The sequence below is a fragment of the Thermoplasmata archaeon genome, assembly GCA_015063285.1.
In the GTDB taxonomy this organism is placed as follows: Archaea; Thermoplasmatota; Thermoplasmata; order Methanomassiliicoccales; family Methanomethylophilaceae; genus Methanoprimaticola.
On sequence record SUST01000004.1, the window covers coordinates 1 to 56,339 of the forward strand.

The window sequence follows — 56,339 nt, forward strand, 5'->3', positions numbered from 1 at the left end:
AGGAAGAAGGAATCGGGCTCGGCAAAGGGTCCGCTGACCGTGATATCCTTATCGTTCCTAGCGAACTGGAGCGTTGAGATTGCGAATGGTATCATTTCCGCGAAATCGGACGGGGTTATGTCGTTCTCGCGCATGAAGTCCTTGTATCTGAGGTACAGATTGCGGATTAGAGCATACTGATGTGACAGGACCAGGATCCTGTTGTCCTGGATGTACCTTACGTAATTACCTATGCTGTCATGGATGCCGTCGAAGACCCTGAGTATCTCTCCGCATTCCGGACAGCACCTTATCTTGTGCTGCCTATCAATGTCCAGAGTCCTGATCTTGTTCCTGGATACGCCGCCCCAGTAGACAATCCTGACCTCCTTCTTGAGACGGGACATGGTCCAATCCTCCCAATCGAAATCGGAGAGGTCCCCCGCCATGCGTCCCTTATCGTTGAGGAGATGCTCGTAATCCTCATCCTCATAATCGGCACCTTCGGATTTGAGGCCCGGTATCATGTAATTGAGGAAGTCAAGATCCCAATCAACATCGTCCGGATCCACTTCCGAATAAGCGAGGCCCTGGTGCGTGTAGAGATAGGCGGCGTTATGCCTTATGGACCTGATCTTCTCGTCAGGATGGACCTTCTTGATGATCCATCCCGGATTCATCCTGAGGAACCTGTCGGTATCGATGTATCCGTAGCAGAGATTGTGGAAATGCGGTGAGTGGAGCCACCTTTCATTCTGCTCCCTCCAAGGATGGAAGACAGTGATGCCTGCGGTCGCGCCGCACATCTGGAGGCATCCGTAGACCCAACCCAGGACCTGCATGTATTCGTCACGCGTTTGCATCAGAGATTTCATCACCTCCTGCGGAGGCGATACGACCCAATGGCCGATATCCCCTACGTATTCGCCTTCGCCCTCATGGAGCTCCTTGTAAGCCAGCAGCATCTCCTCCGCTTTGACGCCCTGCTTGAGGGCCTTGTCGTTGAAGCACTGAGGGCATCTGGGGGACCAACAATGCAGACGCTTCGCCTGGCAGAAATGCTCCGGGTGGTCGGGACAGCTGGTGTAGACGAGACCGCCGGACCTGGAATGGATCATCCCGCATCCTTTCCTGAGAGGCCTGTCGGTATCATGACCGGGCATCGTCCAATGCAAATACTCGTGATACACCGGACGGTAGAAGCAATGGTTGCCTTCGGTGTCGATGAAGCATGTCTTTCCTGCTTGAACATCGCTATAGATGTCCAAAACGGACCTTCCTGTCTGTTGTGCAAGTATAAGGTACTCTATGGCAGGATACTCTGTACTCTCTATTGGTTCGTTGAGGATATGGGAAACGACCGGATGGGCACGGAGTGCCGCCTGCTCGGCAAGACCCTGCTTCTCAGCGAGTGCGAGATCCCTGTTGAGGGCACGGAGCCTCACCTCCTCCAATCTGAAGTCGTAATCCTCTATAGACATGGTATATCGATGGGAGATCGGGTGAGAAGGCTCTCCCGGGCCTTCATGTGATTGAATGTGAATGCCCTCTGCGGGGCGGTAAGCGGCCACTGTGTGGCCGATTGGAAGGCGGCCGGCGGACGCTCGGGGGCTGTCGCCCTGACCGGCGTCCGCACGGCCTGTTTGTCGCCCGCACACTCGCTTCGCTAAGGCTTGCTCGTGTGCGCGCCGTCCGCTCACGCGTCCGTCGGGCGACATTATGGGGATGGTGGCGGGGTTCCCTGGTGGGATACGTCGGCGTTGCCGCCGTGGGGGAACCATCCCCTGCGGGGCTTATCGGCCCGCCCCCTGCCGTCATCCTTCACGGGATGGGTCAGGTCTTCGATCGCTACGGTCCCGTTCCCCAGCCAGGCGCCGTAGTGCGCCACCCTGTCGAGATGCTGCGATCTTGCCAGGGCGTTGGACATCATGGTGTTCACGAGACGATTCTTCAGAAGCATCGCCACCGGATGGGATCCGAGACCGTAGGCCTCGTAGAATGTCGACATCCCGAAGTATTCCGCCGACAACGACGGATCCGCCAGGGAGATCTCCGGCGGGAGAGGTATCTGGGAGGAGACCCTCAGGGATAGCAGCCTGTCCGTCTCCGCATCGGATGTTACACGTACGGTCATAGCACCACGTCCCTGAGCATGTGGCTGTTCCTGTACGTCCACCATTCCACTTTCGGAATGGCGATGCACTCGTTGAACCTGGGGAAGAAGCACCAGGCCCTCGGATCGACATCGGGATGTTCGGAAACAGAGATGTCGATCCAGCGGTTGGCCATAGCCTGCCCTAACCTGAACTCGGGCCTCTCGAACTGGAGGTCCTCCTGATGCATCCTCTTGTTCAGGATGATACTGTCCTGACTCCTCACGAACGCGATATCGGTATCGGCCATGTTCTGCGTCGTGATGCACACGACGTTGGATTTGTGGGAGATAACGGACAGCCACCCCTGGATGCCTGTGTTCTTGGCGGATCCCCTGGATTGGAAGATCCTGTTGACATCCTCGATCACGGTGACCGCACCAACAGGGATATCCTTGGTCCGGGAGACCTTGCGGTATCCCGGGAACATGCTGATGTCGTAATCCAACGGGTCCAGCAAGTAGACTGGACGGTCCGGCCAGCAATAGGCTATCAGCGAATGCACGCTGCATGATTTCCCCTGCTTACCCGAACCGACGGCTATGATCAGGCCGTGCTCCATGTCCCTGATGTAATCGATGGCCCTGCTCATCCGATCCCTCCCCCGGTTCCGGATATGTGACCGAATCGTCATGCGCGAAGTCCCTTCCGTTGAGCCCCAGGGTCCCTGCTATCAGATCCAGCTGATCCTTCAGGCACTTCCTCGCGTAACCGAGACCGATCACATGGGGATGGTCCATGAGCTCGAGGTTCTCCCTCAGGACCTCCTCTAGCGTGGACCTCCAGTTGTTGTACGTCTGCTCCCTGGTCATGACCTCTATGGAACCCAGTTCATGGATCCAGCTGTATTCGATGATGCCGGATTCGGTATCGATGTTCTCCGCGAGATACACAGGCATCCCGAGGATACTGTGATACAGCACGTTGTTCCCTGATTGATCGAAGTATCTGAACATCGCATCAGGGATGAACACCGCACGGAACATGTGCGATTCCGTATCCACCGATACCACGATCTTCCCGGATGGATGATAGAGCGACCTCACAGTCCAGGAACCCAGCAGCCATCCTGCGAAGGGGGCCATCAGGACAGGCCAGTACTCCTCTAGGAGTGCGAGCATCGCATCGGGTTCGAAGACGTAGTAGCAGGCTGCGACAGCAATCACGGACAACAGAACGATTCCAATGATGGATAGGATCATCCTGTTCCTCCGACGGCGGTTGAACCTCTCCATCTCCCTCTGACGGTCCTCGGCCTGCTGTTGCATCACAGGATTATCCGAGAGGTCTGTTTCCATAGGTCCGTTGGAGATATCCTCAGAAGACATCCTTCACCTCGGTATCCAGCTTCATCCTCCCATGCAGGAAGGCCTTCCTGAAGAAGACGAAGCCGACGATCAGCATCAGTACTGGTACGAGTATCTGCACATCCTCACCCCCGAATAGAACAGCATCCCTCCAAGGAATGACAGGATGCCTCCGATGCAGAGAAAGCCTATCTCGCCCGGTATCCCCAGAACGTCCGCCAGGTAGGGGGATATCCATGAGGATGCCAGGAACAGGGCGATGCCTGCGATCATGCGGAAAGCGTTCATCTGCGGCCCTCCCTGCAGCTTCCGCATTCGGAGACCTCCGAGTAGAAAGCCAGGTAGATGACGATACACTCGAGGGCGCAGACCATGAACAGGATGAACCCGGACATCATCCAGAAGACCGTGGGGTCCGTGGGGATGTTGTCTATCACCGCGTTGGCTACGGAGTTGCCTGTGGAGTCGCTGAGCAGACTACCGAGGGATTCCCCGGTGGCCAAGGTGATGATGAGATCGAGGATGAACGCCGCATTGAGCACTCCGGCCAGAAGAGGCACCCAGAATCTGAGATTCATAGCTGCTTCCTCCTCCATCTTCCCTCGTAGCCGTCCCAGTAATGGTTCCTGGTGTTCTGCACGATGGGCGTATCGAAGTACTCCTGCTTCAGACCCAATCTTCCGCGGACGTAGTTGATTATCACCCTTGTTATGATGATCATGAGCACCACGAATCCGAAGATTATCAGGATCTGAGCTGCGTTCTGGCTTATTCCCAAGGTGGATGCGACCACGTTGGAAGCACCACCGTTGAGGAACAGCCAGGTGAACCCTCCCGCTATCGCGACCTTGAAGGCGTTGCCCCATGTGAGTATGGTGGCACCGGCGGCCTGGACGGCCTCCCCCGCAACTTTGGAGGAGGCCGCGGAGCCGCCTTTACCGAAGATCTTGGTAAGACCCTTCACAAGACTGCTCCAGGCGCTCATGGTCAGTACCTCCTCCTGGTCATCGCTAGGACGGTCGCCAGGATGATGATCGCAACGATGACGATCGTCAGGATGATGTGCTCCTTGACGAAGTCCTCGATCTGTACGATAATATCCTTGCTGTCATCGCTCTCCGCATCCCAGATGGCCTTGACCGTGACGTTGCCGGTGAGCTGCACCGACTGTCCGGGCTGGTAGGTCAGGAGGCCCAGGGCCCAGCCTGCGAATCTGCAGCCGTCCTTCGTTCCGTCATAGGATGGGAAGGTGAAGGTGCTGCTGGACTGGATGGTCTGAGCGGCAACGGTCTTCGAGCCTCCGTTGACATCGAATGTCACGGTGATGCTGGAGACGACCGGTGCTGTGCTCCTCCAGACAGCCTTCAGGACGATGTCCTGGGTTACCGAGATGGACTGTCCGGGCTGGTATGTGGTGCTGTTGTAGGACCATCCGCTGAACTCGTAGCCTGTCCTGGTCCCGCTGTAGGCGGGGACGGTGAATTCGGTCCCGGAGGCCACGCTCTGAGAGCTGACTGCGACAGAACCGCCGTTCTCATCGAAGGATACCGTACGGTAGACGATGGGTGCCGCATTCTCGGTCCAGTGGGCTACAAGAGTGATGTTGCCTGTGACCGGTGTGCTGAACACGTACTTGGCGCTGCCGAGGTACCATCCGTTGAAGGTGTATCCAGATCTGGTGGGGTCTGCCGGCTGGGTCGTAACTGTGGATCCGGAGTTCACGGTCTGGGTCGTAACTGTGGATCCTCCGTTGGAGTCGAAGACCACGGAGTATGTGACCGTCGGAGTCTCGTTCTGGGTCCATTTCGCATAGAGCGTCATGGACTTTGTGATGCCTGCGGTCCAATCGACTGCATTCACGAATGCTGCGTCGTAGAACCATCCTGCGAAGGTGTATCCCGATCTTGTGGGGTCCGCGGGCTTGGCCAGGGTCTGATTGTAGGCCTCCATCTGGATCGGTGAGATCGATGATCCGCCGTTGGTATCGAAGGAGACCACGGGGAATCCCATGATCTGAACCTTGTAGACTTCCGTTGTGGTGCCCTGGGTGTTGGTTGTCGTCTGCGTGACGTAGTATGTTCCTGTGCTTGCGTAGGTGTGTCTGGGATTCCACTCGGTGGAATGCTCGGTACCGTCTCCGAAATCCCAGTCGATGGTCTGGGCCTCGGATCCGTCGAATACGAACTGGAGGGTGTACGAATAGAATTCTCCGTAATCCCTCGTGTACTCCTGGTCAGCGTCCGCCGATGCGGCGAGACCGGGTACGGCGATTGCCATGAGAGCTATCGCCATTATCGCTATGATTCTGTTATCAAACTGCATAGATGATCGCCCCTCCTGTGGGGTTGGAATCGAATGTCAGTGCCGACAGGACGGTGACCGTGAAGGTCTTGGTCGCCGAGGTGTAGCCCGACTTCGAGAATGTGAGGGTGATGGTGTAGTCACCCGCGGTCGAAGGTGTTCCGGATACGTTGGTCCCGTTGGCAGTCAGCCAGGAGGCTCCGCTGATAGTGACGGAGCATCCGCTGACGCTGACGGTGGGCTTGAAGGCCCATGTTGTTCCCACGATGCCGTAGGAATCAGGGGTTCCGGTGACGGTGATGGTGTTGGTCTGCCATACGGCGTACAGCGCGGTGGTACCGTAGCTGAAGGTGTACGAGCTTCCTGCGGAGTAGGATGCGCTGGAAGCGGAGCTGCTGGTGCTCCATCCGAGGAAGGTGTATCCCGATCTGGTCGGTGTCGTGGAGGACAGCGTGATCGACTTGGACGTCGATGTGCTCGTGGCCGTGGTGCTGCTCGGGGCACCGGATCCGCCGTTGGCGTTGTACGATATGGTGAAGCTGTAGGTGTAGGTGGTCGTCGACGTCATCTGGGTCGCAGGATAGTAGCTCTTGGACCCGGTGATCGTGACCGAATCACCCAAACTGGTACCGTACAGTGAGGTCGCCATGTTGTAGTTGCTTGAGGTGTAGGTGGTGGTGTATGTGTAATCGGTACCGCTCCCGCTCTCGCTTGATTTACCGTACCAGTCGATGTCGAAGGATTCTCCCGAGACCACCGTGTAGGTGTGGCTGGAAGAGGTGTACTTGGAGGTATCGGAACCTCCGACCCACTTGAACGAATCCCAGTTGCCCTTGTAGACGGTGATGCTGTAGGATGTTACCTGCTTCTGCCATACGGCGTAGAGGGTCTTCGACCCGTTGTAGGTGACGCTGATCGAGCTTCCGCCGGAATAGGAAGCGGTGGATGCCGATGACGACGTTGACCATCCGAGGAAGGTGTAGCCCGACCTGGTCGGTGCCGTTGAGGAGATTGTGAAGCTGTGGCTGCTGGTGCTCGAACCGGTGTAGGATTGGGTGCTGGGTGCGCCGGATCCGCCGTTGGCGTCGTAGTACAGATAACAGGTGTACAATGTGGTTGCCGCTGTCCTAGTGAACGTACAGGTTATTGTTTTGTTGGCGGTGATCGTTCCGGATGTGGAGGACCATGAACCGAACTCATACGTATACGAGGACGTAGCCGTCTTTGGAGTGGGGGTTATTGTGTACAGGGTTGTGGACCCGGATTTGAACACCAGGCTGTTGCCGCTCTTGGAGTATGTGGTACCAGAGGGGACGAATATGCTGGTCTTGTTAAGAGAACCGTAAGAGGATCCCGAGGAGATCGAGAAGGTCACGGTGTAATTGGTGGTCGATGCCGCCTTGACGGTCACACCGTAGAGGAGGTCCTCGAGCTCGTCCACGCCTCCCTCGTCCATGATGACCAGGCGCATATAGTACTTGCCTGGTGATAGTGTTGATTTGGCAGTCAGCTCAAGACCGTGGACAGAGGGCTCGAGATCGTATTGCGAATAGTTTACCCAGCTACCCCATGTGGTGCTCGTGGCCAAACCACAGGTATAGTTGCCGCCTGCAGCCTGGATCAGATCCCACCAGTCCTCATGGAGATCGTCGACCCAGTAGAAGGTCTTGGTCTGGCCCACGTTGATGGTGAGGTCATCCTCCACGAGATCATACGCATCGGAATCGTCCGAATCATGGATCATGACGCAGGCCGAGGCCATGAGTATGGCCAAGGCCGCGAACATGAGCATTCTCATTTCGCAGTTCATATCTATCACACGGCGTAGATGATCGCTCCGCCTGTGGGTGCGGATGTGAATACCAGCTGGCTGTAGACGTTGACGGTGACTTCGGTGGAAGCGGTCTGGCCCGCTGCAGAGGTTACTGTAACGGTTGCGGTGTTCCCGGTTCCGATCGAGGACTTCTGGGCATGGAGCTGTCCGTTCTCGATGGAGACGTTAAGTCCTGTGACCGATGTGGTGGCTGCAAGGGTGTTGCCGGATCCACCTGTTACGGTGAACGCAGAGGTGTTACCACCGGTGTTCCCGGCCAGGATGTTCAGGACATCGTCTCCGGAGATCGCGAGGATGTCCTCGACGCTGACTGTTATGTCGATCGTCTTGGACTGGCCGTAAGCAGTCTCACAGGTGACCGTGATGGTCTGGTTCATTCCGACCGCTGTGGAATTCTTCACCTTGAGGATACCGTCGGAGATGGTTGCTCCGCTGAACTCGCTGATCGTCCAGGTCTTGGTCGATGAATCGGATGCCGTGATGGAAGCTGTCTTCTCCGTCGCGTTGTTCTTGTAGGTCAGGATCGAGGAGCTGCAGCTCAGGGTGAGGGCAGGCTCGGACTGGATGGTGATCTGCTTGGTGGCCGACTGGGAAGGTCCGTTCGTCGCGGTACCGGTGATGGTGACGGTCGTGGACTGGACGGTGCCGGATTTACCGGAAACGACTCCGGTGCTGGTGTTCAGAGTGAACCCAGAGGGAAGTGTTCCGCTGGTGACGGACCAGGTGACGCCGATATCGGATCCGTTGGTGATGGCTGTGGACGAGACCGTGGTGTTGTAGGACTTGATGGTCTCAGCGGATCCTCCGACGATCTTGGAGTAGACTGTGAATCCGACCTCCAGGTTCTTGGTCTCCCCTCCGGGTGCTGTGGCTGTCAGGTAGACGGTCTGGGCGCCGAGTGCGGTGGGGGTTCCGGAAACGACCCCGTTGCTGAGGGTAAGGCCGTCGGGCAGGGATTTGCCGGATGTGACTGTCCAGGTGACATCACCCATTCCGGAGGTACCGGTAGGGGTGAAGTTGATGTTGCTGCCCTTGATGATGTCGTTGATTGTTCCGCTGACGCTGAGACCGCTTACGACGGTGAATGTGACATACTGATAGGCTGTCTGGGAGACAGGCGATGTCATCATCGCCTTGATGACGACGTTGTACTTCGTACCCGCAGAAGCGTTGGTGGGGATGTTCACGGTCACGGTCTTTCCGCTGACTGATCCAACGTTGCCGTCGTTGACCTGGAGGGAGACCGTGAGGTATTCGGTCAGATCGCTCGGGAAGTCAGGTGTGTAGGTCCACCTGTAGCCGGGAGCGATGTTGATGTTCGTAGGTGAGCCGTAGGTTGCGCTGAGGTCCTCCCCGATGGCATCGGACTGCTGGGAATCCGTCACGAGGACGGAGGACCCTGCCAGTGCCATGACGAGGACTGCGAACACGGCTGCAAGTTTGATGTTTGCTAACATGTTTTCAACTCGTTTTGGGCCCGGTTTTCAATAACGGATACCGGGAACGTCGTTCGAATGCTATTTCGGGATGGCCAGAGCTATCGCTGAGACCATCATGAGTGCGTAGATCAGGAGAGGGAGCCAGTAGGCCTCGAAGAACTGGCTGAAGTCGAGACCGGAGACGTAGGTGACGCTGTCAGAGTCCTTGGTCAAGTAGGAGATACCCAGGTCGATGCCGATCCAGGCCAAAGCCGAAGCTATCGCCGGGATTATCGCAGGGAGCACCATCAGAGGCACCTCCTTATCCTGTACCTGATTATCAGCGCGGTACCGAAGGCACCCGCTGCGGAGAGCCCCCAGAACCACGGATCGTCGAGGGCGTTCGCCAGAATATCCCAGATTGTGATGACGGGGATGGCCACTTCGGTCATCTGTACTGCCTCCTTCTCTGGAATCTCTTGATAATCGAGGATCCCTGGCCGTATCCGGACTGCTGCGGTCTTATGTCTCTAAGGATGAAGACCGCGATGGCCGATACCGAGATGACGAAGAACACGGCCATGACGACCATGTAATCATGTCTCTCCTCTTCCAGATCCTGGATCTCGGTTCCTCTGACGGTAATCTTTATGGTCTTGGACACAGTTGCCTGGTTGCCGTTGTGTACCGAGACGGTTAGGTCGAAGACCCCCTTCTCGGTAGGTTCAGCTCTCAATACACCATCCAATACCGTAACGAATCCGGCTGCTGAACCGGAGACTGTGATGGGTACCCCCTCATCCACAGAAAGAATGACATCCAGTCTCTCACCGACGAGCATCTCGAAGTCCGTCAGTTCAGAGATGTCCACATCCTCATGGGGGATGAGGTTGATCGATACCATCTCTGATCTCGATACCTCGGATACGTTGTTAACCGCTTTGCAGACTACAGTGTACCTTCCCTCCTTGCTGTAAGTGAAGGCGTTGCCCTGCTCGGCTATGCCGTCTCCGTCGAAGTCATAGGAGTAGAACGATGCGTTCTGTCCTTTGAACACTGCAACAACAGTGTATCCGTCATCGCTGAGGACGAGATCAAAGTCCGCCACAGGTGCGGATGTCTCCGTTCTGTAGATCGTTACGGACCAGGAATCACTACCGACGTGGACATCATAGGATTCCCCGATGTAGGCATCGGAAGGTGTTCCGACGATCATCCTGTAGGTCTTGCCGTTGAGCTCCTGGGTGACCACGCTGAAGGGTGCCCCGTTCTGGATGGACACTTCGGCATCGGATTCCACGATGCAGCTGTATCTGACACCTGCCCATGCCGCTTCGCGGTGGTAGTTGTCCAGGCATATAACTGTGAAATCCTCAGAAACAAAGGATCCGTCGTAGCCTGCCAGGGTGCATGTGACGGTGTAGCTGCCGGATGCAGGGAACTCGAATAATGCCGTGGAGGAGGATGTCGCGAAGACCCTTCCCTCGTAGGACCAGATGATGTTCGATGCGTTGGCATAGCCGCTGAGTACAAAGTCATACACTCTGGGCTCGTTCGCTCTGGGTGTTGCGGTGATGGCGCCCATTATCGGTGCCGGAGCCGTGATCGGCCTCTCGTTCACCTTCACGAAGACCGTGTTGGTCACGTTGACGTACCCGTCGAGTGATGCGGTGTAGGTGATGGAGTAGGTACCTGTCCTGGTTAAAGTGCCGTTGATGGTCCTTCCCTCCACGGAGAGGTCGTGATCGGTGACGACGTTACCGTCGATGGTCACGTAGCTCAGGGTGATCTCCGCGTTGGTGGGGTTGGTCACCGGGGTGTAGGAGAAAGCGTCGCCTGCCGAAAGGACGTATTCGATCGGTTTGACTATGGTGATCGGAACCTTGACGGTGATCACCGATTCTCCGGTGATGTATCCGGTGTAGGATGCGGAAACGGTCACGTAGTAGGTTCCCGGCTCCACACCTTCCATATCCAGAACGATTCCCTCATCGCTCACGCGCACGCTGGCGCTCCCGAGTCCTCCGAGGGAGGATACCGAGAGCACGGCATCGGAAGGGACAGTCCTCATCGGGAGCACCGATGTTTGGCCGCTTGTGATGGTGGCAATGGCATCGGAGATCTGCACGGTGTTCCTCTTCCATACCGCATGGAGGGTGACGTCCTTTGTCGGGGCGTAGGACTCCAAGGCAGCAGATGAGGTGGCGGATACAGCCCACCCGACGAAGTCATAGGCTCCGCTGGAATGGGTCGCCTGGGGCAGGGATGCGTAGGATCCTTTGGTTATGGTCTCTGTCCAGGTCTGATTGCCTTTGACCAGGCCGATCCCAGCGTCGTATGTGACGGTGCATTCTCCGGTGTAGATCGAGACATGGAACTCATAGAAGTCGCTGTCATCGGTCATCTTGAACACATAGGATCCCGTCGAGGCGGTGACCGTACCACTGAGATACGCTGTGTAGACGCTGCCGTACCAGGCCGATCCGGTCTTCTCCAGGGTGACCTCCAGTCCCGGAGGCACATCGCCTGAATAGAATACCGTGGTCTTTCCGATGAGAGCTGTCAGATCCTCGTCGACCTCCTGGCCTACCTCGTACTGGAGATTGTATGTGGTGGTAGAAGCATCGGAACCATCCGTGAGGATGATGGCCGACGCTGTCGCTATGAAGAGAACGGCCATAGCTATCGCTGAAACACGTATGATTCCGTTCATCCTCAAGCCTCAATAATTCCTGCCGTACTGCCTTCCGCCCTTCCTTTTGAAGTAGAGGTCAGGGTTCTTCTGCACGACACTGCAGACGGCCTGCTTATCTTCGGGGGATGCCGAGGGATTGGTCAGGACCTTGAGGGCGTAGCTGGAGTTGCCGTTCCTGTTGCGACCCTGGAAGGCCTTGACGAAGAACTTCTTCTCCTTCGGAGTCATCGAATCGAACTCCTCCTGGGATTTCCAATGGGCTGCCCAGAATCCTCTGCGCTGCACCTGTGGGCCTGCCGCGATCGCTTCGTCGTCCGGTGCGAACATGTGCGGGGCGTTGTTCCTGAGCCTGACCAGGTTGACCTTGGTCTCCTCGGGAGTCTGAGGATTGTTCAGGACCTTCTGGAAGTACCTGGTCCTCGCCACATCGCTCTTCAGACCTGAAACTGTGCTGTAGAGGTCGTCGTAGCTGCGCACCTCCGAGATCGGACGCTGCTGTCTGCGGTTGTTCCTTCCGAAGAAACCTCCGCGGGGTGCCTGGTTGGCAGCTCCGTAGTAATCGGAGAAACCGTTGGGGTTGCCGTAGCCCTGGAAGGATTCGGATCCGCCGTCATGGTATCCGCCAGTGTTGTTACCGCGGCTATCATAGCGGTTCCCTTGGTTATCGTATGCGAATCCATCGCTGTCGTAGACGCGTCCTCCGGACCTGTCACGGTACTGTCCGCCGTATCCGCGGCCGTATCCCTTGCCGTACATCCATGACCCTTTCTTTCCGCGGTTCCCGTTGCCGAACTGGGCGTTCATCTGCTCGTCTGTGAGGAACTTCTGAGGGTTCTGCTCACGATACTGTCTGATGACGTCTATGTTCTGGTTGGGGCTGTTCGGATTGGTCATGATCTTGTTGTAGTATCTCGTCGCCTTCAGGGGTGACATTCCTGAGAAGATGCGCGTCACCTCGCTGGGCGTGAGCTTCTGAATTCCGTTCTCTAAGTTGTTTGAAGCCATTTGTTCACCTATAAGATAGGTTCCCGGCTGATTCCCGCCGGGCGGATGTTCTCGGTGCCGATTTTGGGTGCGGGAGCCCCGAATCTGAGGGGATCACGGGCATAAGGAGTCAAATATTGGAAAGAGAGCGAACAGATCAGGAAAGCGTTTCGGTACAGGTTCCCATGATCCTTTCCTCTCCGAGGCCCTCACTTCTCCCAGATCTTCAGCACTTCTGCCTTGCCTCCGTACGGATTCTCCCTGCTCAGCCTGATCCTGGTCGTGTCCGATAGCTCGAATTGGCTCCGGGCGGCCCTTTCCGCATCCTCACGGGAGGAATAGCGGAAGCGCTGCTTCCGGAGGTCTCCGTTGCTCCAGACATGCCATACATCAACGATGAACGGGCGATCCGAGATGGTCTTCACGCTGCCGTCCTGAACTTGGCCATCGCTTTCTGGGCGAAGTCGACATCGTCGATGATGGTCTCGTTGTCGATCTTGACGCCGTCGAGGGCCTTTGCGAACTTCGCCACGAATGCGGCGTAGGCGCTCCACCACTCGCCGTCGAGGGGCATTTCGACGAACTGTCCGTTGAAGGATGCGGTGATCCTGGGGACGGCCTCGCGCTGAACATCGGTCTTCTCGTCGTAGTAGGAGACGAGCTTGAGACCGAGGTACACATGATCCTTGTTGAAGGTCATGATGGGGGTCTTCTGCGTTCCCTTCGTGACTGCCTGTCCGGGTGCGTTCTGTATTCCAAGTGCCTGTCTGACTTCCTGGGCCATTTCGGCCTTTGCAGTATTCTCTGCCATGTGTTTTCACTCCTGTTTGTATATCGTTTCTTAAGAGGTTTGAAAAAGGTTTATCGCGCAATTATCGCATACTCCGCCTGACTAATGTATGATCAGACTGAACAGTTTGCAGATAGTGAAATCAATAGTAGGGCGTAGAGGAAAACGATGGTTAGAATGGTCAATTCCCAGGGGAAATCGAACCGGTCCAAAGAACCAGTTTTTGACCCCTCTTTCGGATATGCTGGCAAGGTAGGGTGGTGCCTTCCGTCGGGAGCACTATTTTTTCATCATCCAGACTACTATTCTTGTGCTTCTTGCTGAATTCACTAGAATGTTCTCGTTGAATGAAAGAAGAGTCTTTTGGTAATTGCTGACGAAGTAGTTACGACCCGGAATGGACCGGGCCGAAAGAGTTTGTGAAGCCTGAGGTATTCACCTGCTGTATGCGACTTCACCGTCTATGATCGTGGCCTTGACCTTTGCATTCGCGACCTTCTGTGCATCGTCATGGAGCAGATCGCAGTCGAACACCGTCATGTTGGCGAGCTTTCCGCATTCTATCGAACCCATACGGCTCTCCTGGTGCCACTGATATGCTACGTTGATAGTCATCGCACGCAATGCCTGCTCGCGAGTGATGCACTCCGAGGGATTGCCCTGAGTCGCCATACCGCCATACTCCTCTTGCGGGAGTGCGCGGAACTCAGCCATGTATATGCTGAGGCCGATGTCGACCATGGGGGAGACCGGATAATCGGAATGGAATACTGGAACAGATCCCGTGTCGAAGAACGATTTAATTGGATAGGATTGGTTCGCCAGTTCCTCTCCCACATATTTCGCTTCCTGCTCGAAGAAGGCGGGGATCTTCGCAGTCCACAGCGGGGCCACTGCGGGAACGGAGTGTGTCGATGCCATGCGTCTGATGTCCTCGTCAGTGACGAAATGCAGATGCGCGAGTATGTTGCGCTGATCCATGTCCCCGGTGATCTTCTCCGCATCTTCTATGCATCCGAGCATGAAGTGTGTAGCACCGCCTCCTTCGGAGTGCACGTGCACCGACAGTCCTTCCTTGTCCGCTTCCACGATGAGCTCCACCATCTTATCATGGTCGTTGAAGCGCTCCACACCGTGGTAGCCGGGCTGATCCGCATAATCCTGATTCTGCCATCCGGTATGTGCTTCGGTCACACCGTCAAGGAACGCCTTGACCCCGATGACATGGTAGTATTCCTCGCTGTATTTCGCACGGTCTGCCGCTATGCGGGCGATCTCTGCTTTCGGACTCTCGACGTTGTCGGGGGCCAGCAGATAGGAGTATGTACGCAGCTTCAGCTTTCCCTCCTGCTCCAGTTCATGGTATACTCTGGATGCTTCGGGGAAGAGCAGCTCGGCCCCTGCATCGGCTACGGCAGTGAATCCTTTGGCGATGATGAAGTCCTGCCAATCTAGGATATAATTCTTCAGATCCTCGAATGAGTTCGGTATCATGTTGAGAATGCGCAGCACGGGCATCTCGCAGACGTACCCGTCCGGTTCGCCGTTCTCATCCACATGGACCAGGTCGTATCCCACCTCCTTGGCATACTTCGCATCGATCCCGGCCCATTCCAGAGCCTTCGTGTTGAGGAGGAGGGAGTGCCCTCCGGCTGAGTGCATGATCAGCGGCTTGTCGGCGCATATCTCGTCGAGATATGTCCTGGAGATGTATTCCCCTGTCTCGCCCCAACCTGCAGCCAGGTACACTTCGCGCTGAGGGTTGTTTTTTATGAACTCTTTTATGACTGCGGGGTATTTCTTGTAATCCGGAGGCATCACCACAGTCAGGTTGGCCTGTCCGATCGAGCGGTATCCGGCGAATGCGCCGTGGGTGTGCGATTCCAGAAATCCGGGGTAGATGAAACTCTCTCCGTAATCCAGGATCTCCGCATCGGAACCTCCGAGCTGTTTCGCTGTATCGGCGTCGCCGATATACGTGAACACCCCGTTCTTGACCAATGCCGCCTTTGCTGTAGGTCTTTTCTCATCCATGGTGACGATGTTGCCTAGAATTACTGTCTGTTTCATTGCTAAATCTCCTATTCAATCGAAGATGGAAGTTTCTCCTTCTTCGCGTATTACGACTTATGAACTGTAGACGACAGATATAATTCGTACAGATGTACAGTCGGAAAAAGTGTCGGTGTTTGGATAAGAGAACGGTATGTTGATGCTAGATGCATCTTCACGAGTCGATCAATTCATCCTCTGACGAACTTGACGTAATCGGCCTTGTCCTGAGCGCGGATGTCCTTCATCATGTCGGACAGTTCCTTCGATGCGCAGGAGACCACCATGACCTCGAGGCATTTGTGGTCCTTCAGATGTGAATGCATCTGCGTTTTGATGATATCCTGATATTTGGCCTGGATTTGGATCATCCAAGGGTCCGCATGGTTGCCTCTGACGATGATCAGGACACCTTCTATGACCCCTTCAAGGGAGCTCATCTCCTTGATCTCATTCATGGCGACGGATATCGATGCCCTCATCGCCTCAGATCTTCCCTTGAGTCCGTAAGCGCTTTGGATGCTGTCAAGCATATCCGTGTATTCGTCGTTCAGTGATACGCTGATGATCGTCATGGTACCCGGTTAATAATATCCTCCATTCAGATGATTGAAAGTTATTAACATAATACGAATATTTTAATAATCGCCATCTGAAAAGAGGTGTATGGATGCTTTGTTGCTGTTCGCGCTCTATTCGCTGCTGCTGATCGCAGTTTCCCTCATAGCGGCCTATCTTCCTCAGATGGGCAAGCTGAAGGATCAGAGCGCACATATGATGATAGCCCTGAGTACGGGAATATTCATGGGGCTGATGGTCTTCATGCTCCTTCCAGAGGGTCTGGAGGAATGTGAGGAAGGCGGAATAGATACACATTTCGCGATGTATGCGCTTCTCGCAGGATTCCTTGTGATCATGGTGATTGATACCATCATGAAGCATAAACACCTGGCCACCTGCGGATGCCACATGCACGATGACGGTCATGAGCACAGGGTCACATCGATGTCCTCTTTCGTAGGTCTCGCGATTCACGCAGCATGCGACGGTCTCGCCCTTGCGGCCATGTTCATGGCCGGAGAGGAGGTAGGGCTCATGGCCACAATCGGTCTGTGCATACACAAGTTCGCAGAGCTATTTTCGTTGTCATCTACTATGCTGCTGTCTGATCTCGATAAGAAATCGTCGATGTTCCGTCTCGGGCTGTTCTCCCTGATCACGCCTGTTGCTGGGCTGCTTTTCTTCCTTCTGTTCAGCGATATGGAGGTGGAAGGAACACTCGGAATCCCATTGACATTCGCGGCAGGAACCTTGCTGTATGTGATCACCTGCAACATGATCCCGGAATCTTTCCACAGGGACAGGAGCTACAGGACCCTGATGCTGATCTTGATCGGAATCGCAATAATGATGGCCGTTGCACTGGCCTTCCCGCATTCGCACTGAGTGATTGAGAGGTCTAAGTCAGTTATAATTAGTTAGAAGGGGTACGGGGACCACATGAAGATTGCAGTCACATACGAAAACGGAATGGTCTTCCAGCATTTTGGAAGGACTCAGCAGTTCAAGGTCTACGATGTAGAGGATGGAAAGGTACTCAGCTCCAGAGTGATCGGAAATGACGGGCTATCACACGGAGCCCTCGGCGAGATCCTGATGAGGGAGAAGGTAGAGGTCTTCATCTGCGGAGGTATCGGCGGAGGAGCGAGGGACATGATCGCTTCACGCGGTATCAAACTCATCCCGGGGGTCAGCGGGAATGCCGATCAGGCGGTGGAGCAGTACCTCAAAGGAACACTCGACTTCGATCCTAATGCGGCATGCCATGCCCACGGCGATCATCAATGTCATTGAGGGGTGGTGTCGGCGTAATTGCCGACCCATTCCAAACCTTTTATGCTGTTTTTCTGACGTCTCATTCCGATGTGTCCGTCAAACTGATCCCCTTCGTCTCTCTGCCGAATACCAGGATCACCAGCGCCACAAGTGCGAATGCCGCTGCAAGGACCGCGAACACCAGTATGAACCCTTCATCCTTTCCGAAGCTGGAATACAGAACGGGGACGATGAACGGGGCGATGAAGGCTCCGATACGTCCGAAGGCTGATGCCCAACCAGTTCCGGAACCGCGGACATCCGTGGGATAGACCTCAGGGGTGTAGGAATAGACGCATCCCCATGCACCGAGGGCGAAGAAGTACAGGAGACAACCCGCAGCGAGGATGGTCTCGTCCGAATCGGCGTGTCCGAAGAACCATGAGGCCAATGCCGTTCCGAAGAAGTAGACTATCAAGGTCGGTTTGCGCCCCCACCTCTCCACCAGATAGGCCGCGCTGAAGTAACCCGGGAGCTGCGCTAGACACATGATAACGGTAAAACCGAAGCTCTTGACGATATCGAATCCCTGTTCCGTTAGCAGGCTGGGAGTCCAGAGCACGAACCCATAGTAGCCGAAGTTAATACCGAACCAGATGACCCATAGGACTGACGTAGAGCGGAGATTCTCTTTCTTCCAGAGCATCCTGAATTCCTCGTACCACGGTCTCTTTTCAGCCTTTTCAGGGACAGAGTTGTCGGGACAGGATACTACGCCGGCAGCAGATTCCATTTCAGAAACTATCTTCTCAGCCTCATCGCGCCTTCCGTTGAGCTCCAGGTATCTGGGGGATTCGGGGACCTTGAAACGCAATGCGGCGGCGAACAGTGCAGGAACAGCACCTACAAAGAATGCCATGCGCCATCCGTATGCCGGTATCACGAGGAATGCCACGAGGGATGCGGCGATCCATCCCCAAGCCCAGAAGCTCTCGAGGATGACTACATTCCTCCCTCTCGATTTCAGAGGAGAGAGTTCGCTCACCAACGTGGAGGCGGCCGGAAGTTCTCCACCCAGTCCGAAACCGGTTATGAAACGGAAGATGATCAGCATCCAGTATTCGGTGGCGATCCCGCAAAGGAAGCTGCCTATACTGTATATCAACAATGTATAGAGGATAACCGCGCGCCTTCCCAAGCGGTCTGATATCGCTCCAGAGAGAGCGGCTCCCAGGATCATTCCGAAGATACCTGAACTGGTCAGCCAGCTGAGTTCGTATTTCGAGAGGTCCCAATCAGTACCGATGGCAGCGATGACTCCGCTGACCATCCCTTGGTCCATCGCATCGAACATCCATCCCAGGCCTACCAGGAACAGAATTCCCCATGTCATCTTGGTCATCGGGAGTGATTCGATGCGCTGAGAGATGCTCGCCATTGTCCTTACCGACCAGGCTCATCGGAAGATGCGGTATAAAAAACGTGACAATTCTGGTTGATGGAAAGGCGGGTGTCCGTTTCCGGACACCCTTACTGTCAGTACAGACTGAATATGCCGAACAGGTCCAGCAATCCGAAGACCAGCATGAAGGTCAACAGAATCGGACAGACATATTTGATCATGACTGTGAACGGTTTCTCGAATCTGAACGCCATGCCTTCAGCCTTAACCTCGTCGGTTATCACCGTGACCTTGATCACATATCCGATGAAGATACAGGTCACTATGGCGATGATAGGCATCAGTACGGAGTTGGTGATACTGTCGAATATTCCGAGCCATCCTGCACCCTGGGAGAACGGACCGATATCTATCATGAGCGGACCGAATCCCAGTACGGTTATGACACCCAGCACGATCAGTATGATGCTGGAGACTATTATGGACTGTTTCCTTCTGGCCTTCTTCATATCCACGAATACAGAGACAACGGTCTCCAAGAGCGAGACGGCCGAGGTCATTGCGGCGAACAGAACGAGCAGGTAGAAGATAGGTGCAACAATCTCTCCCGCAGGCATGCTTTCGAAGACCTGAGGCAGTGCGACGAACATGAGTCCCATTCCGCTGGAGTCTCCAAGACCCTGGGTGAACGCTGCGGGGATGATCATCAGACCTGCAAGGATTGCGACACTGGTATCGATAGCACTGATGTTCCTGGCAGATCTCTCGATGCTGACATCCTTCTTCATGTAGGAACCGTAAGTGATCATGATTCCCATGGCCAATGACATGGAGTAGAAGATCTGACTGATCGCGCCCAGGAAGGTTCCTGCGCTCAGCTTGGATACATCGGGGTTGAGGTAGAAGTTTACTCCGTCCCAGATGTTGGGCAGTGTGAATTCGTAGATGATTATTCCAATCATCATGATGAGGAGCAGAGGCATCAGAATCTTGCTGAGCCTCTCGATTCCCTTGTCGACACCCAATACGATACAGCCTATGCACAAGGCGGCGAATACAAGGAACCAAATTGTGGGGTCGGCCATTCCGGAGATCTCTCCGGTGATGTAATTCCACCAGTATCCGGATTCAGTCAATGTGTCCAGCTGGCCTATAGCCGATGTGGCGAGCCACTTTGTGACCCATCCTCCGATCACACAATAATATGGGACGATCAACAACGGAATCAATGCAGCGACGATTCCGATCCACTTGTACTTGGAGCACAGGTCTCCGAAAGCACTGATACAGGATTTACCTGTCTTCCTACCCAGAGCAACCTCAGCAATCATCAACGAGAATCCGAACGTTAAGGCGAGGACAATGTAGATGATGACGAAGATTCCGCCGCCGTAGTGCGATGTCAGATACGGGAATCTCCAAAGATTCCCGAGACCGACCGCTGAGGCGGAAGCGGCAAGGACGAATCCGACCTTTCCGCTGAAGGAAGCTCTGCTCTCATTCTCAGACATAAAGGGTGTAAATAGTATCCATCAATTTAAAGTCCTACATTGAGGATGGTTCAGCATTGTATATCATTAGGCATCTGGCTATCGATTATCTGATGATTGAGAAAAGAGTCAAGACCTGAACATCAATGGGATGTATTATCCATCACATTCATAAGGTCGCTATCATTCCTTATTAAGAATAAAGGCGAGACCTTTATATCGTATTACGAAGATATGTTCCCTGGATGGGATAGCATGGGTTTAGGCTCACGCAAATTTAGCGAAGGCTCTCGTAGCCTGTTCGGTAGTATATCAATACCGAATCTGAAGAAGTCGGAATTCGCCGACGCGTTTCGTAATGGGGTGGGGCAGATATCTGCGCTCACCAAGAAGATTGAAAGGACGCGCGAATCTACTGTATCGAAGAAGGCGAACACAGGTGCTCGTGATCTGAGTGCATATGGGTTCGAGAACTTCCAGGTATCGGACGATATCGAGGTCTTTGTACACGGGACCACCGCAGAGGAGGCGTTTAGCAACTCTGAGATGGAATTCAAGCCTGCCGCCGTTGACACAAAGGTGACCAGGGTACAGATTCCCGTTTCCAAGACAGCGAACATCGAGGATTATTCTGCAAAGTCCTTCAAGGCCCCCAAGGCCGAACCAGTCAGACCGGTTGCCAAAGTGCAGCCTATCGTCAAGGTTCCGGTGCAGCAGCCTATAGCAAAGGCACCGATTGTGGAGGTCCCCGCAGAACCTGTTGTTGAGGCACCAGTTGCGGAAGCCCCGGCGGAGCAGATCGTTCCTGAGATCATCGCAGAACCTGTTGTTGAGGCTCCTGTAGAACAGCCTGCTGCTGAGGCTCCTGTTACCGAGCAGCCCAAGATCGAGGAGTTCTACGATCAGCCGCTGATAATCAGACCCGAGATCATCGATGATGAACCGGCCGAAGTAGAAGCCGAAGAGATAGAGGTCGTTGTCAGCAAAGAACCTGCAGCAGAAGTTGAGTTTAAGCCAGAATCTCTTTTCGGCAACATCAAGCGCGGAATGAACGAGGAAGTAGACACACACGTTGGACAGCTTCAGGACGGATTCATCAAGGAATCTGTATCGAAGGTCACCCTCGAGGATTATGACTTCATCCAGACCGCGGACGAGATCCGTGCAGAGGATGTAGCAATCGATGAGATGGAGATCATGGATGCCATGATCGCACCTGTTCCTGCCGCAGTCACTCAGGATGAATCAACTGTCGAAGCACAGGCAGAGGTTCCTGCAGCGGTCCCGGAAGAGGAGAAGGTCATGCTCAAGCCCTATGTCCAGCAGTCGATGCAGATCAGGGCCGAAGAGGAGGATGTCCTCTATGTTGAGAGGGCAGTTCCCAAGCTCGAGGACTTTATCAAGGAGGAACCCGAGGTTGACATCACCGAGTCCTTCGTAGGATTCATGGGAATGATCCCTGCTGAGGAGCCCGCACCCGTTAAGGCAGTCGCCGTCATCCCTGAGTGGGATGTGACGGAAGCATCCGCCGCTAACTTTACAGATTATATTTCAATGATGCCCGAGGAGTCCACCTGGGCAGTCGCCCCTGTTTGGGAGATTGCCGACGAGGCCGCAGAGTCCTTCGTGGCATACCAGAACATTTGGCCCCAGTACCCCAAGGCAGCAGTGATCGTTCCTGAATGGGACACCACCACTGATGCCTTCGCAGACTACCTCGCGTTTATCCCCGAGGAGTCCACCTGGGCAGTCGAACCCGCATGGGACCTCACCGACGAGGCTGTCGAGGCCCTTGCGGCATTCGGAACTATCAGACCCGAGTACCCCAAGGCCGTAGCCATCATCCCCGAGTGGGATACCGCGGCTGAGAACTACTGCGAATACCTCGCATCAATTCCCGAGGAATCCACCTGGGCAGTCGCACCTGTATGGGATGTCAGCGATGAGGCAGCGGATGCCTATGCAGCCTATCTGACCATCTGGCCCCAGTACCCCAAGGCAGCAGTCATCATCCCCGAGTGGGATGTCACCGAGGCCTCAGCAGAGACCTATGCAGACTACCTAGCATCAATCCCCGAGGAGTCCACCTGGGCAGTCGAGCCCGTCTGGGAGATCGCAGATGAGACCGCAGAGTCCTTCATGGCATTCCAGACCATCTGGCCCCAGTACCCCAAGGCAGCAGCCATCATTCCCGAGTGGGATACCGCGGCTGAGAACTACTGCGAATACCTCGCATCAATTCCCGAGGAGTCCACTTGGACTGTCGCTCCTGTTTGGGATGTCAGCGATGAGGCAGCGGATGCCTATGCAGTCTATCTGACCATCTGGCCCCAGTACCCCAAGGCAGCAGTCATCATCCCCGAGTGGGATGTCACCGAAGCAGCGGTGGCCGGATTCGAGGGATACATGACCGCAGAGAAGGACTACTTCAACGAGTCTATGATGGTGGTCGCAACCACAGTGTCCGTCAACAGGATCCAGTTGGATGCCATCGAGAGGCACGTGACCGATGCCGTAGCGGCAGTCTCCGGAGTGACCGGAACCGTCGCAGAGACCTCCAGCAAGGATGAGCTCCTGATCAAGGTGAAGGACAACACTGACTTCAACCAGGAGAACCTCCAGGTCGTTCCCGAGCTCGATCCCGAGAAGAAGGTCCGCACCAGCCGTTTCGTCTTCAAGGACGGAAGGCTTCAGAAGATCACCGAGGAGATCACCCTTGATGAAGTTGACACCACCGTCGCGGAAACATCAGCAACCGTTTCCGAGGACGTGATGGTCGAGGAGATGCCGGCGGCAGAGGAGAAGGTGGATGTGATCCCCCTCCCCGCAGCCCAGGCATTCGCGGCTCTTCCCGCACCCGTTGCGAAGAGCGCTGAGGGAGTGAAATTCTCCTTCGGAAAATCCAAGAACAGCTACGGATCAGTAAGGTTCCTCTTCTGATTTCGAGATAAACCCCTTCCCATCCAAACTCTTTATCTCAGTTTTTTATAAGATTATAGAATACCAGTGAGTATGGAATTCCTCTTGCAGGTTCTGTTCGCAATGGCAGTCATCTTCGTGATGGCCCGTATAGGTTCATTCGTTTTCTCCAAGCTCGGGCTTCCCGGTCTGATTGGAGAAATTCTTATCGGAATCCTCATCGCGAACATAGCGGGAGGTTCTTTCATGACAGATGTTCTGGACATCTGGTTCGATTCGGCAGGCAACCGCAGCGAGACGTATACGGTCATCTATACGCTTGCCGAATTGGGAGTGATATTCCTGCTGTTCTCCGTCGGATTGGAGACCAAGGTAAAGGATCTGTTGGGATCTGGAAGGGCAGCGATGCTCTGTGCTTTGCTGGGAGTCATTCTGCCCTTTGTCGCAGGTCTCGCACTTGTCCTCGCAGTCGGCGGATATGACATGAACTGCGCCATGTTCATGGGTGCGGCGATGGTCGCCACGTCCGTCGGTATCACAGCACGTATCATCAAAGACATGAGGCTGATGGAGGTCAAGGAATCCCGTATCATCATCGCGGCAGCGGTCATAGACGATGTCCTCGGAATGATAGTACTCGCTATCGTTCAGGGAATGGCGACCAGTGGCGGTGACATAGAAATCTTGGATCTCGCCATCATCATAATCAAAGCGGTCGTATTCGTCCTCGTAGCAATCGCAGTGGCCAAATATGTGGTCCCCAGGATCTACGACTTCTTCGACAAAAGGAATCAGGCAACCATTGCTAAGGGTAAGGTCCCGTATTCCTTCAACAAGCTCATTCTGGCGCTCATCGTATGTCTGTCGATGGCAGCCCTCGCTGAGTTCATCGGATTGGCTGCAATCATCGGAGCGTTCCTGGCGGGAATGATGTTCGCAGATCATGCTTGGGAGTGGGAATTGGAGCACAAGGTGGAGGCCATCACATCTCTGATGATCTCCTTCTTCTTCGTCAATGTGGGATTGATGGTAGACATCTCGTCACTAACTGATTTCGCAATAGTAGGGCTCGTTGTCGTCGTCATCCTTCTCGCAATGGCCACCAAGTTCATCGGATGCGGTCTCGGAGCAAGGTTGGGAGACAAGACGATCGATAAATCCTCATTCTCCATCATCGGAGTCGGAATGATGCCCAGAGGAGAGGTCGGTATCATCATCGCATCCATAGGTCTCAACGCCGGTGTGATGACCGGAGATCTGTATACCGTAGTCGTCATGATGTCTGTGATGACAACCATCATCGCGCCTCCGATCCTTTCTGTTCTGTTCAGGAAGAAGTACAAGACAGAGTACGAGATTGTGCCCGAGGATAGGATCTGATCAATCCACTTTATTGATCTGTAAGACGGGTCTGTCAGGCCCGTCTTCAATCTTCATATCCATTCAAAGCAGTCAGGGTACTGGCCTTTCTGATTGTAACCAGTTATATCGGTAAAGGAATCTGAACGTTTTCACAAACCGTTGTATATACCACTAATCCAGTTTAACGTATAATGTCATTCGATTTCGATTCATTCATAGATATGGTCTGGGAGTTCGACGATTATTTTTGGTTCATACCATTGGTATTGATAGTCGCTCTCGGTCTTTATTCCACAGTGAAGTTCAGGGCGGTCCAGTTCACCGAGCTCAAGGAGATGTTCAAGGTAACGTTCTCTTTGGAGAAGAGTGTCCGGGACAAGATCACCCCCTTCCATGTGTTTTGTGTGAGCATGGGCAACCGTATCGGTGTAGGAAACATCGTGGGACCTATCACCGCTTTGATCTTCGGAGGGCCCGGAGCGATCTTCTGGATGTGGATCTTCGCCACGTTGGGTGGAGCTACGAGTTTCGTGGAGACCACGGTCGGACAGATCTTCAAGAGCAAGGATGAGAACGGGGATTTCATAGGAGGTCCCGCCCATAATGTGGCCAAAGGATTGAACTCGAGGAAACTCGGTGTGATCATCGCTGTTCTCATGATCGCTGTGTACATCGGCGGTTATGTCCTTTCGGAGATCACAACGATCTCCTCATCGTTCAAAGGAGCTTACGATTTCTAGTACAATACGCTCGTTATCGCAATCATCCTCGCAGTCATCGCTGTTCTTGTTGCGATAGGCGGTTTCAAGGGCGTTGCCAAAGCATCGGTCCTTCTCGTTCCCTTCATGGCGTTGGCATGGATCATATTGACCTTGGTGGTCATCCTGATGAATGCGGGCGGCATTCCCGACGCCGTGGCCTCCATATTTACATGTGCGTTCAATGTGCCCTCGGCAGTCAGCGGAGGCATCGGTGCCATGATCGTATGGGCATTGAGGAGAGGTGTATGGTCCAATGAGGCCGGAGAGGGTACCATCACCAACATCTCATCATCGGCCAGCGTTCCACATCCGGTCAAACAGGGTCTATCGCAATCCATCGGTGTCCTCTTCGATACCCTTGTCAGCACGATGACTGCTCTGGTCATCCTATGCTACTTTAGTGGAGACTACGACGCGCTCGCCGCATCCGCCGCATCATTTGATAACAGTTCGATGCCGATGCTGCAGTATGTGATCGGTGAGTCTATTGGAGGTATAGCTCCGACGTTGGTGTTCATCTTCCTCTTCCTGTTCGCGATCACATGTTTCATGGGAGATTACGTCATAGGTATGAACAATCTGAAGTTCATCACCCAGGATAGGAAGGTCAAGATCGCATTGGTCATAATCACGATAGGCATCGTGTTCTTCTCCGCTTACTCCGGTTCGGAGGGATTGTACGCCATCATGGATGTCCTGTTGGGGGTCTGTGGTATCGTGAACTGTTTCGTGATGTTCAAGCTCTCGAAGTTCGCATTCGAGGCGTTCAAGGACTATCGCAGGCAGAAGGCAGAGGGAATTGAAGATCCCGTGTTCCACAAGAGTGTCCTCTCGGATCCATCCGGTGTGACCGAGTGGGACGACTGAAACTCATTAATCGTCCTCCGAAAGGAGGGCGATATCACTTATTATTGAAAACGAACAGACTGCAATTTCGAAAATTACAGTATCGACTGGACGGTGTACGCCTATCAGTCAAGAAAGTTAAGTTCAGAGGGAGAAGAACGCGCTAGCGATCTCCACGATAACGATGACTGCGATAGCGATACCGATGACTGCGTAGGGGCTGATCTTGAGACCCTTCTCGTTCTCAACGTCGAAGTATCTCATCAGACCTGCAGAGGATTGGAATCCGCTGTCGTTTTTCTTTGCCATGGGTTAGCGAAACATAGATTACTATAAAAACAATGCTATGAAACCTGATGCGAACCTCAGATAATAAAGGCCCTCGGATCCCGTTACCCGAGGGCTTGTAATCCGTTTGTACACGATGCTGAGGCTTCAGCGATGAGAGTCTGCCATTGTGAGTTTATATACCTATCCGGAAACTGGTTTGGGATTCATCCAACCGGGAGGCCGTATTGTGAAGTTCTCGCAGGACCGAAACCCATTTTTATTATACATATATGGGGTGAATCGATAGAATGCATTGGGCAGATGTAATCGCACAGGAAGTAGCAGATACATGCGAGCACCCGTTGATCGCAACAGGTATCAGTCCTACCGGAATCATACATGTCGGAAGTCTCAGAGAAGCGATCACAGGAGAATCGATCCGCAGCGCAGTCGCATCCAAGGGAAAGGATGTCAGGCTCATCTACTTGATCGATTCGTTCGATCCCCTCAGGAAGAGGTATGAGTTCCTCCCCGAGGAGTACGAGAAGTATGTCGGTATGCCTATCTGCATGATCCCCTGTCCTTGCGGCAAGCATAACAACTATGCCCATCACTTCATCCAACCTTTCTTGGATGCGGTCGATTCCCTGGAGGTCCACTGCGAGATCGTATGGACCCATGAGCTCTATGCCAAAGGGGAGTTCGCCAAGTGGATCGACATGACAATCACCAAAAGGCCCGAGGTCATCCAGATCATCCATGAGGTTACAGGAAAGGACGCAGATCCCAATTTCTCGCCTTACGATCCGCTCTGCCCAGATTGCGGACGCTTCTGCAAAGCAAACTTCGACACCTATGAGTTCCCGTACCTCGAGTACAGCTGTAAGTGCGGTTCCCACGGAAAGGTCGACATTAGGAAGATGGAGGGAAAGCTCAAATGGAGGCTCGAGTGGCCTGCCAAGTGGATGATCTTCGGAACATCCGCGGAACCATTCGGAAAGGACCATGCGGCGGCCGGAGGATCCTACGATTCCGGAAAGAGGCTCGTATCCGAGATCTTCGGAGGAAAGGCACCCTATCCGATCCCCTACGAGTTCGTCCAGCTCAAGTCCGGCGGACAGATCGTGCAGATGCACAAGTCCCTCGGAAGTGCGGTCACAGGTCTTGACGCCATCAACATGACTCCTCCAGAGGTTCTCAACTACCTGTTCCTCAGGTCGCAGCCCAACAGAGCTATCGATTACGATTACGGAATGGGGCTCCTCGACATGGTCGATGAGTACGACAGGATGGAGAGGGCATACTTCGCGAACGAGTTCACAGAGGCGGAGGAGAACAACGTCGCCGCCTATGTCATCGCACAGCACAACCATGTTCCCGAGAAGCTCCCGATGCAGATATCCTACAGGCATCTGGTCAATGTCGTCCAGATGACCAAGGACTTCGATGGAGTGATCGAGGTCCTCGGAAGGACCGAGGACATGTCCAAAGCGACTGATTTCGATCTCAAGAGACTCCACGTCAGGGTAGACTGCATAAGGTTCTGGCTGGCCAATTTCGCACCCGAGAATGTGAAGTTCTCCATTCAGGAATCCGTTCCTGCCGACATAGCGCTCAGCGCGGACGAGAAGGGATACTTCAAGACCCTTGCGGAGAAACTGAAGACGATCGGATGGAACGCTGACGAGATCAATTCAGCCGTAACGGAAGTTGCCAAGGACGGAATTGGGAACAAGGGCGCATTCAAGGCCATGTACAAGATCCTCATCGGAAAGAACATGGGCCCCAGACTCGGACCGTTCCTGGCTAGCATGGACAGGCAGTTCGTCCTCGACAGGCTCAAGCAAGCGTCTCAGTGAGCGGTATCAGTCACCGTTTTATCATCGGAGAGGGATGCAGGGACATGGATTGGAACGAGTTCGTGTCATACGTCACGATTGCAGGGATACCTCTAGCGGTAATATCATTCCTGGTGTACGTGTTCAACCCTATCTCGATCGCCCTCTACTTGTTCATCATCGGAGTGGCGATGATGGTCATCGGATACTCCATAGCTTCATTCCAGACGCATAGATTGTCCAGGCTTCTGAAGAACAAGATGGAAGAGACGGACGAGACTGGTTTCATAATGAGTCTGGACGGGGCATACACTCCTAATCCCGATGAGGCGACCATAGAGTATCTGGAGTGAGCCGGATGTCAGCTCTGAACGCCCATATCCTTTACCTCCTCTTCGATTCTGCCAACATGCACAGGTGGAACGATCACCTTAGGCCGGTAGACCTGACGGAGATGGACAAGCAGGCCCATAAGGCGGCCATCTCATGGGTTCTTGGAAAGTTCGAGGAGAAGGCCGGAAACGATGTTGATTGGCGCAGGCTCATCGAGCACCAGATGTTCTCGTTCATCCAGCGTTCGGTGCTTACCGACCTGAAACCGCAGGTCTTCCACAAGATCTCCCAGGAGAGAAGGGATGAGGTCAACGCATTCGTGACTTCGGAGTTCGACAGGCTCATCCCGGACTCGGACGAGGATTTCAGGACCAGATTCATCGAGTATCTCGGAAAGGACTACAAGTCCCGTGAGGACGACATCATACGTGCCGCCCATTATCTGGCCACCCGTTGGGAGTTCAACCTCATCTATGATTCCAACAGGTCCCTGTACGGTATCGACATAACCCGCGAGGAGATCGATGAACAGATCGACCAGCACAAGGACCTCGCAGGTATCAAGGAGATCACCACGGAAAGGAGCACCACATTCAATTTCATCGATCTTATAGGCCAGCTAAGATTCCAGCAGCGCTGGGCAAGGACCCCGCGCATACCAAAGACCACTGTGCTCGGGCATTCCCTGATGGTGGCAGATTCCATATACCTTCACGATCTGGATTCCAAAGCATCGGATAGGCAGATCTACAACGATTACTATACCGCGCTCTTCCACGATCTCCCGGAGGTGCTGACAAAGGACGTGATCACACCCATCAAGGTGAACGTATCAGGTCTGGCAGCCGTGCTGGAGGATTATGAGCGCGACCTGGTCGAGGAGAAGATCATCCCTCTCATCGACAGCGATTGGCATGACGAGTTCAGATTCATGGTCCTCGATCCGTTCACTGATGTGGAGGACGGAAGGTTCGGTACCCGCAACGGTTACGACATCAAGACCTGCGACAACCTGGCAGCATACATGGAAGCGCACATCTCCATCTGCTACGGGGTAAGTTCGGCCACACTCAGGGACGGAGAGCACGATATACGCGTGAAGCTCCTGGGAAGGAAGAAAGGCATCGATACGGCGAAGATCATCAGCGATCTCGATACGATGCATATTTGATTTAGAATCGCTTTCTTCGGTTCATGAGGAAAGATTACGGAGCAAAACCCTGCATCTACCCTGAGCCTGTCCTTATCATCGCCACCTACAACGAGGATGGGACACCCAATGCCATGAATGCTGCCTGGGGAGGCATACACGAAGATACCGAGATCGGCCTTTGTCTGTCCCCTGAGCATAAGACCGTGAAGAACATCCTGGCCCGCAAAGCCTTCACTGTGAGCTTCGCCACCGTTGAGGCCCTGGTTGGATCCGATTATGTCGGAATCGTCTCAGGCAACGATGTGAAGGACAAGTTCTCCAAGGCGGGATTCACTGCCGTGAAGAGCGAGAAGGTGGATGCCCCTATGATCAAGGAGATGCCCATCTGTCTCGAGTGCACTCTGAAGAGCTATACAGAATCCAATTGCGAATGTATCGGAGATATCGTGAACCTCAGCATCGACGATTCAATCCTTACTGACGGAAAAGTCGATTTGAAGAAGTATCATCCGATCATATACGACGGACTTAACCATGACTATCTTGCGTTCGGCGATAAGGTAGGCAACGCGTTCAACGACGGAAAGAAACTCAAATGAAAACGATGGGGGGATTCCCCCATCTGTTAAACCTGTTTAGTGTCTTTTATCGATGACTTCCTGTCCCCTCATGTAGGGTCTCAGGACTTCAGGGATGGTGATTGTACCGTCCTTGTTCTGGTAGTTCTCCATAATAGCGACGATGGTCCTTGGGAGTGCAAGTCCGGAACCGTTGAGGGTGTGGACGAATTCACTCTTAAGGTGAGGCTCTGGCCTGTACTTGATCCTTGCCCTCCTTGCCTGGAAGTCGGTGAAGTTGGAGCATGAGGATGCCTCGAGCCATGCATCCTTTCCGGGTGCATAGAGTTCAAGGTCGTAGCACTTGGAGCATGAGAAGCTCATGTCCCCTGTGCACAGGAGTAGCACTCTGTAAGGGAGCTGAAGGCCGTTGATGAGGTCCTCTGCGTTCTTCCTGAGCTCCTCGAGCCTCTCGTATGACTTGCTGGGTTCGACGAAGTTGACCATCTCGGTCTTCCTGAACTCGTGGACACGGATGATTCCCTTCGTGTCGGCGTGCTTTCCCACTTCGCGCCTGTAGGATGTGAGGTTCGCGGTGTAATATATGGGAAGCTGCGACTTGTCGAGTATCTCGTCCTGGAGAAGGTTGGTGATAGGTACTTCCGCTGTGGGGTTGAGGTACATGTCATCCTTTGCGAGGTAGTACATGTCGTCCTTCAGGTTGGGGTACTGTCCGGTTCCGATGACCGCGGCCTTGTTGATGACCGCGGGGACAACGAGCTCCGTGTATCCCTGATCTTTGTGAACGTCGAGGAAGTAGTTGATGAGCGCACGCTCGAGCCTTGCTCCGTCGCCCTTCATGACGTAGAATCCGCTTCCAGCGACCTTGGTGCCTCTGTCGAAATCGATGATGTCGAGTTCCTCTGCGAGCTCCCAGTGCTCTTTGGGCTTGAAGTCGAACTTCCTCTTCTCTCCTGCCTCGTAGACGACAACGTTCTCGGTGTCATCCTTTCCGATAGGAACGGACTCGTGAGGGATGTTGGGGATGTTGAGGACGCAGTCCTGCCTGATCTCCTCGAGCTCGGCCATCCTGTCGTCGTTCGCTTTGATCTTGTCACCTACGCCGCGCATCTCTGCGATCTTGGCGTCCTTCTCCTCACCCTTGGGCATCTTGGAGATCTCCAGGGAGACGTCGTTCCTGGTCTTCCTGAGACGGTTGTTCTCGTCCGTGAGCGCTCTCCACTCGGAATCGGCCTCCAGGAATCTGTCCAGTATGGATTCGTCCCTGTTCCTGTTCCTAATCATCGTCCTGATCATGTCGGGGTTCGATCTGATCACGTTGACATCTAGCATTTCATTACCTCAGAATTTCTTTTGGGAGAGTGAGGTCCATGTTCTCTTGTCGGTGACGACAATGACTCCTCCGCGGACATCCACGATGACAGCACCAGTGTTCTCTTCTATTGCGGCTGCTGCGTCCTTCGCTCCGTCCTCGGAATTGGACAGTACCTTGACTTTTATCAGACGGTTCTTCTTGAGCTGGACCGTTATCTCGTCGAAGAGCCCCTGGTCGAGACCGTCCTTCCCCACATGCACTGTGGGGTTGATCTCGTTGGCACGCCTCATGAGTTCCTTCCTGGCATCTTTCTCCGTCATGTTCTCTGCTCCCTGATGTACGGATAGCGCCGTACTTCGCCGCACACATTGCATCTCATGCATACCCTGTGGTTCGACAGCCTGACAGTGCAGTTGACTCCAGGCATCATCGGGAGGTGGCAGTTCTTGCAGAACCTCTTTTCCTTGGGCATCCTGACGCGTGTCTTCCCGCTTATTGCCAAGGCGATATCGACGTATCTTCTGGCCCTGTCCTCCCTGCCGTTCCTGACGGCTTCCTCGGACATGGTCAGCAGTTTGTCGATACGGTCCGCTCCGATCTCGTGGATTGTAGCGTTCGGCAGATGGCGTGACATGTGCGCACCTAACGGTTCTGACATTCGCCGTCTTATAATAATTATTCCCTGAACTTCAGAGGTCCGCGGCGGGTAGCAACGACATCAGATACTCCCTGATCTCCTGTTCCTCGCCCTCGAACTGCTTGTCGGTATCGACGTAGGTCTCGAAAAGGAATAGGGCATATTCGTGGAATGCGATGATGCTTTCGTCCCAAGAGGGTTTATTGATGTAGATGCCGACGTCGTCGTTGTAAAGCGACCAGATATCCTTCTCTGCATCATAGCCTGTCAGCGCGACCAGAGGGTTCAGGAGGTTCCTGTCCCCGTTCTTGGTTATGATCCTGTGGAACTTCAGATTGGGTATCGTGTAGCAACCGGTGATCTTCTCGATGCTCGTGATGTGTCCGTCCTTGTTCCTCACGACGTTCCCAACGACGATCACAGGTCCTGCGTTGGCGAATCCAGGTATGTCGGATGAGACTATGTTCCTGTCGAATGTGAGCGGTACAAGGAATTGGTCGTTGGTAAGGTTCCAGTGATTCTTCCTGACATCGTCCCTCTGAATCTTTCCTACCGCCGCGGACAGCCATTCGGTGCGGACGGTGTATTGGAGTATCTTTTCCCTCTCAAGACCCTTGAACTGTCTGACGTTGTCATCGGATCCGTACTCTAGAATGTACCCTTTGAGGTGGTCGGTGAGGTCTACAAGGTCCTTTGCGATGATTGTGCGTGCCTCTTCGTCCTCGAAGTTATCCTTCATCCAATCGCCTACGGCACCTGTGCCCAGGAAATCCAATGTGGCACAGAGAATGTTCATTGCGCCTTCGAGCGCCTCGTCATTGCCTTCGGAAGGACCTGTCGTGAGCCCTCCGTTGTCTCCGCCGATCGTGAGGTCGAATTTCTTGACAAGGCTTTCGGGAATCTCGTTCTGCAGTCTCATAGAAGTCCTCAGAAGCATGCAGCCTATGTCCGTGAGCAGTTTCTGGACGTCAACCATGGTCTGTCCTGCAACAGCGATGGGTACACCTTCTCTACTGCCGGAATCCGCCGGTATCACTCTGAAACTGAACGAGCGCATCAGAAGTATATCGTCCAGATAGTTAATAAACTATCGAGTTTGTGGCAGGTTTCGAGGAGTTTTACGGTACACCGTGAAGATGGTTTGCCCCTCTTTTCCTATAATACGCGCAAAAAACGCCATAACATTTATATGGACGTTGTTAATCGTCCGAGACAGAACGCAGGACGGTAACCTAGACGTTATATACAGCGTCTGGATTGTCGAGCCTATCACAATCACAATTGGTGGTTAAAATGGTAAGAAAGCCAGCATCGATGTACAGACAGATCAAAGGGCAGGCATACACTCGCCGCGAATACATGGGAGGAGTGCCCGCCAGCCGTGTCAGCCAGTATGAGATGGGAAACACCAGGCAGGAGTTCCCCGTCACACTCACATTGAAAGTCAAGAACCGTGTCCAGGTAAGGCACACCTCAATCGAGGCAGGCCGTATCGCAGCCAACAAGGTTCTCACCTCCCAGGCAGGAGTCGCCAACTACCACATGACGGTCAGGGCGTACCCCCACATCGTCCTCAGGGAGAACAAGCTCGCAACCGGCGCAGGAGCAGACCGTGTTTCGAGTGGAATGCGTCAGGGATTCGGAAAGGCGGTCGGAACAGCTGCAAGGCTCGAGCGCAACCAGGCAATCCTGACGGTCAGGGTCAACCCTGATAAGGTCGATGTTGCGAAGGACGCTCTCTGGAGAGCATCCATGAAATTCCCCTCCCCTTGCTACGTAGACGTAGAGCAGGGAAAGGAATTCGTAAACTGATTCAAAGATGTTCGATTTCCAACTGGACAACATCGTTGCATGGATTCGCGACGGGGGTTACACCTCCGTCGCCCTCCAATTGCCCGAGGGTCTTAAGATCCGGGCAACAGAAATTTCTGATTATCTAACTGAAAAGACCGGTGTCGAGACGCTTATCGTCGGTCTCCCCTGTTACGGTGCATGCGATCTGTACGACTACAGGGGAAAAACTGACGCTTTGGTGCATTTCGGCCACTCGCCCATCCCCTCGCAAGGGGATGACCCGAATGTTTTGTACATCGAAACCCGCTCCGATGCGGATGTCGATGGTAGTATACTAGGCCTTCTGAGCGGTCTGCCTGAAAGGATAGGTATGCTGGCGACCATCCAATATCTCGATCTCATCCCCAAGGTAAAGTCCATCCTGGAGAAATCCGGCAGGAAGGTCTTCGTGGGTACCGGGGACAGGCGCATCGCATATCCCGGACAGGTCCTTGGATGCAACGGCAGTTCGGCCGAGGCTGTGTTGGACGATGTTGATGCATTCCTCTTCATAGGCGAAGGGGATTTCCATCCTCTTGCGGCAGCATTCGGCATCAAGAAGGACGTTATCGTTCTGAATCCCGTTACATCGGAGGTCAGGAGTATGGCCGAGGTCCGTGACAGGATACTCAGGAAGAGGTTCGCTGCAATTCAAACTGCCAAGAATGCACAGAGTTTTCTTGTCATAGTCTGCAGTAAGGTCGGCCAGAACAGGTCTGAAGAAGCAGATAGAGCTATAGAGAAGATAAGGTCCCACGGTCTGAAGGCATACAAGGCGATTCTGGAAGAGATAACCCCCCTTTCGCTCTTGTCATATCGCGTGGATGCTTATGTGAACACTGCATGTCCGCGTGTGGCCATGGATGATTCCGCAAAATACGATCATCCGATGATCACCCTTACGGAACTCGATATAGTTCTGGGCGACAGGGAATGGGCCGATTACGAGTTCGATCAGATAAGGCCCGGGTGCTGATATGCGGATCGATCGGCAGAAGCTGATAGAACTCAACAGATTTCATTTCCGCATCAATGAACGGACCAACCGTATTCTCTGCATAACAATGACGATTCTGCTGATCTTGTACAGCGGTGTCGGCCTCGTAATGTTCTCGCTGTTCGATGCGTACAATGCCCTAATGTTCATAGTGGCCAATGCCGTTTGGCTTGTAGTCGCGATGGTAGTTCTGCTGAAGTATACGAGAAGTCCGTATGTGGTCATCGCCCTTTACATGACCGTCATCGCCACTGACCGCATCCTGTCATGGATCAACAATGCCTATCTCGATGGGGTGGCATGGGAAGATGTGTTGGAGATAGTCATGGCAGTATGGATGTTCATAATGGGTCTCAGAGCCGTCATGGGCAGATTGTTCAGTCGTTTCCCGATGATACTATCCACTGCAGTGTTCATCATCTTGGATTTTGTGTTCGAAGTACCATATTACTTCAACGTCCTAGAGTACCTGAGCGATCTTGTCCTGGGGTCATTCATCTCTTCAGTCCTGCGTCTTCTGCTGTATTTCCTACTGATAGCTCTGCTATTGTGCAACGGTAATCCCGAAAGGAAAGGTAGGACGATCGCAGAACGGGCATCGGAATCCTGAGTCGGCCCTATTTTATAAATGAATAATATTGGTGGTAATATGTTCAACACAGAGGCTCTCCTCTCGAGTGAATTCCCGAAGGTACGCGTAGGTATCGGACGCGGTACAGACGCAGGGAATGTGGAGAAGAGCGTTGAGGCCATGAAACAGTATGATGTGACCGTCTACGATGAGCCCGAGGTTCTCATTGATGATCTGGTCGCCGGAAAAATCGATGCCGCGATCCGTGGCGATATGTCATCTTCAGTACTTCTTCCGATAGTGAAACAGAAGTTCGGTCTGAAAGCCTTGGAAAGGATAGTCTTCATGGAGCTGCTCAACGGAAAGATGATCATCATGGCGCCCGTGGGTATCGACGAGGGTTGGTCCGACGAACAGAGGACAGAACTCGCCAGACAGTGCGTCAAGATGGCCAAGAGGATCGGTCTCGGAACCAAGATCGCCGTCATGTCCGGAGGAAGATGCGAGGACAGAGGAAGGTGCAAGGCTGTGGATACATCAATCGACAGTGCGCTGAACATCGTCAAGACACTCAAATCAGAGGGGTACGACGCATACCACTGCCAGATCCTGATCGAGGATGCCGTCAACAATGCGGACATACTCATCGCACCTCAGGGAATAGTCGGCAACATCATATTCAGAACGCTCCACTTCATCGGCGGGGCAAAGGCGCTCGGTGCGCCCATAGTCAACATGGACAAGGTCTTCATAGACACTTCCAGAGTGAAGACAGATTATACGGATTCGATCGCTTTGGCGATGAGACTTACGGAGGAATGAAGATGTATCTAGAGATCGACGGAGGTTATGGAGGGATCAGATTCTCCGCATGCCACTTCATACCTAGGCACGAGAAGTGCTCAAGACTCCACGGACACTCCTATATCGTCCGCCTCAGACTCGAGGGAGATATCGGCAAGGAAGGGATGATAATGGATTTCGTCGTCCTGAAGAAGAAGCTCAAGGAGATCATCGAAGAGGTAGACCACAAGACACTCCTGCCCACCAAATCAGAGGATGTCAAACTGACGGTCACCGAGGAATCCGTAGAGGCCATCTGCGATGGGAAGAGATATGTATTCCCCAGAATGGACGTCACTTTGCTCGACATCCCCACCACTACGGCCGAGGAAATGTCCAAGATGATGGCGGAGCGCATGGTCAAGGAACTGGAATTGCCTCCTAACGTTAAATCGCTCTCCATCGGTCTGGATGAAGAACGCGGACAGACCGCCTGGTATCAAGTGGTGCTCTGATGTCCAAAGCGGTAGTGCTTCTCTCAGGAGGATTGGATTCCACAACATGTCTGGCGCAGGCCATCGCAGACGGATGTGAGCCTACTGCCATCAGTTTCAGGTACGGTCAGAGGCATACTAAGGAATTGGAATCCGCAGCAGCCGTTTGCGATTTCTACAAGATCCCCCACGTCATCATAGATCTGAATCTCAGTTCTTTCCGCTCTGCTCTCACAAGGAAGGATATCGATGTTCCCATGGACAGAGAAGGCGAGCTTTCTGAAGAGATCCCGATCACTTATGTCCCCGCCAGGAACATAGTGTTCCTGAGCATAGCCGCCGGTTTATGCGAATCGATCGATGCGGACAGGATCTACATCGGTGTGAATGCCGTGGACTATTCAGGTTATCCTGACTGCACTCCCGAGTTCATCCAATCATTCCAGCATACCTTGGAAGTCGGTACCAAAGCGGGGAAGGAAGGCCATCCCATCAAGATTGTCACACCCATAGGAATGGACTCTAAGGCGGACATAGTGAGGAGAGGCAAGAGATTGGGTGCGCCACTGCATCTGACGTGGTCCTGCTACAACGGCGGAGCGAAGGCATGCGGTCACTGCGACTCATGCAGACTGAGGTTGGCCGGATTCGAAGAGGCCGGATACAAGGACGAGATCCCCTATGAGGATATGTGAGATTTTCAGATCCATCCAGGGAGAGGGACTCACCATGGGTGTCCCTACAGTTTTCGTGAGGGCAGTAGGATGCAATCTGGATTGCGCTTGGTGCGATACGAAGTATTCCTTCACCGGCGGTACGGAGATGACGATCCCGGAGATCATCGAGAAGGTCGGAAGCTGCAGGACGGTATGCGTGACCGGCGGCGAGCCGATGATTCAGAAGGATATCTATCAGCTGCTGGATGCTCTCGTCGAAGCAGATAAGTTCATAGTTCTGGAGACCAACGGGGCGGTTGATCTGAAGGATGTTCCTGACGACCCGCACATCATGATCAGCATGGACATCAAATGTCCTTCATCAGGTATGAGCGAAAGGATGATCGATTCCAACATCGAGCTTTTGAAGAAGAAGGATCAGCTGAAGTTCGTGATTCAGGACCAGAATGATTTCGATTATGCCGTGAAGTATCTCAAAGACCATCCGGCAGATGCCAATGTGATCTTCGGTCCTGTCGGAGGGACCGATAAGCTGGAATGGCTTGTCGAAGAGGTTCTCAAAAACGATTTGGATGCCAGGGTACTGCCCCAGCTCCACAAGATCATTTGGGGCGACAAGAGGGGCGTTTGATCACGCCGCGTTCCTCTTGTGCCTTCTGACGAAATCAACTATGCACTGTTCGACGGGGCCTTCCTCGTCGTAAGATACGAAAATGTTCGATTTTCTGAGGATGTCCAGGCCGTGCATTCCGATGCCGCCTGTGATGACTGCATCGGGCTGGAGCGTGGTGATCGCCTTTGCTACCGCCACTCCCGCGCCTTCAGGAGAATCCGCGAACTCGTTCTCAATCACATGATAGTCCAGTGAATCCGTGTCGACCACGAGGAAGAAGGGAGCATGGCCGAAATCCTCGGCCACCTCCGAATCTAGTGTCTCTCCTTCAGAGATAACTACGACCCTCATCTCACTCAACTGTCTTGATGATCTTGTCGACGATTTCCTCGAATGCCTTGGCCGAAGCGGACTTGGGGTCCTTCAGTACGATGGGCATTCCGGAATCTCCGCTCTCGACCACTGCAGGTTCGATCGGGACCTTTCCGAGGAACTGGATGTTCATCTCCTTGGCAGTGGCCTCTCCGCCGCCGGTCTTGAAGATGTCGGTGACCTTACCGCAGTGGGGGCAGACGAATCCGCTCATATTCTCGACGATTCCGATGATTGGGATCTTGGTCTCGGCAGCGAATCCCACAGATTTCCTGCTGTCCAGGAGAGCGACCTGCTGAGGTGTGGTGACGACGACCATTCCGTCCGCTTTGGGGATCAGCTGGACGATGGAAAGTGCTTCGTCCCCGGTTCCCGGAGGCATATCTATGACGAGGTAGTCGAGCTTTCCCCACCTGACATCCTCTATGAACTGCTGGACGGCAGACATCTTGATGGGTCCGCGCCACATGACGGGAACATCTTTGCTGGGGAGAAGGAACGCCATAGACATGACCTTCAGTCTGGGGGGCACGATGATCGGGATGAGCATCCTGTCGGCGTCCGCCATGAGCTGCTCATCTTCGATGTTGAACATCTTAGGGATGTTGGGGCCCGTGATATCGATATCCATAAGTCCTGTCTCGTAGCCTTTCATGGCCAGTGACATGGCGAGGTTGGAGGAGACCGTGCTCTTTCCAACTCCTCCCTTTCCGCTGATAACGATGATGACATGCTTGATCTGTGCAAGAGCGTCATGGAGTCTTGTCTCCTGCTCTATTGATTCTCCGGTCAAAACTGGACCTGCCATTTTAATCCTCTGCGGTAGGGATTGTACGACCTATGTTTATAGGTTGAGGTCCGCATCGTGAGAAAACTGAAGGAAGTGATTTAGAAATACATAGGGCATATTCAACAACCAATGGACCTGACCTTTAGGGATGTCGTCGCTAGATCGGAGGATTACGATTACGTTGCTGATCTCTATGATTTCTCGTTCCCGCAGAAAGAGCAAGAGAAATTGGAGAATATGCTGATGGTTTCGGAGACACCCTTGGGAAAGTTCGCAGTTATACTGGATGGGGAAACGAGAGTAGGGCTTCTCTATCTGATGGTCCGCGGAGATCTCGTCTTCATCTACTATCTGGCGGTGGATCCCGGGTTGAGGGGGAAAGGATACGGTTCCGAGGTCCTCAATATGGTCAGGGCCATGTATCCTGGGTACAGATTCTCTCTGAATGCGGAAGCGCCTCAGGAAACGGCCAACAATAACGAGCAGCGTCTTCAGAGGATATCATTCTATGAGATGAACGGGTTCAGAGATACCGGTATGAGAACGACCTGGGACGGTGTGACGTATGCCATGATGACATCGGGAGGGGAAGTCAGCACCTATGAGATCGGAGAGATGTTCAAGGCGGCGGAGAAGATCTCAAAACGTTGACAGGCGTCCAATATTGTTATTATATCAAATGTAATCAAGGAAATCATGCCAGAGGATAAGCCATTGGTCGGAGAGTACATGGTCCGTAACGTTCAGACCCTGGACCCTAATATGACAGTCAGGCAGGCAATGGATAGGATAATCAATTCGGAATTCCACGGATTCCCTGTTGCCGAGAACGGTTATCTTCTGGGTTTTGTGACAGCCAAGGAGCTGTTACGCTTCATAGACCAGCCCAACGCAAGGATCCGCAGCATCATGAAGAGGGGTACATTCTGCGCCATCCCTTCCATGACCATCGCGGATGCGACGCGTATCCTTTTCAGGTACGGTTTGCGGAATCTGCCTGTGATCGATGAAGAGAGAAGGCTCATCGGTATCATCTCCAATCTCGATATCGTCAGGTCGCAGATCGAGAAATCCAGGCCCAACAAGGTCATGACGGTCAAGAAGTTCCTCGAGGAACAGAACGGAATCAAACTGAAGGTCGTCAACAAGGATGTGGAGGTCGACCGTGTCATCCCCACTCAGAAGGAGGTCTACATGGATGAGCTCGTGGGTCGCCAGTACGAACTGAAGAGAGGAATGATCGAGCCTTTGATCGTCGTCGAGAGGAGGAACGGTTACATCGTCGTCGACGGACACCACAGGATATTAGCGGCCAAGAAGATGGGAATGAAGACCTACAAGGCGATTGTCCTCGTCCCTAACGATTATGATACCAAGCTCGGTCTAGAGAAGACTGCCGAGAGATGGGGGCTCAAGTCACTGAACGATGTGAGTATCATCGAGGGTACCAAACATCCGTTCATGGAGGTCACCACGATGCTCCTCCCCAGCGAGGAGACCGACGCCCTTACAAAGAAGCTTATCGACCGTGATGCTCACTGATCTATCACTTCGATATAGAAGCTGACTGGCCTGAACCCGTCGTTGCAGGATATCATTGCGGACCTGGGGTCCTTCATCCATCCGTCGTAGAAGTTGCCTCTTCCTGCCGCCAGTTCCCTCACGAAGTATTCCATCGAGCCCCATGCGCTGTCGCACAGGTCTGCAGGCTTCTGACCGTCTATTGATATGAATTCCTGGCCCTCTTCGACATCGCATGTGTGCTGGATCGGATTCTCGTAGAGTTCCATAAGATCCTTGTGGCAGACCTTCCTGACCGCCGTGATCCTGATAGTAGTCATAAAAAATGAAGAAGATGGGGTTTCCCCCATCGTTTTCAGAGTTTCTCTCTGAGCATCCTCAGGTCCCTGAGCATAATCTTCTGCTCAGCGGACGCGATGATCCTCTTGGTCTTGTAGAAGGTGTCGGGGTTCAACGAGATTCCGTCGATTCCCTCTTCGACAAGGAATTCTGTGAACTCAGGGTACACGGAAGGTCCCTGTCCGCAGATGCTGACGTACTTTCCGTTGGCGTGTGCGACCTTGATGAGGTGTCTGATCGCCCTCTTAACCCCCTCATTCCTCTCGTCGAAGTATCCCATGTGGCCGAGGATATCGGAATCTCTGTCGCATCCCATGGTGAGCTGCGTGAGGTCGTTCGATCCGATGGAGAATGCGTCACAGTACTTGCAGAACTCGTCCGCCATGAAGATGATGACAGGCACTTCTGCCATGAAGTACAGCTTGAAGTCCTTGGATCTCTTGAGTCCGATGGATTCCATCATCGCTGTGATCTCTTTGACCTCTTCGATGGTCCTGACGAACGGGAGCATCATGTTGAGGTTCTTGAATCCCATCTCGTCCCTGACCTTCTTGATGGCCTTCAGTTCGCACATGAACGCGTCGCGGTAGCTCTCAGAGACGTATCTGGAGCAGCCTCTCCATCCGATCATGGGGTTGTCCTCGTTGGGCTCGTAGTCCGCTCCGCCCTTCATGTCGTGGTACTCGTTGGTTTTGAAGTCCGATGTCCTGAGGACGATGGGCCTGGGGTAGAATGCCCTTGTGACCTTGGAGATTCCGTCTGCGAGCTTGTCGATGAGTTCCTGCTCTCTGCCCTCTGCGAGGAATGCGCAGGGGTGCTCTCCGACGTAGTTGGTGAAGAGGAACTCGATCCTCATGAGTCCGACTCCGTCGCAGGGGAGCTTGGAGATCTCGTCGGCCTTGGCAGGCATGGACATGTTGACCATGACCTTCGTTCCTGTGATCGGGACGAATTCCGCACAGACCGATCCGCCTACGGATTCCGCAGAGGCGGAGGAGTCTCCCTTCTTGGCGATGATTCCCTTGTATACGTTTCCGGTGGTTCCGTCGACGGTGACCTCCATTCCGTTGGAGAGGCACTCCGTCGCGTTTCCGGTACCGACGACACAAGGTGTTCCCAATTCCCTTGAGATGATCGCTGCGTGGCAGGTCATTCCTCCCTCGTCGGTGATGATTCCCGCGGCCCTGCTCATGGCGGGGACCATATCGGGCATTGTCATCTTGGTGACCAGGACGTCTCCCTCTTTGATGACGTCGAGACTCATCGATGTGTCGTAGATGACGACCTTTCCGGTTGCGAGACCGGGACTTGCTCCCAATCCCGATGCGACGATGGCGTCGCTTGATACTGAATCGCCGACGGTCTCGTTCGTGACCGAGTTTCCGGTGGCGGTGATAGGTCTGGCCTGGACGATGTATGCCTTGTTGTCCTCGATGCACCATTCCATGTCCATGGGCTTGTTGTAGTGGATCTCGATCTGGCGTCCGATCTCCGCGATCTCGAGTATGCGTTCGTCCGCGATCTTCTGGACCTTGACCTTGTCCTTGGGCATGTCCTTCTTCTCGACACCGCCGTTCTTTCCGCGGATGTACTTCCATGTCTGTGTGGATATCCTCTTCTTGATGATGTCCATCTTCTGCTTGTCGACGATGTAGGTATCGGGTGTGACCTCTCCTCCGACTATTGCCTCTCCGAGACCGTAGCCTCCCTCGATGACGATCTGCTTCGCACCGCTGTTGGGGTCCACCGTGAACATGATTCCCGAGAATTCGGAGTTGACCATCCTCTGGACAACGACTGCGAGTTTTACGTCCTCGTGTTTGTAGCCCTGCTTCTCACGGTACGCGATCGCCCTTGCTGTGAAGAGGGATGACCAGCACTTCCTGATCTTGTCGTACAGGTCCTCCTCATCCTTGACGTTGAGGTAGGTCTCCTGCTGTCCTGCGAAACTGGCGTCGGGAAGGTCCTCAGCTGTAGCGCTGGACCTTACGGCCACGAATCCGATCTTTCCCTTGGGGAAGAGCATCTTGTATTTGGTGAGGATCTCTTTCTTCAGGTCTGCAGGTATCTCGCACCCGTCGAAAAGTGCCCTGATCCTGTCAGAGGCCGCGACAAGGCTGTCGTCAGAGTTTCTATCGATACCCTCGAGCTCCTTGTTGATCTTCGAGAAGATGTTGCTCTTAGAAAGGAAGTAATCATAGGCGACCGTGGTGAGGACGAATGCCTCAGGCACAGGGAAGCCGGCGTTCGTGAGCTCTCCGAGGTTTGCTCCCTTTCCTCCTACGAAGGGAACATCTTCGACATGCAGTTCGTTTACATCGACAATTTTCTTATCCATTGGGAATCCCCGCTGTGATTAACGCAGTTTGGAGTTTGACGGTCGGTGCCGTCCACAATTGAACTATAACCCTACACTCAATTATAAGACATCCGTTCTTACTTCGGCTATTGCGGGATGATAGTCTTGCGCAGTGTTCATAAATGAACGTTTTCATTCACATATCGTGTTGAAGGAGTTCTTCCGTAAGTTGACCTCTTTGACGGGGCCGGGTACTGCCATACAGGAGATACTGTACGGATTCATCATGGCCCTGACATTCGCCTATGCCGTGAGGTTCGGACTCCTTCACTTCGACAGCAAATTCTCGTTCATGATAACTGTCACGGGAATGGACCTCACATGGGGTGTGATCGACGGTATCATATTCTTCTACATCTGGGCGTTGGATATCAGACGTCACACCAGGGTGATCTCCAACGCAGACGGCATGGACCGTGAGTCAAGGGTGCAGGAGCTAATGGATTCATTCTCAGGCACGCCTCTGGATGCGGTCAACGACGAGGAGAAGAGGAAGGTATGCGAATCGCTCCTCGACAAACCGGTCCAGTCCAGGGAGGAGTTCAAGGCCGATAGGAAGGCCATGTTCCTCAATTCGGTGGGCTGCGTGTTCTTCTCCAATGTGGCCTTGATACCGGTCCTGGGCCCGTTGTTCTTCATAGACGATTTCGTCTATGCATTGGAGATCGCATGTTGGATCTCTGCCATCGGTCTGTTCATCGTAGGGTACTATATGGCGCCTTACGTAGGTCTGCGCCGTATCCCGACGGGAGCTGTATTGGCTGGGATATCGCTGATAATCTCTGTTGCGGCGGTTTTCACCGGTGGATGAATCAATATACAGTTGACGCACTATAGGTGTCACGAAACACCGATGTTCGATTACGGATTTCGATATATTTTCTTATGAAATATGATAGTAATTATACGAAGTTCGTAGAATTTCGGAAATTATAATTCGTTTTTAGCATTAAATCATTCCATTATTCGTTATTGCCCAATCCAAATCTTTTAAATCTATTACAGTTCATGGGGAACGACAGTGGTACCAAATGGATATCGAAATTTGTTGGCACGGCAGAGGAGGACAGGGAGTCGTCACTGCTAACGAGATCCTAGCCGAGACCGCTATATTGGCAGGGAAGTACGTCAAAGCCTTCCCCGAGTTCGGTCCGGAGAGAATGGGAGCGCCCATCAGGGCATTCACGAGAATATCGGAGAACCCCATCAGAATACACAGTCAGGTTTACGAGCCCGATATCGTCGTCATCATGGACGGCACATTGGTCGGAAAGGTGGACGTCACCAGAGGCGCCAAGAAGGACACCATCGTCGTGGCGAACTACGCAGGTTCACCCAAAGAGCTCCAGGAAGCACTGGCTACGGATATCGAATGCCACACACTGGATGCACAGAAGATCGCAATCGAGGAGATTGGAAAGCCTATGGTGAACACCGTCATGCTGGGGGCACTCGTTAAGTGCTCATCGCTGGTCGGATACGACCACCTCGAGGATCAGATAACATCCAAGTTCACCGGCAAGCTGCCGGACAAAGTGATTCTCAAGAACCTCTCTGCATTGAAGAGAGGATATCAGGAGGTGCAGTGAGATGGTAATGGCAAGCATCAGTGACCTCGTAGTAGGAGGACGCATCATCAAACCCGGGAACTCCGAGCAGTTCAACACCGGAGACTGGAGAACGTACGTGCCTGTCGTGGACCAGGACAAATGCATCGACTGCGGTCAGTGCTGGATCTACTGCCCCGACAACAGCGTCGTGTTCAGAGAGGGACACATGAGCGGATTCAAGCTCACCCACTGTAAGGGATGCGGAATCTGTTCCAAGGTCTGCCCCAAGGAAGCTATCATCATGAAGGAGGAGTGAGAATGGTCCAGGATATCGCAATCAATGGAGACAACGCCATCGCACTCGCATGGAAGCAGATCGACCCCGATGTGTGTGCTGCATACCCCATCACCCCTCAGACCATCATCGTGGAGAAGTTCGCAGAGTATGTCGCGAACGCCGAGGTCAGCACCGAGTTCGTATGCGTGGAGTCCGAGCACTCCGCTCTCACCCTCTGTACGTCGTCAGCATCCGCAGGAGCGAGGACATTCACCGCCACCGCATCCCAGGGACTGGCCTACATGTGGGAGATGCTGCCCATTACAGCAGCCATGAGGGTACCGCTCATTATGGCCGTAGCCAACAGGGCCGTCAGCGGACCCATCAACATCAACAACGATCACGGAGACGCAATGGCCGCACGCGACTGCGGATGGCTCATGCTGTTCTCAGAGAATGTCCAGGAGGCATACGACATGTCCATCGTGGCACCCAAGATCGCAGAGAACGTCGACGTCCAGCTGCCCTGCATGGTCAACCTGGACGGATTCGTCCTGACCCACGCGATCGAGAGGATGACCACCCTCGACACCCAGGTCATCAGGGATTTCGTCGGAGAGCACAGGCCCCTGTACCCTCTGCTTGACGTGAAGCACCCCGTTTCCCACGGAAACATGGATGGTCCAGACTTTTACTACCCTCACAAATACCAGTCAGTCATCGCAATGCAGAAGGCACTGGGAGTCTGTGAGGATGTGTTCAAGCAGTTCAAGGAGATCTCCGGAAGGGAGTACCATCTCGTAGAGGAGTACAAGTGCGATGATGCAGAATACATCGCGATTATCCTCGGTTCCTCATTCGGAACCATGAAGGCGACCGTCGACCTCCTTCGCGAGAAGGGACTCAAGGTCGGCTGCGCCATGCCCCGTGTGTTCAGGCCCTGGCCCGCAGAGGCGTTGGCCAAAGTGATGGCAGGAAAGAAGGGTGTAGTCGTCTTCGACAAGCACCTGAGCATCGGAGCCTACGGGCCCATGTTCCCTGAGGTCACCGCAGCAGCTTCCGATCTGGACAAGATGCCCAAGATGTACAATGTCATCTACGGACTCGGAGGAGCGGATGCGACCGTCGCGGGATTCGAGAAGTCCTTCGAGGCGGTGGTCAACGGTTCTGCCGAGAAGATCCACTATCTGGGGGTGAGGCTTTGACCTCTCTTGCAATCAAGGACCTGCAGAAGCTGCCCGTGAGGCTGACCAGCGGTCACAGGCTGTGCGCAGGATGTGCCGAATCAATCATCGCCAAGCAGATCCTGATGGGATCGGAGGATGAGATTGTCGTCTCCCTGTCCACCGGATGCTTCGAGGTTTCGACCACGGTGTTCCCGTACACCTCATGGAACGTCCCCTATGTGCACACTGCCTTCGGAAACGGAGCAGCCACCTGTGCCGGAGTGGAGACCGCCTACAACGCACTGAAGAAGAAGGGAAAGATCAACGAGAACGTCAACTTCGTCAACTTCGCAGGAGACGGAGCAACCTACGACATCGGACTCCAGGCATTGTCCGGAGCGATGGAGAGGGGACACAGGATGGTCTATGTCTGTCTCAACAACGAGGCATACATGAACACCGGTATCCAGAGATCCTCTGCGACCACCATCGGAGCCCAGACCACCACATCATGGCCAGGAAGCGTGTCCGCAGGAAAGAAGGAGTTCTCCAAGGACCTGACCGCCATCATGGTGGCGCACAACATCCCGTATGTCGCCCAGGTATCGCCTCACAACTGGAGGGACACCGTCCAGAAGGCACAGAAGGCATTCTCTTGCGGAGGACCTGCGTTCGTCAACGCATTGTCGCCCTGCCCCAGGGGATGGAGGTTCGCATCCGATCAGACCATCGCCATGGCCAAGCTCGGTGTCGAGACCTGTGTATGGCCTCTGTTCGAGGTCGTCAACGGCAAGTACGAGCTCACTGGAGAGAGCGCTAGGATCGCAGCAGGAAAGGCTGAGAAGAAGCCTATCATGGACTGGATCACCTCTCAGGGAAGGTACAAGCACCTTCTGCAGGACAAGAACGCTCCTGTCATCGAGCAGATGCAGGCAGAGGTCGACAGAAGGTGGAACAGACTCATCAAGCTCACCGAGCTCGATTGATCCCTAAAAACCGATTCCAGGTCCCGTCCCTCATGGGGCGGGACCATTTTTAATCATTGATCAAGAATAACGTTACCGACTACGAGGTAATCCTGAGCGTCGATTATAACGCGGTACAGGATGCACGGGCCAGCAGTGTAAAGTTTGTAATTGATTCCTTTGTTCGAATCCTCATAGGTGTATATGTCGGTCGTAACGTCGCCTATGACTTCAGTACCTACATATTCGAAGAATTTCGGAATCAGTCTCTCTTCCATGTCGAAGAATAGGTAGAATTTGTCCGAGACTGATCTCACACCATTGCTGATGGTGTATTCGACGATGTAATCATACTCCCTCAACGTTTCAGGTGCGAATGTGCTCTTTCCGGTCCCGTTGCAGGCTATGCCGTCCAGAGTCCCTTCGAATGAATAATCATGTGATTCTTCGTGAGGATCGGGGTTTGCCGAAGATAAAGCCTGCATCATAAAGAACATCCCGACGGAAGCGGCCATTAAAAGTACTACGAGCATTACGGCCGCTGCAGTGTTTCCTTGCATTCCCATGAACCCTGTTAATGATTCTTGATGTTAAAATAACAATGGTGCAGAGCTTACGCTGTTCGAGTAGAATAGGAAGAGTGGCTGACAGCGTGCCTGAGTTCCCGTACGCTTGCGCAATACAGTACAGACAGGTACGCGGGAGGGCTTTACTGCCGGGTTCGGAATGGGACCGGGTGTGACTCCTCCGCTATGGCCGTCATGCCAATACATGGGATATCAGAGATGTATATAACCGTTACGTTATCCGTCCAATCTTCATAATCAGCACAGCCGATTAGGCCGATGGGATTAAGGATAAGGAAATCTTGACCAGAATCATGACCAACAGTTCCGAGCGGTTATCGTCCGTGGACACTCTGAAAGGTATGCTCATCATAAGCATAGTCTTTGTCCATATAGTGATAGTTCGCTTGGATGCACTTCTGAGCGGAGCGGATGCGGCCGGAACCGATATTCTGAGTGACGAACCGGCCGGTGCGGGATCGTTGGTTATACAGGCGCTTTACCTCGGATTGATGGCGTTCTTCATCATATCAGGATATTTCTACAGGCCTGGTCGCGGGTTTATAGGGAATATGAAGAAGCGCCTGCCTCAGCTGGTTTTAATTCCTGCGATTTGTGCCGTTACACTGCCGATCATCACGTACATGATAATGGCGGTCTCCGGCAAGGCACCGGGTTTTGAAGACCTACTCACGGCATTCCAATGGGGATTCGGACTGAACGGCGTTTTCTCACCTTATGATAGTTTTTCTGTACATCCGATGTGCGGAGGATGCATCGGATACTACTACATCTGGGCGATGATCTGGGGATTCCTCATATTCTATGCTTTGGCCGATCATGTATACAATGACTGGAGGAAGACCGTCGCGGCCATAGTTATGCTCATCATCGTCACGTTGCTCTTGAAAGAGCTCCTTCCCGTGAAGCTCCCGATGTACGCGCAGTTGGGTCCGATTGCAGCCGCTTTCATGCTGGCCGGCATGGCCGCCAGCAAGTACGGTCTCATTGAGAAGATAGAGGGCTTCAGTCCATTATCCGGCAAGAACTGGGCGGTGTTCCTGGGGTCTTTGATCATTGTCATCGTCCTTGTGGCCGTATTCCCGCCGGAAACCGATTTTTCCGGCATGAGTTTCGGGGATTATGGAGGGTATTCTGTTTTCACCTACTTCGTGGAAGCCACGGCGATGTTCATCGTCCTGCTTCATGTTGCGCTGCTATTCTCACACAGGATCGGAATCAGCTGGGCATTTAGTACAGCAGGTAGGCACAGCCTCGGAATATTGTTGTTGCACGGTTCTCTGGCCACTATGATGATAGTTCCGTTCTACGACCTCCCTAACAGCGATTGGTTCCCTGACGAGATGGGTCTGGCCCCCAGCCTGATCGTTGCGGTGCTGTCAATCGTCCTAAGCATCATAATCTGTGTGGTCGCTTGGAAGGTATTGGAGCGCATTATTCAGAACATCAACTCGCGGCCGGCATAAGGAAGAAGTAGTACACTGCACCGGCAAGTATTGCGGAAATCAATTCGGTGGACCAGTTGTTCGTGTACTTCGATATGAGTCCTCTGTTCTCGAACCAAGCTCCGAAGAGGCTGTCCAGGAAATTACCGAATATACCGAATATGAACGGGATGAACAACAACAGGTCCAAGGTACCTGTCATGACCACCCATCCTAAAGCAGCGACGATGAATGCTACGATAGTCGATGTCAGCGTACCGAGTTTAGAAATGCCTCCGTTGATTCCGGGGGTCGTTCTCTTCAGCGTCGTTATCATGTACACGTTCGGATCCTTCACACCGATCTCGCTGGCGATCGTATCCGCTGCGGCAACGGTTATGCTGGTGAGGAATGCGATCACATACAGCGTCTCATCCATGGGCTGGAAGAAGTGTACGATCGTGATCAGGACCGGAGGGAATGATACTGCGGCAACATTCCTCCATTTACGTTCTCCGAACTGTCCTTCCTGCAGCCCCATGGCGATCTTTTTGTCTATATCCCTCATGGTCGCAAAGAAACTCACGATGACGAAGAATGTCATTATGAAGAATGAATGGACGGATCCGAAGACCGCCATCAGGACACCGACTATAAGCGCAGCTATCGCCCCGTCCTTGGACAGGCAGTGGAGCTTGTAAACCTCCACAGAAAGGATAGCTGTTATGATGACCTCGATTGTCATCATCAATATGGTGTCCATCAAAGGGCCGATACCGTCAATATAGATAAAGGGGTATGTTAGAACGCAATTCTTGACTATGTGGCACTTATTGGTACTGCTCGAGAATCTCTGTGGCATACTTTATGCATGTGGCCTTGTCTGAAAGAGGGAAGAACATGACCTTTCCAGGTCTGTAGAGAGTCGTCTCCATTCCGTTCCAAGTGTACACGATCATCTGGTCGTCCTTGGTCTGTATGGGCAATCCTTGGGATGCGATCTTCTCTGCGGCAGCCTCCATATCGATGTCCATAGGGTCCACGGACACGGCCATCAGGGCCTGACCTCCGCAGAGGCGGGCAATGCTGAACTTCACCTGAGGGCCTCCAGCTCTTCCTTTACTTTCTTCTTGAAGGAATCAAGGTCGGAATCGTTAACGATGAGGATATCGGAAAGTGCTATGACGCTTCCAAGGCCCCATCCCAGCTCCCTGTTGTCGCGTTCATCGAATTCTTCAATGTTCTTGGGCGCATCATCGCGTCCTCTCGCCACGAGTCTGTCGTAGCGTATAATGCGGGGCGCATGTACGCCTATTATGTAGACCTCTTTGCTGAGGCCCTTGTAGGAATAGACCTCGTCCAGGCTCCTGCATCCGTCCACGAGGAATATGTCTCCGGACATCCTCTCTATAGCCCTCTTGGCCCAGATGTCCTTACCGTGCTTCTCCCTCTCGCCGTTGGCGACCTGTCCTACTGAAAGGCCCTGTTCCGCAGCTCCAGATGTCTGATGGAATTCTCTGACGATGTCGCCCATCCTAAGGAACGGTATATCCATGGAACGGGCCACGTTGAGCAATTCCTCCTTGCCTGCGCCAGGCATTCCGGTAACGAGAAGGATCTTCATGGTATCACAGAAGGTTGTCCGAGATATGGTTCACGACCTTCTCGCAGTAGCAGCATTTCAGCTGGACGGGGTACTTGGAGGTGACCTCGAACTCCGGGAGAATGGGTTCTCCCTTGTTGGTGATGCAGTTGGGGTTGGTGCATTTTGCAAGACCGGTCACATGGTCTCCCAGGACCACCTTGTACTTCTCAGCGACATAGAAGTCCCTGACGATTGAGATCGTCGCATCTGGTGCGACCAGGGCGATCTGTTCGGATTTCTTCTGGTCGATCTCCACGTCCTCAATCTTGATGATGTCCTTCCAGCCGAGTGCCTTCGAGCTTACATGCACCCCTATGCTGATGGATGAGTAGATGTTGTTCTCGTTGATTCCCAGGATCTTAACGACATTCAGTGCCTGCCCGCATGCAATATGGTCTATCACGGTACCGTTGCGGATCGGTGTTAGCCTAACCTCCTTGATAGGGTTCTGATCTTCCATCAGAGCTCGCCTCCCAGCAATGCGTTGAGGAGGGCCATTCTTACAGGCACTCCGTTGGCTGCCTGCTCGAAGTACTTCGCATGCGGGGTGTCATCCACCTCGGGTGCGATCTCGTTGACCCTGGGGAGGGGATGCATCACGATCATGTCGCTCTTTGCTTTCTCCAGGAGCGTCTTGTCGACCCTGTAGGTCCCTGCTACCTTCTGATATTCTGACGGGTCCGGGAACCTTTCCCTCTGAATCCTTGTGACGTAGAGCACATCCGCTTGGGAGACAGCATCCTCCAGACATTCTGTGGTGACGGGGCTGCATCCTCCCGCTTCCAGATGGTCTATTATGTCGTCGGGCATCCTGAGGCTTTCAGGCGCCACCAGTGTGATCTTCATCCCGAACTTGGTCAGGGCGTGTGCGAGAGAATGGACCGTTCTTCCGTACTTCAGGTCGCCGACCAGTGTGATGTTGAGTCCGTCCAGGGTGCCTTTGGCACGCCTCATAGTGAACAGATCTAAAAGTGTCTGTGTGGGATGGGATCCCGCTCCGTCTCCCGCATTGATCACAGGATGATCGGAGAATTTCGCCGCCAGTTTGGCAGCTCCCTCGAAAGGATGTCTGAGTACCGTGGCGTCGCAGTATGCGTCCACTATCTTGATGGTATCAGCAAGGGTCTCCCCCTTGGCCATGGAGGTCATCGACATTTCGGAGACATCGATGACATCGCATCCCAGTCTGTAAGCTGCGCTTTCGAATGATAGCTTCGTACGCGTCGAAGGTTCGAAGAACAGATTTCCGAGAATCTTCCCGTCTAGGGTGCGTTTTATCTTCTCACCCTTCGCGTACGGGACCATCTTCTCGGCCATGTCGAGGATACCTTCGATGTCATCCTTTGAGAAATCCATGATGGAGACGACATCCTTCTGATATAGGTCCATGATTCGTGCTTATCCCTTACGCGTAAATAATTATGTTGATGCCCAGTTTTTATAGATTGAACGGATAGGCAGAGGCATGTTGGATGTTCTCTCAAGATCCCAGAGGTCGAGGGTCTGCGAATACACCAGGAACGAGAAGAAGCTGACCACTCCTGCCATGATCGGTTCTGCTGAATCCGATGTTTGGATAGAGGTCAAGGGGATGGACAGGGTACTTCACATCATGGGTACCGACGTTATCATGGAATCCGGGCTCAGGACGACATCCAATTCGAATGTGAGTACGGATGTCGAGGTGACCGAAGGCATAGCGGTCGCCAGATTGCCGCTTCCCGAGGATCTGTCCTTCGACGATTCCGTCGAGATGGTGGTCGTTCCCAACGCGTACGAACTGAGGAAGGATCCGAGGCGTATCGTGGACAACATCATCAGATTGAGGAGAGCGGCGGGATTCAACCGTCTTCTGTACCTGTCAGGTCTTGGCGAGCCATCCACCGTCGCACTTCTGACGTACATGGGCGTGGATATCTTCGACGATTCGCTGCCCAGAGCTGCCGGAATCAGCGGTATAAGGCTGATCCCTGAGGCCGAGATAGTCACAGGACAGGACGAATCGCAGAACAACATCAGGGCGATGGAGGAGGAGCTTGACAAGATCAGGATGTTCATAGCTACAGATCGTCTCAGAGAGCTGGCCGATCAGAGGGCGCCGTCCACTCCCACATCCGTCGCATTGCTAAGGCTGTATGATAAAGAAGGATACGAGTACGCCGAAGAGACATGTTCGTTCACAGGCTGCAGGTTCAGCTGCAACACCACTCAGGCCTTGAGAAGGCCCGACATCCAGAGTTACAAGGCACGCATCAAGGATTATAGGAAACCGGCACATAAGAGGGTACTTCTCCTGTTGCCATGCTCTGCAAAGAAGCCATATCATATCTCAAAATCGCACAAGGCATTCTCTTCTGCCATCCATACGGCCCCGCACGACACGCTCGTGCAGGAACTGATAGTGACATCTCCTCTTGGAATCGTCCCAAGGGAGCTAGATGCCTTCTATCCTGCGAACTCCTACGACATACCTGTCACCGGAGAGTGGAAGCCTGAGGAGAAGGCGATGATCCGCGAGATGGTCGGTTCAGTCATATCGCAGGGTTGGGACTCAGTCGTCTGCCATCTCGGAGAGGACTATGAGCTCGTCGAGGGATTGGCCGATATGGTTTGCACGGTTGTTGGGGACAGCACATCTCCGGCATCGATACAGAATCTTGACAAGGCCCTCAGGGACGCCACCAAGGGCATGGAGCCGGTAGACTACATGATCGACCGCAACGAGCAGATGAGGAACATGCTGAGATTCCAGTTCGGTGCAGAGGCGGCAGACCTGCTGATGGATCAGAACACGTACGCCATCGGCAAGTTCCCATACTTCAAGCTGTTCCGCGAGGATGCTGAACACAACAAGATCCAATTGGGCATGTTCACCCCCGAAAGAGGAGGAATATCCCTTACACTGGAAGGTGCCCAGATACTTGCTGACGGAGGGTACCCTGTCATAGAGATAATGGACTTCGAGATGAAGGGGAACCTGTTTGCCGTCGGTGTGATAAAGGCCGATCCGAGGATCCACGTAGGCGATGAGGCCATCGCGGTGTGCGACGGCAAGGTCCGTCTCGTCGGAGTGGCGATGATGTGCGGTCAGGAGATGACGGATCTCAAGAGGGGCATCGCTGTCAAGACCAGACACAAGGTCAAATGATCTGGAAATCCATCGGCCGAAAGGCCCCTCCCACCTTTTAAATAGAATGTCTCTTTATGTATTGATAAGCACAGCATGTGTTGTGTCTTTTCTCATCAACTGGGAGATTAGCTATGACTGAGGATACTCTTAAGACCGGTACAACAACAATCGGACTGAAACTCAAGGACGGAGTCGTTCTGGCAACAGACCAGAGGGCCACAATGGGAAACCTTATCGCTGACAACCACTGCCAGAAACTGTTCCCCATCGCCGATAACCTTGGAATGACCATCGCAGGAGGCGTCGGAGACGCTCAGCTGCTGGTCCGCTACCTTCAGAGCGAGATCTCCATCTACAGGATGAAGAAAGGAGCACCCATGTCTGTCCAGACAGCTGCGGTCATGATCGGAAACATACTCCGTCAGGGCTTCTACGTCGCGCCTCTCGTAGGAGGTTACGATGCAGCAGGAGGACACATCTTCAGCGTCGACATGGCCGGAGGTGTCCTGGAGGACAATTACACATCGTCGGGATCCGGATCGGTCTTCGCACTCGGTGCGCTCGAGGCCGCGTACAAGCCCGACATGACCAAAGATGAGGGAATCAACTGTGCTATCACGGCACTCAACTCATCGAGGAGGAGAGACAACTATTCGGGAGACGGGTTCCTGGTCGCTTACATCGGCCCGGACGGTTACGAGGAGATCTCCAAAGAGGAGATCATCAACAGGTGCTCCAAGTTGGGATTCAAATATCCTAACTGAGCGCATGAGTAACCCAAACCCCTTCCCCTTCTAAACATCAACTTTTCAAAAGCTGGATTTGAAATGAATGTAGACAAGCTATTCGAAACACTGACCAGTGACGTCAAGAGATTGGTGCCTTCGGACATGAAGATCACATCGATCAACTTCGAGGGTCCGTTGGTCGTGGTCTATACAGATGATTATGAGAAGTTCTCGGCCGACGACAGTCTGGCCAGGACTATAGCTCAGAACATCCACCGCAGGGTCGACATCAGGCCCGACCCCTCAACTCTCGAGGATACGAACAAGGTCGAGGAGCAGATCAGGAATATGATACCTGAGAAAGCGGAGATCTTCGACATCAACTTCGTAGAGGAGACCGGAGAGGCGATCGTGGAGGCCATCAACCCGAGCGAGGTTGTCGGAAAGGAAGGCCAGCGTCTGACTGAACTCAGGAAGGAGACGGGTTGGAACATCAAGGTCATGAGGGCACCCCCAATCCCGTCCAAGACCGTGTCGGACGTCAGGGGATACCTGCGTGCAAATCACGACGAGAGGCAGGACATGCTCAAGTATGTGGCGAGAAGGATCGCAAGGCCCAAGCTCGAAGGGGAGCAGTGGGTGAGGATGACCGCCATGGGAGGATTCAGACAGGTCGGAAGGTCCGCATCGTTGCTGACCACCAGAGAGTCCAAGATCCTCATCGACTGTGGTCTTGACCCGTCTTCCGATGCCACCCCCTATTTTGCGATTCCGGAGGCACAGCCCCTCTCGGACATTGATGCCGTCGTTATAACACATGCCCACCTGGACCACTGCGGAACACTTCCAGCGCTGTTCAAGTATGGTTACAAGGGGCCTGTCTACTGTACGCCGCCCACCAGGGATCTAATGGCCCTGCTGCAGCTCGACAACATCAAATTGGGATTCGGCGAGGACAAGAAGACGCCTTACGATGCATCCCATGTGAGGCAGGAGATCTTGCACACAATCACACTCAAGTACAACGAGACCACGGATATCGCCCCCGATGTCAGGCTCACGTTCCATAACGCTGGCCACATCCTCGGTTCCGCGATCGCCCATTTCCATATCGGCGACGGTCTCCACAACGTTGCATTCTCGGGAGATACCAAGTATGAGAAGACTTGGCTTTTCAACCCCGCAAACAACAGATTCCCCAGACTCGAGACTCTGGTCATCGAGTCCACCTACGGAGGTCACAACGATGTTACCCCCACAAGGGCTGAGGCATCGGAGGAGATGGG

At 53.5% G+C, this 56,339-nt stretch carries 62 protein-coding genes and 1 rRNA gene (1 of these 63 running past the window's edge); 28 read left to right on the forward strand and 35 right to left on the reverse strand.

What is annotated here, in order from left to right; all coding sequences use genetic code 11:
- The 17 genes from E7Z62_03535 to E7Z62_03615 form a co-directional block, all read right to left on the reverse strand.
- On the reverse strand, positions 1-1,460 hold a 1,460-nt coding region (locus E7Z62_03535; GenBank protein MBE6522183.1), incomplete at its 3' end, for a hypothetical protein.
- Positions 1,461-1,696: 236 nt separating this feature from the next.
- Complete coding sequence (locus tag E7Z62_03540; GenBank protein MBE6522184.1) at positions 1,697-2,113, reverse strand: hypothetical protein; 417 nt, start codon at positions 2,111-2,113, stop codon at positions 1,697-1,699.
- On the reverse strand, positions 2,110-2,724 hold the full coding sequence (locus E7Z62_03545; protein MBE6522185.1) for a hypothetical protein: 615 nt from the start codon (positions 2,722-2,724) through the stop codon (positions 2,110-2,112). The genes E7Z62_03540 and E7Z62_03545 overlap by 4 nt, the downstream gene beginning before the upstream one ends.
- Complete coding sequence (locus E7Z62_03550; protein ID MBE6522186.1) at positions 2,657-3,460, reverse strand: hypothetical protein; 804 nt, start codon at positions 3,458-3,460, stop codon at positions 2,657-2,659. Before E7Z62_03550 ends, E7Z62_03545 begins: the two co-directional genes overlap by 68 nt.
- A 75-nt stretch (positions 3,461-3,535) precedes the next feature.
- Positions 3,536-3,754 (reverse strand): hypothetical protein, encoded by a 219-nt coding sequence (locus E7Z62_03555; protein MBE6522187.1) that lies wholly within the window; start codon positions 3,752-3,754, stop codon positions 3,536-3,538.
- Entirely contained in the window at positions 3,724-4,035 is a 312-nt protein-coding gene (locus E7Z62_03560; GenBank protein ID MBE6522188.1) for a hypothetical protein, read from the reverse strand. Before E7Z62_03560 ends, E7Z62_03555 begins: the two co-directional genes overlap by 31 nt.
- Positions 4,014-4,424, reverse strand: coding sequence for a hypothetical protein (locus E7Z62_03565; protein MBE6522189.1), 411 nt, complete (start codon positions 4,422-4,424; stop codon positions 4,014-4,016). Before E7Z62_03565 ends, E7Z62_03560 begins: the two co-directional genes overlap by 22 nt.
- Before the next feature lie 2 nt (positions 4,425-4,426).
- Entirely contained in the window at positions 4,427-5,761 is a 1,335-nt protein-coding gene (locus E7Z62_03570) for a PKD domain-containing protein (protein MBE6522190.1), read from the reverse strand.
- The gene (locus tag E7Z62_03575) at positions 5,751-7,550 is read right to left on the reverse strand and encodes a hypothetical protein (protein ID MBE6522191.1); all 1,800 of its coding nucleotides are present in this window, start codon (positions 7,548-7,550) and stop codon (positions 5,751-5,753) included. Before E7Z62_03575 ends, E7Z62_03570 begins: the two co-directional genes overlap by 11 nt.
- A gap of 5 nt (positions 7,551-7,555) precedes the next feature.
- Positions 7,556-9,031, reverse strand: coding sequence for a hypothetical protein (locus E7Z62_03580; protein ID MBE6522192.1), 1,476 nt, complete (start codon positions 9,029-9,031; stop codon positions 7,556-7,558).
- Between the two features lie 60 nt (positions 9,032-9,091).
- Complete coding sequence (locus E7Z62_03585; GenBank protein MBE6522193.1) at positions 9,092-9,301, reverse strand: hypothetical protein; 210 nt, start codon at positions 9,299-9,301, stop codon at positions 9,092-9,094.
- Positions 9,302-9,440: 139 nt separating this feature from the next.
- On the reverse strand, positions 9,441-11,705 hold the full coding sequence (locus E7Z62_03590; GenBank protein ID MBE6522194.1) for a hypothetical protein: 2,265 nt from the start codon (positions 11,703-11,705) through the stop codon (positions 9,441-9,443).
- A 9-nt stretch (positions 11,706-11,714) separates the two neighbouring features.
- Positions 11,715-12,692, reverse strand: coding sequence for a hypothetical protein (locus E7Z62_03595; GenBank protein MBE6522195.1), 978 nt, complete (start codon positions 12,690-12,692; stop codon positions 11,715-11,717).
- Between the two features lie 188 nt (positions 12,693-12,880).
- Positions 12,881-13,096, reverse strand: a complete 216-nt coding sequence (locus tag E7Z62_03600) for a hypothetical protein (protein MBE6522196.1) — start codon at positions 13,094-13,096, stop codon at positions 12,881-12,883.
- Positions 13,093-13,482 (reverse strand): hypothetical protein, encoded by a 390-nt coding sequence (locus E7Z62_03605; protein ID MBE6522197.1) that lies wholly within the window; start codon positions 13,480-13,482, stop codon positions 13,093-13,095. Before E7Z62_03605 ends, E7Z62_03600 begins: the two co-directional genes overlap by 4 nt.
- 414 nt (positions 13,483-13,896) lie before the next feature.
- Positions 13,897-15,531 carry an amidohydrolase gene (locus E7Z62_03610; GenBank protein MBE6522198.1) on the reverse strand — a complete coding sequence of 545 codons (1,635 nt, stop codon included), beginning with the start codon at positions 15,529-15,531 and terminating at the stop codon, positions 13,897-13,899.
- Positions 15,532-15,704: 173 nt separating this feature from the next.
- Positions 15,705-16,088 carry a CopG family ribbon-helix-helix protein gene (locus E7Z62_03615; protein ID MBE6522199.1) on the reverse strand — a complete coding sequence of 128 codons (384 nt, stop codon included), beginning with the start codon at positions 16,086-16,088 and terminating at the stop codon, positions 15,705-15,707.
- A gap of 91 nt (positions 16,089-16,179) precedes the next feature.
- Here E7Z62_03615 and E7Z62_03620 point away from each other — a divergent pair, with 91 nt between their 5' ends.
- Together E7Z62_03620 and E7Z62_03625 are read left to right on the forward strand one after the other, a co-directional pair.
- Positions 16,180-16,959 carry a divalent heavy-metal cations transporter gene (locus E7Z62_03620; GenBank protein MBE6522200.1) on the forward strand — a complete coding sequence of 260 codons (780 nt, stop codon included), beginning with the start codon at positions 16,180-16,182 and terminating at the stop codon, positions 16,957-16,959.
- 54 nt (positions 16,960-17,013) lie between these two features.
- The gene (locus tag E7Z62_03625; GenBank protein ID MBE6522201.1) at positions 17,014-17,367 is read left to right on the forward strand and encodes a dinitrogenase iron-molybdenum cofactor biosynthesis protein; all 354 of its coding nucleotides are present in this window, start codon (positions 17,014-17,016) and stop codon (positions 17,365-17,367) included.
- A 61-nt stretch (positions 17,368-17,428) separates the two neighbouring features.
- Here E7Z62_03625 and E7Z62_03630 read toward each other — a convergent pair whose 3' ends face one another.
- Both E7Z62_03630 and E7Z62_03635 read right to left on the reverse strand, forming a co-directional pair.
- Positions 17,429-18,766 (reverse strand): MFS transporter, encoded by a 1,338-nt coding sequence (locus E7Z62_03630; GenBank protein ID MBE6522202.1) that lies wholly within the window; start codon positions 18,764-18,766, stop codon positions 17,429-17,431.
- 98 nt (positions 18,767-18,864) lie between these two features.
- On the reverse strand, positions 18,865-20,241 hold the full coding sequence (locus E7Z62_03635) for a sodium-dependent transporter (protein MBE6522203.1): 1,377 nt from the start codon (positions 20,239-20,241) through the stop codon (positions 18,865-18,867).
- Between the two features lie 342 nt (positions 20,242-20,583).
- Between E7Z62_03635 and E7Z62_03640 the strand changes: the two genes are divergently transcribed.
- The 4 genes from E7Z62_03640 to E7Z62_03655 all read left to right on the forward strand — a co-directional run bounded on the left by E7Z62_03640 (position 20,584) and on the right by E7Z62_03655 (position 26,129).
- Positions 20,584-23,160 (forward strand): hypothetical protein, encoded by a 2,577-nt coding sequence (locus tag E7Z62_03640; protein ID MBE6522204.1) that lies wholly within the window; start codon positions 20,584-20,586, stop codon positions 23,158-23,160.
- Between the two features lie 72 nt (positions 23,161-23,232).
- A complete protein-coding gene (locus E7Z62_03645; GenBank protein ID MBE6522205.1) occupies positions 23,233-24,519 on the forward strand; it encodes a cation:proton antiporter in 1,287 nt (428 codons plus the stop codon).
- A gap of 173 nt (positions 24,520-24,692) precedes the next feature.
- Entirely contained in the window at positions 24,693-25,241 is a 549-nt protein-coding gene (locus E7Z62_03650; protein MBE6522206.1) for a sodium:alanine symporter family protein, read from the forward strand.
- 15 nt (positions 25,242-25,256) lie between these two features.
- A complete protein-coding gene (locus tag E7Z62_03655; GenBank protein ID MBE6522207.1) occupies positions 25,257-26,129 on the forward strand; it encodes an alanine:cation symporter family protein in 873 nt (290 codons plus the stop codon).
- 123 nt (positions 26,130-26,252) lie between these two features.
- Here E7Z62_03655 and E7Z62_03660 read toward each other — a convergent pair whose 3' ends face one another.
- On the reverse strand, positions 26,253-26,417 hold the full coding sequence (locus E7Z62_03660; protein MBE6522208.1) for a preprotein translocase subunit Sec61beta: 165 nt from the start codon (positions 26,415-26,417) through the stop codon (positions 26,253-26,255).
- A gap of 269 nt (positions 26,418-26,686) precedes the next feature.
- Here E7Z62_03660 and lysS point away from each other — a divergent pair, with 269 nt between their 5' ends.
- From lysS to E7Z62_03680, 4 genes are read left to right on the forward strand one after another with little or no spacing between them, the layout of a single operon-like run.
- On the forward strand, positions 26,687-28,237 hold the full coding sequence (lysS, locus tag E7Z62_03665) for a lysine--tRNA ligase (GenBank protein ID MBE6522209.1): 1,551 nt from the start codon (positions 26,687-26,689) through the stop codon (positions 28,235-28,237).
- A gap of 44 nt (positions 28,238-28,281) precedes the next feature.
- The gene (locus E7Z62_03670) at positions 28,282-28,569 is read left to right on the forward strand and encodes a hypothetical protein (GenBank protein ID MBE6522210.1); all 288 of its coding nucleotides are present in this window, start codon (positions 28,282-28,284) and stop codon (positions 28,567-28,569) included.
- Between the two features lie 5 nt (positions 28,570-28,574).
- Positions 28,575-29,720, forward strand: a complete 1,146-nt coding sequence (locus tag E7Z62_03675; protein MBE6522211.1) for an HD domain-containing protein — start codon at positions 28,575-28,577, stop codon at positions 29,718-29,720.
- A 23-nt stretch (positions 29,721-29,743) separates the two neighbouring features.
- A complete protein-coding gene (locus tag E7Z62_03680; protein ID MBE6522212.1) occupies positions 29,744-30,301 on the forward strand; it encodes a flavin reductase family protein in 558 nt (185 codons plus the stop codon).
- Positions 30,302-30,337: 36 nt separating this feature from the next.
- On the opposite strand, the gene serS is transcribed toward E7Z62_03680, so the two are convergent.
- From serS to E7Z62_03700, 4 genes are read right to left on the reverse strand one after another with little or no spacing between them, the layout of a single operon-like run.
- Entirely contained in the window at positions 30,338-31,612 is a 1,275-nt protein-coding gene (serS, locus tag E7Z62_03685; protein MBE6522213.1) for a serine--tRNA ligase, read from the reverse strand.
- A 9-nt stretch (positions 31,613-31,621) separates the two neighbouring features.
- Positions 31,622-31,915, reverse strand: a complete 294-nt coding sequence (locus E7Z62_03690; GenBank protein ID MBE6522214.1) for a YhbY family RNA-binding protein — start codon at positions 31,913-31,915, stop codon at positions 31,622-31,624.
- Complete coding sequence (locus E7Z62_03695; protein ID MBE6522215.1) at positions 31,912-32,229, reverse strand: ribonuclease P protein component 4; 318 nt, start codon at positions 32,227-32,229, stop codon at positions 31,912-31,914. Before E7Z62_03695 ends, E7Z62_03690 begins: the two co-directional genes overlap by 4 nt.
- Before the next feature lie 55 nt (positions 32,230-32,284).
- A complete protein-coding gene (locus tag E7Z62_03700) occupies positions 32,285-33,289 on the reverse strand; it encodes a hypothetical protein (GenBank protein MBE6522216.1) in 1,005 nt (334 codons plus the stop codon).
- 236 nt (positions 33,290-33,525) lie between these two features.
- Here E7Z62_03700 and E7Z62_03705 point away from each other — a divergent pair, with 236 nt between their 5' ends.
- The 7 genes from E7Z62_03705 to E7Z62_03735 are packed head-to-tail and all read left to right on the forward strand — an operon-like array spanning position 33,526 to position 38,218.
- Positions 33,526-34,044: a 50S ribosomal protein L16 gene (locus E7Z62_03705; protein MBE6522217.1), complete on the forward strand. Its 519-nt coding sequence runs from the start codon at positions 33,526-33,528 to the stop codon at positions 34,042-34,044.
- 7 nt (positions 34,045-34,051) lie between these two features.
- Positions 34,052-35,041 (forward strand): diphthamide biosynthesis enzyme Dph2, encoded by a 990-nt coding sequence (gene dph2, locus E7Z62_03710; protein MBE6522218.1) that lies wholly within the window; start codon positions 34,052-34,054, stop codon positions 35,039-35,041.
- Position 35,042: 1 nt separating this feature from the next.
- Positions 35,043-35,672 (forward strand): hypothetical protein, encoded by a 630-nt coding sequence (locus tag E7Z62_03715; GenBank protein ID MBE6522219.1) that lies wholly within the window; start codon positions 35,043-35,045, stop codon positions 35,670-35,672.
- A gap of 39 nt (positions 35,673-35,711) precedes the next feature.
- Positions 35,712-36,455 carry a methanogen marker protein 4 gene (locus tag E7Z62_03720; protein ID MBE6522220.1) on the forward strand — a complete coding sequence of 248 codons (744 nt, stop codon included), beginning with the start codon at positions 35,712-35,714 and terminating at the stop codon, positions 36,453-36,455.
- Between the two features lie 2 nt (positions 36,456-36,457).
- On the forward strand, positions 36,458-36,931 hold the full coding sequence (locus E7Z62_03725; GenBank protein ID MBE6522221.1) for a 6-pyruvoyl tetrahydropterin synthase family protein: 474 nt from the start codon (positions 36,458-36,460) through the stop codon (positions 36,929-36,931).
- The gene (queC, locus tag E7Z62_03730; GenBank protein ID MBE6522222.1) at positions 36,931-37,605 is read left to right on the forward strand and encodes a 7-cyano-7-deazaguanine synthase QueC; all 675 of its coding nucleotides are present in this window, start codon (positions 36,931-36,933) and stop codon (positions 37,603-37,605) included. Before E7Z62_03725 ends, queC begins: the two co-directional genes overlap by 1 nt.
- Positions 37,592-38,218: a radical SAM protein gene (locus E7Z62_03735; GenBank protein ID MBE6522223.1), complete on the forward strand. Its 627-nt coding sequence runs from the start codon at positions 37,592-37,594 to the stop codon at positions 38,216-38,218. The genes queC and E7Z62_03735 overlap by 14 nt, the downstream gene beginning before the upstream one ends.
- Here the strand turns inward: E7Z62_03735 and E7Z62_03740 are convergent, their stop codons facing one another.
- Entirely contained in the window at positions 38,219-38,551 is a 333-nt protein-coding gene (locus E7Z62_03740) for a hypothetical protein (GenBank protein ID MBE6522224.1), read from the reverse strand.
- 1 nt (position 38,552) lies between these two features.
- Entirely contained in the window at positions 38,553-39,380 is an 828-nt protein-coding gene (locus E7Z62_03745) for an Mrp/NBP35 family ATP-binding protein (protein ID MBE6522225.1), read from the reverse strand.
- Positions 39,381-39,491: 111 nt separating this feature from the next.
- On the opposite strand from E7Z62_03745, the gene E7Z62_03750 reads away from it, so the two are divergent.
- Together E7Z62_03750 and E7Z62_03755 are read left to right on the forward strand one after the other, a co-directional pair.
- Positions 39,492-40,013 (forward strand): GNAT family N-acetyltransferase, encoded by a 522-nt coding sequence (locus tag E7Z62_03750; GenBank protein MBE6522226.1) that lies wholly within the window; start codon positions 39,492-39,494, stop codon positions 40,011-40,013.
- A gap of 45 nt (positions 40,014-40,058) precedes the next feature.
- On the forward strand, positions 40,059-40,904 hold the full coding sequence (locus E7Z62_03755; protein ID MBE6522227.1) for a CBS domain-containing protein: 846 nt from the start codon (positions 40,059-40,061) through the stop codon (positions 40,902-40,904).
- Here the strand turns inward: E7Z62_03755 and E7Z62_03760 are convergent.
- Both E7Z62_03760 and ppsA read right to left on the reverse strand, forming a co-directional pair.
- Positions 40,898-41,203, reverse strand: a complete 306-nt coding sequence (locus E7Z62_03760; protein ID MBE6522228.1) for a TIGR04076 family protein — start codon at positions 41,201-41,203, stop codon at positions 40,898-40,900. The genes E7Z62_03755 and E7Z62_03760 overlap by 7 nt on opposite strands.
- Positions 41,204-41,238: 35 nt before the next feature.
- The gene (ppsA, locus tag E7Z62_03765; GenBank protein ID MBE6522229.1) at positions 41,239-43,560 is read right to left on the reverse strand and encodes a phosphoenolpyruvate synthase; all 2,322 of its coding nucleotides are present in this window, start codon (positions 43,558-43,560) and stop codon (positions 41,239-41,241) included.
- A gap of 166 nt (positions 43,561-43,726) precedes the next feature.
- Between ppsA and E7Z62_03770 the strand changes: the two genes are divergently transcribed.
- From E7Z62_03770 to E7Z62_03790, 5 genes are all read left to right on the forward strand, one after another.
- Complete coding sequence (locus tag E7Z62_03770; protein ID MBE6522230.1) at positions 43,727-44,392, forward strand: hypothetical protein; 666 nt, start codon at positions 43,727-43,729, stop codon at positions 44,390-44,392.
- Positions 44,393-44,612: 220 nt separating this feature from the next.
- Positions 44,613-45,170 (forward strand): pyruvate synthase, encoded by a 558-nt coding sequence (locus E7Z62_03775; protein ID MBE6522231.1) that lies wholly within the window; start codon positions 44,613-44,615, stop codon positions 45,168-45,170.
- A 1-nt stretch (position 45,171) separates the two neighbouring features.
- Entirely contained in the window at positions 45,172-45,447 is a 276-nt protein-coding gene (locus tag E7Z62_03780) for a 4Fe-4S dicluster domain-containing protein (protein ID MBE6522232.1), read from the forward strand.
- Positions 45,448-45,449: 2 nt separating this feature from the next.
- Positions 45,450-46,613: a pyruvate ferredoxin oxidoreductase gene (gene porA / locus E7Z62_03785; GenBank protein ID MBE6522233.1), complete on the forward strand. Its 1,164-nt coding sequence runs from the start codon at positions 45,450-45,452 to the stop codon at positions 46,611-46,613.
- Positions 46,610-47,560 carry a pyruvate ferredoxin oxidoreductase gene (locus tag E7Z62_03790; GenBank protein ID MBE6522234.1) on the forward strand — a complete coding sequence of 317 codons (951 nt, stop codon included), beginning with the start codon at positions 46,610-46,612 and terminating at the stop codon, positions 47,558-47,560. Before porA ends, E7Z62_03790 begins: the two co-directional genes overlap by 4 nt.
- A 53-nt stretch (positions 47,561-47,613) precedes the next feature.
- Here the strand turns inward: E7Z62_03790 and E7Z62_03795 are convergent, their stop codons facing one another.
- The gene (locus E7Z62_03795) at positions 47,614-48,105 is read right to left on the reverse strand and encodes a hypothetical protein (GenBank protein MBE6522235.1); all 492 of its coding nucleotides are present in this window, start codon (positions 48,103-48,105) and stop codon (positions 47,614-47,616) included.
- 76 nt (positions 48,106-48,181) lie between these two features.
- Positions 48,182-48,303, reverse strand: a 5S ribosomal RNA gene (rrf, locus tag E7Z62_03800).
- A gap of 116 nt (positions 48,304-48,419) precedes the next feature.
- Between rrf and E7Z62_03805 the strand changes: the two genes are divergently transcribed.
- On the forward strand, positions 48,420-49,592 hold the full coding sequence (locus E7Z62_03805; protein MBE6522236.1) for an acyltransferase: 1,173 nt from the start codon (positions 48,420-48,422) through the stop codon (positions 49,590-49,592).
- On the opposite strand, the gene E7Z62_03810 is transcribed toward E7Z62_03805, so the two are convergent.
- The 5 genes from E7Z62_03810 to pyrB are packed head-to-tail and all read right to left on the reverse strand — an operon-like array spanning position 49,573 to position 52,584.
- Complete coding sequence (locus E7Z62_03810; protein MBE6522237.1) at positions 49,573-50,412, reverse strand: DUF92 domain-containing protein; 840 nt, start codon at positions 50,410-50,412, stop codon at positions 49,573-49,575. The genes E7Z62_03805 and E7Z62_03810 overlap by 20 nt on opposite strands.
- Entirely contained in the window at positions 50,381-50,647 is a 267-nt protein-coding gene (locus E7Z62_03815; GenBank protein MBE6522238.1) for a hypothetical protein, read from the reverse strand. Before E7Z62_03815 ends, E7Z62_03810 begins: the two co-directional genes overlap by 32 nt.
- Positions 50,644-51,174, reverse strand: a complete 531-nt coding sequence (locus tag E7Z62_03820) for a dephospho-CoA kinase (GenBank protein ID MBE6522239.1) — start codon at positions 51,172-51,174, stop codon at positions 50,644-50,646. The genes E7Z62_03815 and E7Z62_03820 overlap by 4 nt, the downstream gene beginning before the upstream one ends.
- Before the next feature lie 4 nt (positions 51,175-51,178).
- On the reverse strand, positions 51,179-51,655 hold the full coding sequence (locus E7Z62_03825) for an aspartate carbamoyltransferase regulatory subunit (GenBank protein ID MBE6522240.1): 477 nt from the start codon (positions 51,653-51,655) through the stop codon (positions 51,179-51,181).
- On the reverse strand, positions 51,655-52,584 hold the full coding sequence (gene pyrB, locus E7Z62_03830; GenBank protein MBE6522241.1) for an aspartate carbamoyltransferase: 930 nt from the start codon (positions 52,582-52,584) through the stop codon (positions 51,655-51,657). The genes E7Z62_03825 and pyrB overlap by 1 nt, the downstream gene beginning before the upstream one ends.
- 76 nt (positions 52,585-52,660) lie before the next feature.
- Here pyrB and E7Z62_03835 point away from each other — a divergent pair, with 76 nt between their 5' ends.
- From E7Z62_03835 to E7Z62_03845, 3 genes are all read left to right on the forward strand, one after another.
- Positions 52,661-54,343, forward strand: a complete 1,683-nt coding sequence (locus E7Z62_03835; GenBank protein ID MBE6522242.1) for a queuine tRNA-ribosyltransferase containing PUA domain protein — start codon at positions 52,661-52,663, stop codon at positions 54,341-54,343.
- Between the two features lie 113 nt (positions 54,344-54,456).
- Positions 54,457-55,089, forward strand: coding sequence for a proteasome subunit beta (locus tag E7Z62_03840; protein ID MBE6522243.1), 633 nt, complete (start codon positions 54,457-54,459; stop codon positions 55,087-55,089).
- Positions 55,090-55,152: 63 nt separating this feature from the next.
- Positions 55,153-56,339 carry the 5' portion of a beta-CASP ribonuclease aCPSF1 gene (locus tag E7Z62_03845; GenBank protein ID MBE6522244.1) on the forward strand. It continues 718 nt past the right edge of the window, so the window shows 1,187 of its 1,905 coding nt (coding positions 1-1,187); the start codon lies at positions 55,153-55,155; the stop codon falls past the right edge of the window.

Coding starts and splice junctions, on each gene's coding strand:
- E7Z62_03580 (MBE6522192.1), bottom strand. CDS start 9,031: ATGTTAGCAAACATCAAACTTGCAGCCGTGTTCGCAGTCCTCGTCATG.
- E7Z62_03595 (MBE6522195.1), bottom strand. CDS start 12,692: ATGGCTTCAAACAACTTAGAGAACGGAATTCAGAAGCTCACGCCCAGC.
- E7Z62_03740 (MBE6522224.1), bottom strand. CDS start 38,551: ATGAGGGTCGTAGTTATCTCTGAAGGAGAGACACTAGATTCGGAGGTG.
- E7Z62_03775 (MBE6522231.1), top strand. CDS start 44,613: ATGGATATCGAAATTTGTTGGCACGGCAGAGGAGGACAGGGAGTCGTC.
- E7Z62_03605 (MBE6522197.1), bottom strand. CDS start 13,482: ATGGCAGAGAATACTGCAAAGGCCGAAATGGCCCAGGAAGTCAGACAG.
- E7Z62_03705 (MBE6522217.1), top strand. CDS start 33,526: ATGGTAAGAAAGCCAGCATCGATGTACAGACAGATCAAAGGGCAGGCA.
- porA (MBE6522233.1), top strand. CDS start 45,450: ATGGTCCAGGATATCGCAATCAATGGAGACAACGCCATCGCACTCGCA.
- E7Z62_03575 (MBE6522191.1), bottom strand. CDS start 7,550: ATGAACTGCGAAATGAGAATGCTCATGTTCGCGGCCTTGGCCATACTC.
- E7Z62_03555 (MBE6522187.1), bottom strand. CDS start 3,754: ATGCGGAAGCTGCAGGGAGGGCCGCAGATGAACGCTTTCCGCATGATC.
- E7Z62_03720 (MBE6522220.1), top strand. CDS start 35,712: ATGTTCAACACAGAGGCTCTCCTCTCGAGTGAATTCCCGAAGGTACGC.
- E7Z62_03585 (MBE6522193.1), bottom strand. CDS start 9,301: ATGGTGCTCCCTGCGATAATCCCGGCGATAGCTTCGGCTTTGGCCTGG.
- E7Z62_03805 (MBE6522236.1), top strand. CDS start 48,420: ATGACCAACAGTTCCGAGCGGTTATCGTCCGTGGACACTCTGAAAGGT.
- E7Z62_03825 (MBE6522240.1), bottom strand. CDS start 51,655: ATGGAAGATCAGAACCCTATCAAGGAGGTTAGGCTAACACCGATCCGC.
- E7Z62_03810 (MBE6522237.1), bottom strand. CDS start 50,412: ATGCCACAGAGATTCTCGAGCAGTACCAATAAGTGCCACATAGTCAAG.
- E7Z62_03680 (MBE6522212.1), top strand. CDS start 29,744: ATGAGGAAAGATTACGGAGCAAAACCCTGCATCTACCCTGAGCCTGTC.
- E7Z62_03675 (MBE6522211.1), top strand. CDS start 28,575: ATGTCAGCTCTGAACGCCCATATCCTTTACCTCCTCTTCGATTCTGCC.
- E7Z62_03620 (MBE6522200.1), top strand. CDS start 16,180: ATGGATGCTTTGTTGCTGTTCGCGCTCTATTCGCTGCTGCTGATCGCA.
- E7Z62_03725 (MBE6522221.1), top strand. CDS start 36,458: ATGTATCTAGAGATCGACGGAGGTTATGGAGGGATCAGATTCTCCGCA.
- E7Z62_03610 (MBE6522198.1), bottom strand. CDS start 15,531: ATGAAACAGACAGTAATTCTAGGCAACATCGTCACCATGGATGAGAAA.
- E7Z62_03635 (MBE6522203.1), bottom strand. CDS start 20,241: ATGTCTGAGAATGAGAGCAGAGCTTCCTTCAGCGGAAAGGTCGGATTC.
- E7Z62_03545 (MBE6522185.1), bottom strand. CDS start 2,724: ATGAGCAGGGCCATCGATTACATCAGGGACATGGAGCACGGCCTGATC.
- E7Z62_03795 (MBE6522235.1), bottom strand. CDS start 48,105: ATGGGAATGCAAGGAAACACTGCAGCGGCCGTAATGCTCGTAGTACTT.
- E7Z62_03650 (MBE6522206.1), top strand. CDS start 24,693: ATGTCATTCGATTTCGATTCATTCATAGATATGGTCTGGGAGTTCGAC.
- E7Z62_03780 (MBE6522232.1), top strand. CDS start 45,172: ATGGTAATGGCAAGCATCAGTGACCTCGTAGTAGGAGGACGCATCATC.
- E7Z62_03540 (MBE6522184.1), bottom strand. CDS start 2,113: ATGACCGTACGTGTAACATCCGATGCGGAGACGGACAGGCTGCTATCC.
- E7Z62_03735 (MBE6522223.1), top strand. CDS start 37,592: ATGAGGATATGTGAGATTTTCAGATCCATCCAGGGAGAGGGACTCACC.
- E7Z62_03695 (MBE6522215.1), bottom strand. CDS start 32,229: ATGTCACGCCATCTGCCGAACGCTACAATCCACGAGATCGGAGCGGAC.
- E7Z62_03820 (MBE6522239.1), bottom strand. CDS start 51,174: ATGAAGATCCTTCTCGTTACCGGAATGCCTGGCGCAGGCAAGGAGGAA.
- E7Z62_03750 (MBE6522226.1), top strand. CDS start 39,492: ATGGACCTGACCTTTAGGGATGTCGTCGCTAGATCGGAGGATTACGAT.
- pyrB (MBE6522241.1), bottom strand. CDS start 52,584: ATGGACCTATATCAGAAGGATGTCGTCTCCATCATGGATTTCTCAAAG.
- E7Z62_03840 (MBE6522243.1), top strand. CDS start 54,457: ATGACTGAGGATACTCTTAAGACCGGTACAACAACAATCGGACTGAAA.
- E7Z62_03660 (MBE6522208.1), bottom strand. CDS start 26,417: ATGGCAAAGAAAAACGACAGCGGATTCCAATCCTCTGCAGGTCTGATG.
- E7Z62_03745 (MBE6522225.1), bottom strand. CDS start 39,380: ATGGCAGGTCCAGTTTTGACCGGAGAATCAATAGAGCAGGAGACAAGA.
- E7Z62_03645 (MBE6522205.1), top strand. CDS start 23,233: ATGGAATTCCTCTTGCAGGTTCTGTTCGCAATGGCAGTCATCTTCGTG.
- E7Z62_03565 (MBE6522189.1), bottom strand. CDS start 4,424: ATGAGCGCCTGGAGCAGTCTTGTGAAGGGTCTTACCAAGATCTTCGGT.
- ppsA (MBE6522229.1), bottom strand. CDS start 43,560: ATGGATAAGAAAATTGTCGATGTAAACGAACTGCATGTCGAAGATGTT.
- E7Z62_03690 (MBE6522214.1), bottom strand. CDS start 31,915: ATGACGGAGAAAGATGCCAGGAAGGAACTCATGAGGCGTGCCAACGAG.
- E7Z62_03670 (MBE6522210.1), top strand. CDS start 28,282: ATGGATTGGAACGAGTTCGTGTCATACGTCACGATTGCAGGGATACCT.
- E7Z62_03835 (MBE6522242.1), top strand. CDS start 52,661: ATGTTGGATGTTCTCTCAAGATCCCAGAGGTCGAGGGTCTGCGAATAC.
- E7Z62_03700 (MBE6522216.1), bottom strand. CDS start 33,289: ATGCGCTCGTTCAGTTTCAGAGTGATACCGGCGGATTCCGGCAGTAGA.
- queC (MBE6522222.1), top strand. CDS start 36,931: ATGTCCAAAGCGGTAGTGCTTCTCTCAGGAGGATTGGATTCCACAACA.
- serS (MBE6522213.1), bottom strand. CDS start 31,612: ATGCTAGATGTCAACGTGATCAGATCGAACCCCGACATGATCAGGACG.
- E7Z62_03550 (MBE6522186.1), bottom strand. CDS start 3,460: ATGTCTTCTGAGGATATCTCCAACGGACCTATGGAAACAGACCTCTCG.
- E7Z62_03560 (MBE6522188.1), bottom strand. CDS start 4,035: ATGGAGGAGGAAGCAGCTATGAATCTCAGATTCTGGGTGCCTCTTCTG.
- dph2 (MBE6522218.1), top strand. CDS start 34,052: ATGTTCGATTTCCAACTGGACAACATCGTTGCATGGATTCGCGACGGG.
- E7Z62_03715 (MBE6522219.1), top strand. CDS start 35,043: ATGCGGATCGATCGGCAGAAGCTGATAGAACTCAACAGATTTCATTTC.
- lysS (MBE6522209.1), top strand. CDS start 26,687: ATGCATTGGGCAGATGTAATCGCACAGGAAGTAGCAGATACATGCGAG.
- E7Z62_03590 (MBE6522194.1), bottom strand. CDS start 11,705: ATGAACGGAATCATACGTGTTTCAGCGATAGCTATGGCCGTTCTCTTC.
- E7Z62_03615 (MBE6522199.1), bottom strand. CDS start 16,088: ATGACGATCATCAGCGTATCACTGAACGACGAATACACGGATATGCTT.
- E7Z62_03630 (MBE6522202.1), bottom strand. CDS start 18,766: ATGGCGAGCATCTCTCAGCGCATCGAATCACTCCCGATGACCAAGATG.
- E7Z62_03760 (MBE6522228.1), bottom strand. CDS start 41,203: ATGACTACTATCAGGATCACGGCGGTCAGGAAGGTCTGCCACAAGGAT.
- E7Z62_03625 (MBE6522201.1), top strand. CDS start 17,014: ATGAAGATTGCAGTCACATACGAAAACGGAATGGTCTTCCAGCATTTT.
- E7Z62_03570 (MBE6522190.1), bottom strand. CDS start 5,761: ATGCAGTTTGATAACAGAATCATAGCGATAATGGCGATAGCTCTCATG.
- E7Z62_03755 (MBE6522227.1), top strand. CDS start 40,059: ATGCCAGAGGATAAGCCATTGGTCGGAGAGTACATGGTCCGTAACGTT.